55 protein-coding genes, 4 tRNA genes and 1 other annotated feature are annotated in these 57,671 nt (G+C 32.8%); of the genes, 26 read left to right on the forward strand and 33 right to left on the reverse strand.

What is annotated here, in order from left to right:
• The 5 genes from A9G36_RS05130 to hemA form a co-directional block, all read right to left on the reverse strand.
• Nucleotides 1-437: contractile injection system protein, VgrG/Pvc8 family (locus A9G36_RS05130; RefSeq protein ID WP_218055766.1), on the reverse strand; the 437-nt coding region annotated here is incomplete at its 3' end.
• A gap of 717 nt (nt 438-1,154) precedes the next feature.
• Nucleotides 1,155-1,241, reverse strand: a tRNA-Leu gene (locus tag A9G36_RS05135).
• Between the two features lie 94 nt (nt 1,242-1,335).
• The gene (locus A9G36_RS05140; RefSeq protein WP_034945848.1) at nt 1,336-1,578 is read right to left on the reverse strand and encodes a zinc ribbon domain-containing protein; all 243 of its coding nucleotides are present in this window, start codon (nt 1,576-1,578) and stop codon (nt 1,336-1,338) included.
• A 118-nt stretch (nt 1,579-1,696) separates the two neighbouring features.
• The gene (locus A9G36_RS10495; RefSeq protein WP_080715888.1) at nt 1,697-1,948 is read right to left on the reverse strand and encodes a DUF1289 domain-containing protein; all 252 of its coding nucleotides are present in this window, start codon (nt 1,946-1,948) and stop codon (nt 1,697-1,699) included.
• A gap of 37 nt (nt 1,949-1,985) precedes the next feature.
• Nucleotides 1,986-3,257: a glutamyl-tRNA reductase gene (gene hemA, locus A9G36_RS05145; protein ID WP_034945854.1), complete on the reverse strand. Its 1,272-nt coding sequence runs from the start codon at nt 3,255-3,257 to the stop codon at nt 1,986-1,988.
• A 174-nt stretch (nt 3,258-3,431) separates the two neighbouring features.
• Here hemA and lolB point away from each other — a divergent pair, with 174 nt between their 5' ends.
• The 10 genes from lolB to hisIE all read left to right on the forward strand — a co-directional run bounded on the left by lolB (nt 3,432) and on the right by hisIE (nt 12,729).
• Nucleotides 3,432-4,046 carry a lipoprotein insertase outer membrane protein LolB gene (lolB, locus tag A9G36_RS05150; RefSeq protein WP_034945856.1) on the forward strand — a complete coding sequence of 205 codons (615 nt, stop codon included), beginning with the start codon at nt 3,432-3,434 and terminating at the stop codon, nt 4,044-4,046.
• A gap of 13 nt (nt 4,047-4,059) precedes the next feature.
• Complete coding sequence (gene ispE, locus A9G36_RS05155) at nt 4,060-4,905, forward strand: 4-(cytidine 5'-diphospho)-2-C-methyl-D-erythritol kinase (RefSeq protein WP_065568506.1); 846 nt, start codon at nt 4,060-4,062, stop codon at nt 4,903-4,905.
• Nucleotides 4,906-5,494: 589 nt separating this feature from the next.
• Nucleotides 5,495-5,619, forward strand: a sequence feature (His leader region).
• Between the two features lie 39 nt (nt 5,620-5,658).
• Entirely contained in the window at nt 5,659-6,558 is a 900-nt protein-coding gene (gene hisG / locus A9G36_RS05160; protein ID WP_065568507.1) for an ATP phosphoribosyltransferase, read from the forward strand.
• Between the two features lie 4 nt (nt 6,559-6,562).
• Nucleotides 6,563-7,864, forward strand: coding sequence for a histidinol dehydrogenase (gene hisD, locus A9G36_RS05165; RefSeq protein WP_065568508.1), 1,302 nt, complete (start codon nt 6,563-6,565; stop codon nt 7,862-7,864).
• A 9-nt stretch (nt 7,865-7,873) separates the two neighbouring features.
• Nucleotides 7,874-8,932, forward strand: coding sequence for a histidinol-phosphate transaminase (gene hisC, locus A9G36_RS05170; protein WP_065568509.1), 1,059 nt, complete (start codon nt 7,874-7,876; stop codon nt 8,930-8,932).
• A gap of 8 nt (nt 8,933-8,940) precedes the next feature.
• Nucleotides 8,941-10,008, forward strand: a complete 1,068-nt coding sequence (hisB, locus tag A9G36_RS05175) for a bifunctional histidinol-phosphatase/imidazoleglycerol-phosphate dehydratase HisB (protein WP_065575541.1) — start codon at nt 8,941-8,943, stop codon at nt 10,006-10,008.
• Nucleotides 10,009-10,596 (forward strand): imidazole glycerol phosphate synthase subunit HisH, encoded by a 588-nt coding sequence (gene hisH / locus A9G36_RS05180; RefSeq protein WP_065560085.1) that lies wholly within the window; start codon nt 10,009-10,011, stop codon nt 10,594-10,596.
• Between the two features lie 2 nt (nt 10,597-10,598).
• The gene (gene hisA, locus A9G36_RS05185; protein ID WP_065585469.1) at nt 10,599-11,351 is read left to right on the forward strand and encodes a 1-(5-phosphoribosyl)-5-[(5-phosphoribosylamino)methylideneamino]imidazole-4-carboxamide isomerase; all 753 of its coding nucleotides are present in this window, start codon (nt 10,599-10,601) and stop codon (nt 11,349-11,351) included.
• Nucleotides 11,333-12,109, forward strand: coding sequence for an imidazole glycerol phosphate synthase subunit HisF (gene hisF, locus A9G36_RS05190; protein ID WP_065574095.1), 777 nt, complete (start codon nt 11,333-11,335; stop codon nt 12,107-12,109). The genes hisA and hisF overlap by 19 nt, the downstream gene beginning before the upstream one ends.
• Nucleotides 12,103-12,729, forward strand: a complete 627-nt coding sequence (hisIE, locus tag A9G36_RS05195; protein ID WP_065585470.1) for a bifunctional phosphoribosyl-AMP cyclohydrolase/phosphoribosyl-ATP diphosphatase HisIE — start codon at nt 12,103-12,105, stop codon at nt 12,727-12,729. The genes hisF and hisIE overlap by 7 nt, the downstream gene beginning before the upstream one ends.
• 76 nt (nt 12,730-12,805) lie before the next feature.
• Here hisIE and cysB read toward each other — a convergent pair whose 3' ends face one another.
• The 3 genes from cysB to matP all read right to left on the reverse strand — a co-directional run bounded on the left by cysB (nt 12,806) and on the right by matP (nt 17,046).
• Nucleotides 12,806-13,777 carry an HTH-type transcriptional regulator CysB gene (gene cysB, locus A9G36_RS05200; protein WP_065568514.1) on the reverse strand — a complete coding sequence of 324 codons (972 nt, stop codon included), beginning with the start codon at nt 13,775-13,777 and terminating at the stop codon, nt 12,806-12,808.
• Between the two features lie 165 nt (nt 13,778-13,942).
• Nucleotides 13,943-16,552, reverse strand: coding sequence for a type I DNA topoisomerase (gene topA, locus A9G36_RS05205; RefSeq protein WP_065568515.1), 2,610 nt, complete (start codon nt 16,550-16,552; stop codon nt 13,943-13,945).
• 29 nt (nt 16,553-16,581) lie between these two features.
• Nucleotides 16,582-17,046: a macrodomain Ter protein MatP gene (gene matP, locus A9G36_RS05210; protein ID WP_065568516.1), complete on the reverse strand. Its 465-nt coding sequence runs from the start codon at nt 17,044-17,046 to the stop codon at nt 16,582-16,584.
• A gap of 150 nt (nt 17,047-17,196) precedes the next feature.
• Here matP and A9G36_RS05215 point away from each other — a divergent pair, with 150 nt between their 5' ends.
• Entirely contained in the window at nt 17,197-18,885 is a 1,689-nt protein-coding gene (locus A9G36_RS05215) for an amidohydrolase (RefSeq protein ID WP_065568517.1), read from the forward strand.
• Between the two features lie 179 nt (nt 18,886-19,064).
• On the opposite strand, the gene A9G36_RS10160 is transcribed toward A9G36_RS05215, so the two are convergent.
• Nucleotides 19,065-19,238, reverse strand: coding sequence for a hypothetical protein (locus A9G36_RS10160; protein ID WP_176701017.1), 174 nt, complete (start codon nt 19,236-19,238; stop codon nt 19,065-19,067).
• A gap of 889 nt (nt 19,239-20,127) precedes the next feature.
• Nucleotides 20,128-20,349: a hypothetical protein gene (locus tag A9G36_RS05225; protein ID WP_034945877.1), complete on the reverse strand. Its 222-nt coding sequence runs from the start codon at nt 20,347-20,349 to the stop codon at nt 20,128-20,130.
• A 350-nt stretch (nt 20,350-20,699) separates the two neighbouring features.
• Here A9G36_RS05225 and A9G36_RS05230 point away from each other — a divergent pair, with 350 nt between their 5' ends.
• Nucleotides 20,700-22,061 (forward strand): APC family permease, encoded by a 1,362-nt coding sequence (locus tag A9G36_RS05230; RefSeq protein WP_065568518.1) that lies wholly within the window; start codon nt 20,700-20,702, stop codon nt 22,059-22,061.
• Nucleotides 22,062-22,183: 122 nt separating this feature from the next.
• Here A9G36_RS05230 and A9G36_RS05235 read toward each other — a convergent pair whose 3' ends face one another.
• From A9G36_RS05235 to A9G36_RS05290, 12 genes are all read right to left on the reverse strand, one after another.
• Complete coding sequence (locus A9G36_RS05235; RefSeq protein WP_034913021.1) at nt 22,184-22,447, reverse strand: HPr family phosphocarrier protein; 264 nt, start codon at nt 22,445-22,447, stop codon at nt 22,184-22,186.
• Between the two features lie 152 nt (nt 22,448-22,599).
• Nucleotides 22,600-23,538: a phosphatidate cytidylyltransferase gene (locus A9G36_RS05240; protein ID WP_065585471.1), complete on the reverse strand. Its 939-nt coding sequence runs from the start codon at nt 23,536-23,538 to the stop codon at nt 22,600-22,602.
• A 62-nt stretch (nt 23,539-23,600) separates the two neighbouring features.
• On the reverse strand, nt 23,601-24,083 hold the full coding sequence (locus tag A9G36_RS05245) for a hypothetical protein (protein ID WP_065568520.1): 483 nt from the start codon (nt 24,081-24,083) through the stop codon (nt 23,601-23,603).
• Entirely contained in the window at nt 24,077-25,408 is a 1,332-nt protein-coding gene (locus A9G36_RS05250) for a phosphatase PAP2/dual specificity phosphatase family protein (RefSeq protein ID WP_065585472.1), read from the reverse strand. Before A9G36_RS05250 ends, A9G36_RS05245 begins: the two co-directional genes overlap by 7 nt.
• A gap of 6 nt (nt 25,409-25,414) precedes the next feature.
• Nucleotides 25,415-27,172: a bifunctional alpha/beta hydrolase/class I SAM-dependent methyltransferase gene (locus tag A9G36_RS05255; protein WP_065585473.1), complete on the reverse strand. Its 1,758-nt coding sequence runs from the start codon at nt 27,170-27,172 to the stop codon at nt 25,415-25,417.
• A 9-nt stretch (nt 27,173-27,181) separates the two neighbouring features.
• Nucleotides 27,182-27,793, reverse strand: coding sequence for a CDP-alcohol phosphatidyltransferase family protein (locus tag A9G36_RS05260; RefSeq protein WP_065585474.1), 612 nt, complete (start codon nt 27,791-27,793; stop codon nt 27,182-27,184).
• A 145-nt stretch (nt 27,794-27,938) separates the two neighbouring features.
• A complete protein-coding gene (locus tag A9G36_RS05265) occupies nt 27,939-28,658 on the reverse strand; it encodes an epoxyqueuosine reductase QueH (protein WP_065568539.1) in 720 nt (239 codons plus the stop codon).
• A gap of 653 nt (nt 28,659-29,311) precedes the next feature.
• The gene (locus tag A9G36_RS05270) at nt 29,312-29,644 is read right to left on the reverse strand and encodes a DMT family transporter (RefSeq protein WP_034945887.1); all 333 of its coding nucleotides are present in this window, start codon (nt 29,642-29,644) and stop codon (nt 29,312-29,314) included.
• A gap of 1,265 nt (nt 29,645-30,909) precedes the next feature.
• Nucleotides 30,910-30,985: transfer RNA gene (locus A9G36_RS05275), tRNA-Lys, on the reverse strand.
• A 182-nt stretch (nt 30,986-31,167) separates the two neighbouring features.
• Entirely contained in the window at nt 31,168-34,026 is a 2,859-nt protein-coding gene (locus tag A9G36_RS05280) for a valine--tRNA ligase (protein ID WP_065585475.1), read from the reverse strand.
• A gap of 151 nt (nt 34,027-34,177) precedes the next feature.
• Nucleotides 34,178-34,633 (reverse strand): DNA polymerase III subunit chi, encoded by a 456-nt coding sequence (locus A9G36_RS05285; RefSeq protein ID WP_034945893.1) that lies wholly within the window; start codon nt 34,631-34,633, stop codon nt 34,178-34,180.
• A gap of 14 nt (nt 34,634-34,647) precedes the next feature.
• Complete coding sequence (locus A9G36_RS05290) at nt 34,648-36,132, reverse strand: leucyl aminopeptidase (RefSeq protein WP_065568525.1); 1,485 nt, start codon at nt 36,130-36,132, stop codon at nt 34,648-34,650.
• 144 nt (nt 36,133-36,276) lie between these two features.
• Here A9G36_RS05290 and lptF point away from each other — a divergent pair, with 144 nt between their 5' ends.
• Complete coding sequence (lptF, locus tag A9G36_RS05295) at nt 36,277-37,380, forward strand: LPS export ABC transporter permease LptF (protein ID WP_065568526.1); 1,104 nt, start codon at nt 36,277-36,279, stop codon at nt 37,378-37,380.
• A gap of 11 nt (nt 37,381-37,391) precedes the next feature.
• Entirely contained in the window at nt 37,392-38,456 is a 1,065-nt protein-coding gene (lptG, locus tag A9G36_RS05300; protein ID WP_034945902.1) for an LPS export ABC transporter permease LptG, read from the forward strand.
• Between the two features lie 148 nt (nt 38,457-38,604).
• Here the strand turns inward: lptG and msrB are convergent, their stop codons facing one another.
• Genes msrB through msrA form a run of 3 tightly spaced genes read right to left on the reverse strand, consistent with a single transcriptional unit; the run spans nt 38,605 to nt 40,172 of the window.
• Nucleotides 38,605-39,048, reverse strand: a complete 444-nt coding sequence (msrB, locus tag A9G36_RS05305; protein WP_034945905.1) for a peptide-methionine (R)-S-oxide reductase MsrB — start codon at nt 39,046-39,048, stop codon at nt 38,605-38,607.
• Between the two features lie 54 nt (nt 39,049-39,102).
• Nucleotides 39,103-39,621, reverse strand: coding sequence for a cytochrome b (locus A9G36_RS05310; protein ID WP_065585476.1), 519 nt, complete (start codon nt 39,619-39,621; stop codon nt 39,103-39,105).
• The gene (gene msrA / locus A9G36_RS05315) at nt 39,621-40,172 is read right to left on the reverse strand and encodes a peptide-methionine (S)-S-oxide reductase MsrA (RefSeq protein ID WP_034945913.1); all 552 of its coding nucleotides are present in this window, start codon (nt 40,170-40,172) and stop codon (nt 39,621-39,623) included. The genes A9G36_RS05310 and msrA overlap by 1 nt, the downstream gene beginning before the upstream one ends.
• Before the next feature lie 166 nt (nt 40,173-40,338).
• Between msrA and A9G36_RS05320 the strand changes: the two genes are divergently transcribed.
• Nucleotides 40,339-40,611 (forward strand): DksA/TraR family C4-type zinc finger protein, encoded by a 273-nt coding sequence (locus A9G36_RS05320; RefSeq protein WP_034945916.1) that lies wholly within the window; start codon nt 40,339-40,341, stop codon nt 40,609-40,611.
• 288 nt (nt 40,612-40,899) lie between these two features.
• Here the strand turns inward: A9G36_RS05320 and A9G36_RS05325 are convergent, their stop codons facing one another.
• Entirely contained in the window at nt 40,900-41,106 is a 207-nt protein-coding gene (locus A9G36_RS05325) for a hypothetical protein (protein WP_034945920.1), read from the reverse strand.
• A gap of 426 nt (nt 41,107-41,532) precedes the next feature.
• Between A9G36_RS05325 and A9G36_RS05330 the strand changes: the two genes are divergently transcribed.
• Nucleotides 41,533-42,180 carry a DUF421 domain-containing protein gene (locus A9G36_RS05330; RefSeq protein ID WP_065568528.1) on the forward strand — a complete coding sequence of 216 codons (648 nt, stop codon included), beginning with the start codon at nt 41,533-41,535 and terminating at the stop codon, nt 42,178-42,180.
• 182 nt (nt 42,181-42,362) lie between these two features.
• On the opposite strand, the gene A9G36_RS05335 is transcribed toward A9G36_RS05330, so the two are convergent.
• Together A9G36_RS05335 and hcp are read right to left on the reverse strand one after the other, a co-directional pair.
• Nucleotides 42,363-42,779, reverse strand: a complete 417-nt coding sequence (locus A9G36_RS05335; RefSeq protein ID WP_034945926.1) for an Rrf2 family transcriptional regulator — start codon at nt 42,777-42,779, stop codon at nt 42,363-42,365.
• Between the two features lie 124 nt (nt 42,780-42,903).
• Nucleotides 42,904-44,574, reverse strand: coding sequence for a hydroxylamine reductase (gene hcp / locus A9G36_RS05340; RefSeq protein ID WP_065568529.1), 1,671 nt, complete (start codon nt 44,572-44,574; stop codon nt 42,904-42,906).
• Between the two features lie 1,105 nt (nt 44,575-45,679).
• Between hcp and A9G36_RS05345 the strand changes: the two genes are divergently transcribed.
• From A9G36_RS05345 to A9G36_RS05375, 7 genes are read left to right on the forward strand one after another with little or no spacing between them, the layout of a single operon-like run.
• Nucleotides 45,680-46,297, forward strand: coding sequence for an NAD(P)H-dependent oxidoreductase (locus A9G36_RS05345; protein ID WP_051825224.1), 618 nt, complete (start codon nt 45,680-45,682; stop codon nt 46,295-46,297).
• A complete protein-coding gene (locus tag A9G36_RS05350) occupies nt 46,269-46,793 on the forward strand; it encodes a DUF2867 domain-containing protein (RefSeq protein WP_034945932.1) in 525 nt (174 codons plus the stop codon). Before A9G36_RS05345 ends, A9G36_RS05350 begins: the two co-directional genes overlap by 29 nt.
• Nucleotides 46,794-46,796: 3 nt before the next feature.
• Nucleotides 46,797-47,936 (forward strand): AfsA-related hotdog domain-containing protein, encoded by a 1,140-nt coding sequence (locus A9G36_RS05355; RefSeq protein WP_065568530.1) that lies wholly within the window; start codon nt 46,797-46,799, stop codon nt 47,934-47,936.
• 19 nt (nt 47,937-47,955) lie between these two features.
• Nucleotides 47,956-49,110, forward strand: a complete 1,155-nt coding sequence (locus A9G36_RS05360) for an NADH:flavin oxidoreductase (RefSeq protein ID WP_034945938.1) — start codon at nt 47,956-47,958, stop codon at nt 49,108-49,110.
• 5 nt (nt 49,111-49,115) lie between these two features.
• Entirely contained in the window at nt 49,116-49,892 is a 777-nt protein-coding gene (locus A9G36_RS05365) for an SDR family NAD(P)-dependent oxidoreductase (RefSeq protein ID WP_051825226.1), read from the forward strand.
• Nucleotides 49,893-49,904: 12 nt separating this feature from the next.
• On the forward strand, nt 49,905-50,648 hold the full coding sequence (locus tag A9G36_RS05370) for an SDR family NAD(P)-dependent oxidoreductase (protein WP_051825228.1): 744 nt from the start codon (nt 49,905-49,907) through the stop codon (nt 50,646-50,648).
• A 28-nt stretch (nt 50,649-50,676) separates the two neighbouring features.
• A complete protein-coding gene (locus A9G36_RS05375; RefSeq protein WP_034945941.1) occupies nt 50,677-50,958 on the forward strand; it encodes a YciI family protein in 282 nt (93 codons plus the stop codon).
• Between the two features lie 351 nt (nt 50,959-51,309).
• Here the strand turns inward: A9G36_RS05375 and A9G36_RS05380 are convergent.
• From A9G36_RS05380 to erpA, 3 genes are all read right to left on the reverse strand, one after another.
• A tRNA-Gly gene (locus A9G36_RS05380) sits at nt 51,310-51,385 on the reverse strand.
• 13 nt (nt 51,386-51,398) lie between these two features.
• Nucleotides 51,399-51,486 (reverse strand) — tRNA-Leu (locus tag A9G36_RS05385).
• Between the two features lie 659 nt (nt 51,487-52,145).
• Nucleotides 52,146-52,484 (reverse strand): iron-sulfur cluster insertion protein ErpA, encoded by a 339-nt coding sequence (gene erpA / locus A9G36_RS05390; RefSeq protein WP_034945944.1) that lies wholly within the window; start codon nt 52,482-52,484, stop codon nt 52,146-52,148.
• 154 nt (nt 52,485-52,638) lie between these two features.
• On the opposite strand from erpA, the gene hemL reads away from it, so the two are divergent.
• Both hemL and bcp read left to right on the forward strand, forming a co-directional pair.
• The gene (gene hemL, locus A9G36_RS05395) at nt 52,639-53,934 is read left to right on the forward strand and encodes a glutamate-1-semialdehyde 2,1-aminomutase (RefSeq protein ID WP_065585477.1); all 1,296 of its coding nucleotides are present in this window, start codon (nt 52,639-52,641) and stop codon (nt 53,932-53,934) included.
• Nucleotides 53,935-53,985: 51 nt separating this feature from the next.
• Complete coding sequence (gene bcp / locus A9G36_RS05400) at nt 53,986-54,462, forward strand: thioredoxin-dependent thiol peroxidase (protein WP_065568540.1); 477 nt, start codon at nt 53,986-53,988, stop codon at nt 54,460-54,462.
• Between the two features lie 47 nt (nt 54,463-54,509).
• Here the strand turns inward: bcp and A9G36_RS05405 are convergent, their stop codons facing one another.
• Nucleotides 54,510-55,574, reverse strand: coding sequence for an AI-2E family transporter (locus A9G36_RS05405; protein ID WP_034945954.1), 1,065 nt, complete (start codon nt 55,572-55,574; stop codon nt 54,510-54,512).
• Between the two features lie 81 nt (nt 55,575-55,655).
• Nucleotides 55,656-57,179 carry a helicase HerA-like domain-containing protein gene (locus A9G36_RS05410; protein WP_065585478.1) on the reverse strand — a complete coding sequence of 508 codons (1,524 nt, stop codon included), beginning with the start codon at nt 57,177-57,179 and terminating at the stop codon, nt 55,656-55,658.
• 109 nt (nt 57,180-57,288) lie between these two features.
• Between A9G36_RS05410 and A9G36_RS05415 the strand changes: the two genes are divergently transcribed.
• Nucleotides 57,289-57,519 carry a YdcH family protein gene (locus tag A9G36_RS05415; protein ID WP_034945960.1) on the forward strand — a complete coding sequence of 77 codons (231 nt, stop codon included), beginning with the start codon at nt 57,289-57,291 and terminating at the stop codon, nt 57,517-57,519.
• Nucleotides 57,520-57,671: the final 152 nt, after the last annotated feature.

Consider the following 57,671-nt stretch of genomic DNA (forward strand, 5'->3'; position numbering starts at 1 on the left):
CGGTTTAACGTTAGTCTAGCCAGTCGTGGCGATAAGACCACTTGATAATGCGCTTCTTCTTTATTTACCGATAATTGGCTAAACTCGGTGATAATGCCATAAATCTTGCGAGTGCTTTTATCATTGGTAAAATCACCCAAGGCACGGATTGCAGAACTGAGCGCATCGCTTACAACAGAATTAAATGAGAAAGTAGCCGGTTGGTTTAAAAAAGCATCGGTAGATAGGGTTTTATTGGCGCTGGTAAAAGTAATGGTGTAATGCCACAGCTGGTTTAAGGCCTCTTCGCCTTTGACGTTTAACACCGATATAGGAGCGCTGAGTTCATCAATGGTTAGTGTATAACGGTTATGGCTAACTTTATTTGTTAATTGGCTAAGCAAGTCTTTCCCTGCTTGTCCTGCTTGTTCGACGATTTTATCTAAATGTTTTACCATGCGTTCTCCTATCATTCATCCTTTTTAATTCATAATTTAATCTGATTTTTATTAATATTTCATTGAGTTATTTAGATCTTTAATAATATAGCAGTCAAAAGAGAAAATCATAGCATGGTTTATTTTAATTAATGCTTTTTCTAACTTATCAATCTATAACATAAAAATTCAAATCGCTTAATATTGATTAATCTATTACAGCAATATAACAACCCCATAAAATCAATATAACAATGCAATCTTTATAATCGAATTAAATAACCTTAAGGTGTTCGTAATATTTTATTGATTAAATTACATTGATAATCTATTTATTGCTAATAATATAATTTAACTCATAAAATTTTTCAAATTTTTTTATAAAAATGTATTAAACAATTCACAAAATTATTTTAAATAGGATTAATTTTTTGATGAAACTTTAACTTATATTTAGCGTAACAATGAAGACTAACGTAATAATGCCAATTAGTACCTGTAATTCATTAAAGCGAAAACTAACTGAATTAATGCAGCATAAGTTATTTTTTGTATGTAATTTAAATAAATTTTTTAGGATAGGAACTATTACCGAACTAAATGCATCTTGTTTATTATTTGATTTTACATCTGATTTTGATTATTTCCAGTTACCGCAAACTGATATAAATGATGTGCTAAAAATCATAACTAGTAAAGTTTTAAATCTAAAAATCAGTTTTAACTGTTTTGTGAGCTTGGTGCCAGTGGTCGGACTCGAACCGACACGCTTTTAAGGGCGGCGGATTTTGAATCCGCTGCGTCTACCAATTTCGCCACACTGGCATTAGAAGTGTAAATAAACTAGAGCATTATACTAAGCTGTGTGATATCTGCAATATATATTATAACAAAGCGCTTTGTTTGCCTAAAAATTCGGCTACCACTTGCGCTTCCATGCAGGTAGCTTTTTAAGAATTGTATAAGCGGTTTGTTTTGCAATCGGATAATCAACATTATGTTTTTCGACATAACTTAAGGTTAAATCATGCCATTTTTCATCAAATGTTTTCATTCTGCCGTCATCATGAGCACAATACTTACAATAATTTTTTGTTATATCATGCAAAGGATAATCACCAATAGATGTCATTGGCATTCCGCATGCAATACACATTTTCATATATTGAGTCTCGTTTAATTTAACTAAGGCTTTAAGCTATTTAATATAACAAATTATAAAAGATGCTACTCCGAGCTAAACCAGATTACAAGATATAGTTGCAATAAGGTAATATAAATTATAAAGTCAAACTGATTTGTGGTGATTCTTGTGTTGATTGTGAATGTTGTTGACTCAAAAGAATAGAACGCTTTCTTTTGGCCCTTTGCTTGCATAAGCGCAATACTTCTTGTTTTTGCGTATTGGAGAAATTTAACCAGTTAAATCTTTCATTTCTTGAACGGTAACACATTTTACAATATCCCTGTTTATCAGTTTCACAAACACGCCTACAGGGACTTTGAATATCAAAGAATTCGATCTGTTCCAATTCGTGATACCTCTTTTAACGAACACTAATAATTTAATTATTGATCTTTTAAGCCTAACCCCTTACTTAGCACTTTGAAACAATTACCACATTCATGAGTTGCCGCATGAAGCAATGTTTGCGTAGGTGCATGGATTAATTTATTGGTTAGTTTTCGTGAGAACTTGGCTAAAACATCATCAATATTGGCACCTTGTTTGATTGCATTTAAAGCTTTGATTTCTAGCTCTCGTTTAATATTCTCAGCATTATTACGATACTGTTTTACATAATTAATTGCATGACGGGTTTTGAGCCAATCAATAAATTGTTCTGCTTGTTCTTGAATAATATATTGCGCTTCTTTTGCTGCAATGGCTCTTTGTTCTAGGTTACTTTCTACCATTTTTTGTAAATCATCAACAGTGTAAAGATGTACATTTTCAAGTTGCTTAATTTCTTCTTCAACATCACGCGGTACAGCTATATCTATAAATAACATTTGTCGATAATTTCGTGCCTGTAATGTTCTTTCAACCATGCCTTTACCAATAATAGGTAGAGGACTCGCTGTAGAGCTGATAACTATATCAACATCCTTTAATCGATTAGCAATATCAGGTAATGAGATGATCTCAGCATCCATGGTAGAAGCTAATTTTAAGGCTTTTTCGCGAGTACGGTTAGCAACAATAACATGATTAAAATTATGTGGTTTTAAGTATCTTGAAATAAGTTCAATTGTTTCGCCTGCACCAACAAGCATTACATTTAATTGATTTGAATCGACAAAAAGGCTACGAGCAACAAGGCAAGCAGCATAGGCAACAGAAGCAGTATTAGCACCAATATTTGTTTCTGTTCTGACAATTTTTGCCACATGAAAAATAGTTTGAAACAACTTCTTTAGGTTAGGCGATAAACAATGATTATTTTGTGCAAAACCATATGCCTGTTTTACTTGTCCTAAAATCTGCGGCTCACCAAGCACCATTGAGTCCATACCACTTGCAACTGACATTAAGTGTTCAACTGCACGTTGTCCTTGATGCCAATATATAGCTTCTTGATAGCGAGTCATATCTACATTATGGAATTGTCCAAGCCAACGTTCAACCGATCGCTTTAATTTTAGGTGATCGGTTTCTTGCTCATAACTTATATAAATTTCAGTGCGATTACAGGTAGATAATATAACACAACCTTCAATTAAAGGATGCTGAAAAAGGCTATACAGCGCTTTATCGATAATTTCATTAGTAAAGGCAATTTTTTCCCGTAAAGCCACTGGTGCTGTTTTATGATTAACACCTAATATTGTAATAGACATTGCATTTTTCTTTTATAATCGTTTATAAGACATAACTTTTTTACTAAGTGTCTTGTTGCCGACATTATACATAAAAAAATATTAAACGTTAATTGACAGTTACTTTTTCTATTCAACTTATTATCAGTTATAATGTTGCAATCTAATGTGCATAAACAACTAACGAGTTATTTTATGTTTAAATTTAAATATATATTGATAGTAATGCCTTTATTGCTTAGTGCATGTCAAATAACACCTAAAGACGTTACATCTATTCAACAACAATGGCAAATTCATCAAGAAGATTTAAAACAAATAAATACTTTTCAAGTTAATGGAAGCATTGCGTATTTTAGCGACAAAAGTCGTAACTATGGACGTTTTTTAATTATTCAACAATCTGTTGATCGTTATGGAATTAAGCTTACAACACCACTTGGTGGTAATATTTTCACTTTAAAAGTAGATACTAATTATGCGGAATTAATAGATCGAAATGGCTATCGTTACATCGATAATAATGTTGAAAATCTAATAAGAAAGATCTCGAATATTAATATTCCCCTTAATTCGTTACATGATTGGCTAAAAGGGTATTCTAATGATATTGCTAATGATAAATTAGATAATGCTGGTCGGTTAATATCGACCTCATTTATGCAAGATAGCAAAAAATGGAATGTAAAAATTGCAAATTACATAGCTTACTCATTAAAAAATAGAAATATAGATATGCCGGCAACAATTGAGCTTACCCATGATGATGAACGCATCCGTTTAAAAATTGATAAGTGGATATTAAAATAATAAGGATTTTTTTATGAAACAATGGTTATCACCAGCTAAATTAAATCTATTTTTGTATATTACAGGTCGTCGTCCTGATAATTATCATAACTTACAAACCTTGTTTCAATTTATTGATTATTATGATAAATTATCATTCACTTTACGCAAAGACGGAGTGATAAATTTAAATACCACATTTTTTCAAATTCCAACACATAAAAACTTAATTGTTATTGCGGCCGAATGTTTAAAATCTTATGTTAATCAACAGAATTTAGGTGTTGATATCACTATTGAAAAAAAAATACCCATGGGGGGAGGGCTTGGTGGCGCATCATCAAATGCAGCAACTGTTTTGGTTGCCTTAAATCAACTATGGCAATTGAACTTATCAAACGATATATTAATGAATATTGGACGAAAAATTGGCGCAGATGTTCCCATTTTTATTTATGGTCACGCAGCTTATGCTCAAGGTATAGGTGATCAGTTTGAAATCGTCAATATTCCTGAATATTGGTATTTAATCACCTATCCTAATATTGAAATTTCCACCGTCAAAGTATTTAATGATCCACAACTTAAGCGTGATACGCCGTTTCGTAATCTTGAGGAGTTACTGTCATTAGCATTAGATGATTTTAGTAATGATTGTGAGCCAATTGTACGTAAACGTTATTCTAAAGTGGACGAACTTATAACATTTCTTTCGCAATTTGCACCTACCCGATTAACTGGTACTGGAGCATGCGTTTTTACTCGTTGTAACTCCAAAGAGCAAGCTAAAAAAATCCAAGCACAGTTAAGCAAATTGTCTGTTCAAAGCTTTATTGCGAAATCATTAAATACATCTCCTTTATACTCAAATTTAATATAAAATTGAATATCACATATTATGTGACAAGTAATAACCTCTGTTGCAATTTTTAAATAATTATTCATTGATGTTAATTTGCTGGTTTATAGGAAAATAAAAATAAAACAATATAAAACTGATTTAGTTTTATTAGGTGATGATCGCTATAATGTATCATCCTAGATGCTCATAAAGCTGCAAAACAACCGACACGTTATTTTTTGATTACTTCTTTATCATTCTTTTTCTAAAAATGATATATATTAAACCAACATATACCGTTAAAAAAATTGGCTACCTTTTAGACTTTATTAAAATTTATGAAATTTTAATTGATAATTATTATTTTATAAAAAACTGTTTTCAAATAAAAAGTTAGCACATTTTTTCAAAAAATTACTGATATAAAGCCAATTAGTAATGAAAACAAGTTATATAATTGTAATCAATAAACAACTATTTTTGGATTGATTTATCGAAAATTTGTAAAAATTGTTGCTAGCTAGAAATTTATGTTATATATTGTATAGCAGTATTGATAATTAATTAACTTATTGGCTTTTGATTTTATGATTTGTTTTTGCATTTTTATTACTAGTTTTGTTGCTAAACACCACCACCATCATTCCTGAATAGTCTTCGGGCGATTGGTGCTGGAAGACTTTGGTCTTCCGGTGATATCGCAAAAACAAATAGAAAACCCTCGGAAGATCAAACTTCCGAGGGTTTTTTGTTTGTGGTTTATAAATTTTTTAGATAACTTTGGAGAAAAATATGTTGGATAATTCGCGTTTACGCATTGCTATGCAAAAGTCAGGTCGATTAAGTGACGAATCAAAAAAGTTACTTGCCCAATGTGGTATTAAAATTAATCTTCAAGAACAACGTTTGATCGCTTTTGCTGAAAATATGCCCATTGATATCTTGCGTGTTCGTGACGACGATATCCCCGGACTGGTTATTGATGGCGTTGTCGATATTGGGATTGTCGGCGAAAATGTTTTAGAGGAGGAAGTATTAGATAGGCAGGCCGAAGGCGAAGATCCACAATTTAAAAAATTGCGCAGTTTAGATTTTGGTGGCTGTCGGTTGTCGATCGCAGCACCGCGTGATTTTGAGTATACAGGACCAGAATGTTTAAATGATTTGCGTATTGCCACCACTTACCCTCACCTACTCCGCCGTTATCTTGCTCAATATAATATTAACTTTAAAACCTGTTTGCTTAATGGTTCGGTCGAAGTTGCCCCTCGGGCTGGGCTCGCCGATGTAATTTGTGATTTGGTTTCGAGTGGTGCAACGCTTGAGGCCAATGGACTAAAAGAGATTGAAGTTATCTATAAATCAAAAGCCTGCTTAATTCAACGTCAAGGAGAAATGTCGCCAATAAAACAGGCGTTAATCGATAAAATCATGACACGCATTCAAGGCGTTATTCAAGCTCGTGAATCCAAATATATTATGCTTCACGCCCCTACTGAGGTGTTAGATGATATTGTTGCGTTATTACCGGGGGCCGAAAACCCAACCATTTTACCGTTAACGGGCGAGCAAAATCGTGTTGCGCTACATATGGTGAGTAGTGAATCTCTTTTTTGGGAAACCATGGAAAAATTAAAAACATTAGGCGCAAGTTCAATTCTTGTATTACCAATTGAAAAAATGATGGAGTAATAATATGAAACTCTCTTATTGGCAACAATGTACTAACGAACAACAAAAAGCGCTACTAACTCGCCCTGCAATTACTGCTTCTGATTCGATTAGTCAATCGGTAACTGATATTTTGGGTCAAGTTAAACAAAATGGTGATGAGGCATTAAAAACGCTTAGTAACAAGTTTGATAAAGTTCAGATCAAGCAAATTAAATTAACTCAAGATGAAATTAAAGCTGCAACTTGCCGAGTTAATTCAGAATTGAAACAAGCTATGCAACTTGCTGTTTCTAATATCGAAAAATTCCACCTAGCTCAAGTAAAACAAGCTATTACAGTTGAAACAATGCCAGGTATAAATTGTCAGCAAGTGACTCGCCCAATTGAATCAGTAGGACTATATATTCCTGGTGGCTCAGCACCTTTATTATCAACCGTATTAATGCTAGCAATCCCTGCAAAAATTGCAGGATGTAGTAAAGTTATTTTATGCTCGCCTCCTCCGATTGCTGATGAAATATTATATGCGGCTGAACTTTGTGGCGTGACCGAAGTTTACCAGCTTGGTGGAGCCCAAGCAATTGCAGCTATGGCATTTGGTACTGAATCAGTGCCTAAAGTAGCTAAGATTTTTGGTCCTGGAAATGCTTACGTTACCGAAGCCAAACGCCAAGTTAGTCAACGCCTTGATGGCGCAGCCATTGATATGCCTGCAGGTCCATCTGAAGTATTAGTCATTGCTGATAGTTCGGCTAATCCAGCTTTTATTGCAGCCGATCTTTTGTCGCAAGCTGAACATGGTCCTGATTCACAAGTTATTTTGTTAACACCTGATGAAAAAATAGCACAAGCAGTATCGATTGAAGTCGATAAACAACTTACGCAACTATCCCGCCAGAATATCGCTGAAAAATCATTGCAAGAAAGTCGCCTTATTGTAACTAAAGATTTGGATGAATGTGTTGCTATTAGTAATCGCTATGGTCCCGAACACTTAATTATTCAAACTGCAAATGTGGATGAATTAGTTGAGCAAATTACTAGTGCTGGCTCAATCTTTTTAGGGGATTGGTCACCGGAGTCAGCAGGTGATTATGCATCAGGAACCAATCATGTATTACCAACTTATGGTTATACAGCCACATATTCTAGTCTTGGGCTTGCTGATTTTCAAAAACGTATGACGGTGCAAAAATTAACACCAGAAGGATTAAAAGCAATAGGTAATGCCGTTGAGCTTATGGCAGAGGCTGAACAACTCACCGCTCATAAACAAGCAGTTAGTCTTCGTTTATCGGTATTAAATTCAATAAATCAAAAATAGGTAGTTAAAATGGATATTAATAAATTAGTTCGAAAAAATGTTCAGCAATTAACACCTTATCAATCTGCTCGGCGAATTGGTGGTCAAGGCGATGTGTGGCTAAATGCCAATGAATATCCGGTAGCACCTCATTTTGAATTGACAGAACAAACCTTAAACCGCTACCCAGAACCACAACCTGAAAAAGTAATTCAGCGTTATGCACAATATGCAGGGGTTAAAACTGAACAAGTGCTTGTTAGCCGAGGAGCTGATGAGGCCATTGAGCTTTTAATGCGTGCATTTTGTGAGCCTCAGCACGATAGTATTTTATATTGTCCACCAACTTATGGCATGTACCAAGTAAGTGCTGAGACATTAGGTATTAAAACCAAAACTGTGCCAACCACTTCTGATTGGCAACTTGATCTTGAGGGTATAAAACAAAATATTGATACTGTAAAACTAATTTATGTCTGTTCACCAAATAATCCGACCGGTAATTTAATCGATTCTGATGATATCAAAGCTTTACTTAATATTGCCAAAGATCGTGCTTTGGTCATTATTGATGAGGCTTATATTGAGTTTTCACCTGAATCTAGTGTTGTTAGTTGGCTTAATGACTATCCTCACTTGGTGATTTTACGAACATTATCCAAAGCCTTTGCTTTGGCTGGATTACGTTGCGGTTTCACCATTGCTAATAAACCTGTGATCGAAGCCTTACAGAAGGTTATTGCACCATACCCTCTAGCAACCCCTGTTGCTGATATTGCAGCTCAAGCATTGAGTAAAGATGGTGTGAATACCATGAAGCTACATGTGGTAAATTTAAATAATCAAAAGGGAAAATTTGCCAATTTACTTCGACAATTGCCTATTGTCGAAAAAGTTTATCCAAGTTATTCCAACTATTTGTGTGTTAAATTTCAACATGATAAAGATGTATTTAATATTTTATGGCACCAAGGTATTATTTTACGAGATCAAAGTAGATCTATTGGGCAACAAAATATTATTCGTATTACCATTGGTACCCAAGCCGATTGCGAAGCAGTCATTTCTGCGCTCAAAACAATTAAATAGGAGCAAAAATGTTACAAAAGTACTTATTTATTGATCGAGATGGCACACTAATTACTGAACCTCCGGTTGATTTTCAGGTTGATCAGTTTGAAAAATTGGTTTTTGAACCTAATGTGATCCCAGCCCTACTCAAGCTACAAACTGCGGGATACCATTTAGTGATGGTCACTAATCAAGATGGGCTCGGGACTAGTAGCTATCCACAGGCTGATTTTGATGGTCCACACAATTTGATGATGCAGATTTTTAAATCGCAAGGTGTTAATTTTGAGGATGTCTTAATTTGCCCACACTTTCCAGAAGATAATTGTGAGTGTCGTAAGCCGAAAATCCAATTAGTTTTGCCATATCTTACTAGTGGTAAATTAGATAAACAAAACAGTTATGTTATTGGTGACAGGGTCACTGATATTCAATTGGCTGAAAACATGCAAATCCAAGGATTACGATATCATCCTGAAAATTTAAACTGGGACGAAATCGCCCAACGATTAACCACTAAAGATCGTTATGCAAAAGTTGAACGCAATACCAAAGAAACTAAAATACTTGTTGAAGTGTGGCTTGATCGCCAAGGTGGCAGTCAAATTAATACTGGAATTGGTTTTTTTGATCATATGCTCGATCAAATTGCGACTCATGGTGGAATTAAACTCAATATCCAAGTTGATGGTGATTTACATATTGATGATCATCATACCATAGAAGATACTGGACTAGCTTTAGGAAAGGCACTAAAAATAGCACTCGGTGATAAACGTGGTATTACCCGTTATGCCTCTGTTATCCCTATGGACGAGTGTTTGGCCAAATGTGCAATAGATATTTCAGGACGCCCTTATCTAAAATTTAAATCAGAGTTTACTCACCCTAAAGTTGGCGATATGAGCACGCAAATGGTAGAACATTTCTTTTACTCAATAAGTTATGCTATGGCTATTACATTGCATATTGAAACAGATGGCGATAATGATCATCATAAAGTAGAAAGTTTATTTAAAGCTTTTGCTAGAACATTAAAACAAGCCATCAAAATTGAAAGTGACCGATTACCAAGCTCAAAAGGAGTGCTATAAATGAAGATTGTCATCCTCGATACTGGCTGTGCTAATCTATCTTCGGTCAAATATGCCGTGCAACGATTAGGTTATGATCCAATAATTAGCCTTGACTCTGATATCGTGCTCAGCTCAGATAAGTTGTTTTTACCTGGAGTAGGATCCGCAAGTTCAGCAATGGAAAAATTAAAAGAGCGTCATTTAGTTGAACTTATCAAAGTCTGTACTCAACCTGTATTAGGGATCTGCCTTGGTATGCAACTTTTAGCCGATTATAGTACCGAAGGACATGTTAACACATTGGGAATTATTCACGAAAAAGTTAGAGAAATTCCTAATTGTGGTTTACCTTTACCACATATGGGGTGGAATCAGGTTTCACCTAAAGCCGGTCATCATCTATTTCGAGATATTCCTGATGATGCTTATTTTTACTTTGTACATGGATACGCGATGCCATTATGCTCAGCAACAATAGCAGAAACCAATTACGGCGAAAGCTTTACCGCAGCCGTACAAAAAGAAAACTTTTACGGCGTGCAATTTCATCCCGAGCGTTCTGGCTTAGCCGGTGCAAAATTGCTAAAAAACTTTTTGGAGATGTAACTATGATAGCTTTTCCAACAATCATTCCTGCACTTGATTTAATCGATGGTTCTGTTGTGCGATTACATCAAGGTGATTATGAGCAAAAACGTGATTATGGCAACGATCCACTTTTACGCTTACAGGATTATGAAAAACAAGGTGCTAAACTGTTACATCTTGTTGATTTAACAGGTGCGAAAAATCCCCAAAAACGCCAAATTTCGCTAATACAAACTCTGATTAATGGCGTGCAAATACCGGTTCAAGTCGGTGGAGGAATTCGTACTGAAAAAGATATACAATCATTGCTATCTGCCGGCGCGGCTCGCATAGTAATTGGTTCGACAGCTATTAAGCAACCCGAATTGGTCAAACAGTGGTTTTCAAAATATGGTGCAGAAAGGCTAGTATTGGCTCTTGATGTCCGCATTAACAACCAAGGAAATAAATATGTCGCTATTCATGGGTGGCAAGAAGATTCCTGTCAGACACTAGAACAAGTGATTGATGATTACCTTCCCTATGACTTAAGACATGTATTGTGTACAGATATTTCTAAAGATGGCACTCTCAGTGGCTCAAACGTTCAGTTGTATCAGGAAATTAGTCATAAATACCCACAGATTGCTTTTCAAGCGTCTGGCGGAATTGGTCAATTGAGTGATGTCAAAGCACTGAAAGACAGCGGTGTTAAAAGTGTCATTGTTGGGCGAGCTTTACTTGAAGAAAAATTTACCGTTCAGGAGGCAATTTCATGTTGGCTAAAAGAATAATCCCCTGTTTAGATGTTCGCGATGGACAAGTGGTTAAAGGTATACAATTTCGCCATCATGAAATTATTGGAGACATAGTCCCCTTAGCAAAAAGATATGCTGAAGAAGGTGCAGATGAGCTCGTTTTTTATGATATTACCGCTTCATCTGACGGTCGTGTTGTCGATAAAAGTTGGATCGCAAAAGTTGCCGAAGTAATTGATATTCCTTTTTGTGTTGCTGGTGGTATTAAAACGGTGGAAGATGCAGGTCAAATATTAACCTTTGGGGCCGATAAAATTTCGATTAACTCCCCTGCCGTTGCTGATCCTAGTTTAATTACAAGGCTTGCAGATCGCTACGGAGTACAGTGCATTGTAGTTGGTATTGATAGTTGGTATGACAAACAATCAAACAATTATCATGTTTATCAATTTACTGGTGACGAAAAACGTACCGTTGCCACAAAATGGAACACTCTCGACTGGGTACAGGAGGTACAAAAACGTGGTGCAGGTGAAATTGTTCTTAATATGATGAACCAAGATGGCGTTCGTAATGGATATGATATTATTCAACTAAACGCCGTTCGAGAAGTATGCAACGTGCCACTGATTGCTTCTGGCGGTGCAGGCACAATTGAGCATTTTTTACAGGTATTTAATGAAGCACAAGTTGATGGAGCATTAGCTGCCTCAGTTTTTCATAAACAAATTATTAATATTGGTGAACTTAAACAATATTTGGCACAACATGGAGTAAATATTCGATTATGTTAACGCAAAATTGCAATACCCAATTAGATTTACAACAACTGGATTGGCAAAAAGTGGATAATTTAATGCCGGTCATTATTCAGCATTATGTTTCGGGTGATGTGTTAATGCTTGGCTATATGAATCAAGAAGCGTTAGCACAAACACAAAATAGCGGCAAAGTCACTTTTTATTCACGAACCAAACAGCGCCTTTGGGCAAAAGGCGAAACTTCTGGCAATTTTCTTAATGTTGTGAGTATTTCAACTGATTGTGATAATGATACGTTATTGATTTTAGTTGATCCAGTTGGTCCAACTTGCCATACCGGTTCAACAAGTTGTTTTGCTTCGACTAAAACCCAATGGGGATTTTTGTTTGAATTAGAGCAGATAATTGCTGGGCGTAAAAATGCCGATCCTCAGTCATCATATACCGCAAAACTGTATCATGACGGCACTAAACGCATAGCCCAAAAAGTGGGAGAAGAAGGCGTTGAAACAGCCCTTGCGGCAACAGTTAATGACCGCGAGGAACTAAAAAATGAATCTGCCGATTTAATTTATCATTTATTAGTTTTACTCCAAGACCAAAATCTGTCTTTACAAGATGTCATTGGTATTTTAAAAGCAAGACATAAATAGTTATAATCCATCCAAAGTGCGAGTTATATCGCACTTTGTTTCAATTTTTTTATTCTCATAAAAAAGATAGAATAAATTAGTAAACTGGTAATTTTACCCCGTTAAACATCGTTAATACTTCGGAAGTGTTTTCACATAACATAATTTTGTCAACTGTTTGTCGATTCAAATGAGGCGAAAACTGACTGATAAAATCATACATATAACTGCGTAAATATAATGAGCGAGAAAAAACAATATAGGTCGTGCTGTAAGGAAAAATATGCCCAGCATTAAGTACAACTAAATCATCATCTGAAGCATTGAACACGGCCATTTTTGCTACAATACCAACGCCAATGCCTAATTTAACATAAGTTTTAATTAACTCGGCATCCGTTGTGCTAAAAACAATATTAGGCGATTGTTTAGCACGCAAGAAAGCTTGATTTAAATCTGAACCATCATTAGAAAAATCATAACTAACTAACGGATATTTTGAAAGCTCTTCAATCGAAATTAATTTACTTTTGGCAAGCGGGTGTTCTTTCATCACAATCACAGCTTGGTTCCAGTGATAACAAGGTAAGGCAATCATATCATCGCTAAGCTGTGAGATATCGGTCACAATAGCAAATTCAGCCAGGCCTGCTTGAGTTTGTAAAATAGATTGTAGGGATGAGCCTTGCTCCATATGCAAAGTAATACTTGGGTATTGCAGCATAAATTGTTGGATCACAACTGGCAAGGTATAACGTGCTTGAGTATAGGTAGTTGCGATCGTTAATGAACCTTGATTAGGTTGGCTAAATTCTTTGGCGATAATCTTAATATCATTGGACTTATTGAGGATTTCTCGAGCAAGAGCAATAATTTTTTCACCAACAGGTGTGATTTGAGAAAGGTGCTTACCCACTCGAGTAAATATCTTAACGCCAAGCTCGTCTTCTAATAATTTTATTTGTTTGCTTATACCCGGTTGAGAAGTATACAGTTTTTCGGATGTTAGCGATACATTGAGGTCGTTATTTGCGACCTCAACAATATAACGTAATTGCTGCAATTTCATATTACACAAAAGCTCCTTTAACTGTATGCTTTTCTCTCTTTTAATAATGCTTTAAAAGGGAGAATTTAGAAGGTAAGATTTTACATGTCAGCACAAAATAAAATCGTTTTTATACTGAAAAGCATACTTTCCTGAAACTTTTTAACAAAATTTAAAGGCTCTTACCTACTTTTTACCATTAACCCATTTACCATCTACGTATTGCATCACCCATCCTGTGGATTTTCCATTAACTTCAGAAGTAACATATTGTTGTTTGTTTTTACGACTAAAACGGACAATTGATGGATTTCCATTAGGATCTTTATTGGGAGCCTCAGTTAAATAAACAAATTTTTCCGGCAAACGATCTTTAAAACGTTGTAACTCTTCAATCAAAGGAGCACGTGTTTCTCTTGATTTTGGAAAGTTATGTGCAGCCAAAAAGATTCCTGAAGCACCATCACGTAATACAAAATGCGCATCTGATTTACTACATTGAAGTTCTGGTAGATCAACAGGATCTTCTTTTGGTGGTGCAACATCACCATTTTTTAAGATTTTACGCGTATTTTTACAATCAGGATTAGTACAGCCCATATATAGACCAAATCGCCCTGATTTTAAATGCATTTCTGAACCACATTTTTCGCACTCAATAATTGGTCCTTCGTAACTTTTAACCTTAAAGTTACCTTTTTCCACAATAAAACCATCACAAATTGGGTTATTGCCACAGATATGTAGTTTTCGTTCATTATCAAGTAGATAACTATCCATAGCTGTGTGACATTTTGGACAGCGTTTACGGGCTCTTAAAGCATCAGTTTCTGCTGTTTCAGCTTCTTCTAGAATATTTAATGTTTCGTGTTCAGGAATTAAGTTAATGGTCTGTTTACAACGCTCTTTAGGTGGCAACGCATAGCCTGAACAAGCTAAAAACACACCAGTACCGGCAGTCTTAATACCCATTTCACGCCCACAATTTGGACATTTAATTTCAGGTGTTAGCACCAATGGATTAAGCTTCATTCCCCCTTTATCTGGCGCCTGTTCAGCAACCTCAAGATGCTGACTAAAATCACTAAAAAACTGATCAAGCACTTCTCGCCATTCTTGTTTTTTATGAGCAATTTCATCCAGAGCATGTTCCATACGTGCTGTAAAATCATAACTCATTAGGTCATTGAAGTTTTCACTAAGTCTATCGGTAACAATTTCACCAATTTTTTCAGCATAAAACCGACGATTATCTAAACGCACATAACCACGATCTTGAATTGTCGAAATAATGGTTGCATAAGTCGATGGTCGCCCAATTTCTCGCTTTTCAAGCTCTTTAACAAGAGATGCTTCGTTATATCTTGCCGGCGGTTTGGTAAAATGCTGATTTGGATTTAAGTTAATTAAATCAAGCTTATCGTTTATCGATAGTGATGGTAATATTTTATCTTCATTATTTTTGGCTAGTTGTGGCTGTACTTTAGTCCAACCATCAAAACGCAATGTCCGACCTTTGGCTTTTAAAGTAAAATCACCTGAATTAACCGTAATTGTTGTTGAGTTATATTCAGCCGATGTCATTTGGCAAGCTACAAATTGGCGCCAAATTAGTTGGTATAATTTAGCGGCATCAGCTTCAACATCACTAAGATTATCAGCTAAGATTGTAACATCTGATGGGCGAATCGCTTCATGTGCTTCTTGCGAGTTCTTTTTACTACTGTATACATTAGCCGATTTTGGTAGATATTTATCGCCAAAATTTTTACCGATATAATCACGTACCATCACTAGTGCATCCTGACTTAAATTGGTCGAATCAGTACGCATATAGGTAATGTAACCTGCTTCATATAATCTTTGAGCCAACATCATGGTTTTTTTAACACCAAAACCAAGACGAGTACTTGCTGCCTGCTGTAAAGTCGAGGTAATAAAAGGTGCTGTTGGATTACTTTTAGTTGGCTTTTCTTCAATATTAGTTACTTGATATTGGCTTTTACTAAGTTCAGTTAGCGCAATATCAATGGCAACTTTATCTTTAGGTTCGAATGCTTCGTTTTTATAATGAGTGACTTGTAAACTTAATGGTTCATTTTTAGCCGTCTTCAAATCAGCAAACAGATCCCAGTATTCTTCAGGAATAAAAGCATGAATTTCACGTTCACGTTCAACAACAAGACGTACTGCTACAGATTGTACACGACCTGCTGATAAGCCTCTAGCAACCTTTTTCCAAAGTAATGGCGATAGCATAAAGCCAACGATTCGATCCATAAATCGACGTGCTTGCTGGGCGTTAACCCTATCCATATCAAGCATCGACGGTTCATTAAAAGCATTTTTGATGGCCGTTTTGGTAATTTCGTTAAAAACAACACGACGATACTTGCTATCTTCACCACCTATCACATCTTTAAGATGCCATGCAATGGCTTCCCCTTCTCTATCCAAATCGGTTGCGAGATAGATCATGTCAGCATCTTTAGCCAGTTTTTTCAGGTCAGACACAACCCGCTCTTTGCCAGGTAGAATTTCGTAATGTGCTTTCCAACCGTTATATGGGTCAACGCTCATGCGATCGACTAAGGCTTGTTTTTCGGAACGTTTAACTTTTTTCTCGGTTTTATTTTTTGTTTCTTTTGCGGTTTTTTCAGCTCGTTGGCTGCTACCACTCACAGGTAGATCGCGAATATGACCTACACTTGATTTAACCACGAAATCTTTACCAAGATATTTATTAATCGTTTTTGCTTTGGCTGGCGATTCCACAATAACAAGGGATTTTCCCATAATTAAACCTATTTATCCTATTGTTTTAGTTATTTACCGTCCAGTTTCACATTAAGAATTGACAGTAAATCGTCTTTAATTGTTGATACTTTTGTTGCATATTGCTCTTTCTGCTCAGCATCTTCAATCAGTTGAGTAATGGTTTGTGACAACGTGCATCCTCGGCGTTTCGCCAAATTAGCCAATCGTTGCCAGACTAAAAATTCCAAATCAATGGATTTTTTTCGAGTATATTGTTGTTCTGCATTAAAATGTCGTTTCCGTTTAGCCCGAATAGTTTGTTTCATACGATTATCTAAATCAGGGTTTAAATGCGCTTTTATCCAATCAACGACATTCGTTGGATTATGTTCTAATTGCATTAATTCATTTACAGCATGCTCAGCAGCGCTTTTTTCAATATAACGAGTAATTAACTCACCTTCTAGATGCCTTTTTACTAAATAATGCCACTTCCAACCGCATTCAAGGTTTTCTAATTGTTGATACTTCATCTGCTCACCTTGTGACGCTGTAACTAATCTAGTTTATTTGTAGCATAATCTCGACACACAATAAAGAAAATTATTACATTTGACAAATTTTTTATAAATCTGCTATCGTTCACCTTTCATTTTTGATGTTTATTTAAGGAATCACTCATAATGGTTAAAGCTGATGTTATTTATATTAATGGCTATATTTATACAGCAGATAAACAAAACAGTGTTTGTGAAGCTGTAGCGATTAAAAATGGCTATATTATTGCAACAGGAACTTCGCAAGAAATAAATAGCAGTAATTATATTGATAATCAAACAATAATTAATGATTTAAAAGGTAAAACCATGATGCCTGGCATTATTGATTCGCATTTGCATACTTTTTGGGGAGGAATGCAACTATCTTCATGTAATTTGAATTATCAAAGCTTAACTATTGATGAAACCTTAGCCATTATACAACAATATTTAGATAAAGATTCTATAAGCGATGATAATCACTGGTTGCAAGTTCGTGGTTGGTTACGACAAGAGGTGTTACCTATCGGTACCGATATTACACGCTTTGACCTTGATAGGCTCAATACAAAACGCCCTGTTATTTTATTTTCAAATGACTGTCATACATTAGTTGCCAATAGCATTGCTTTAGAAAAATTTGGGCTAGATAGAAACACGCCAGAGCCAACTGATGGTAAAATTGGTCGTACTGATGACGGCGAATTAAATGGTATATTAGAAGATGCCCCAGCCATGCGTGCATTTGACAGCATATCTAAACTCACCGATGAACAAGCACTTAATATTGCAAAATTATCGCAAGCAGAATTAAATAAACAGGGCGTTACTGCCGTTATGGATGCTCGAATTACTGAAACTCAAGCAGATGCCTTTTTAAGACTACAGCAACAAGATACACTTTCTATCCGTTTGTTTGGGGCTCGAGAATTGCCACCTGATGATGTGTCATCAATCGCCGATATTCCAAATGTCATTGAGAAAGTAAAACAGTTTGCCGCTCGTTATGATGATAAAAACTGGCAACCTAAACCAGGCATTAAAATATCACATACTAAGTTATTTGTAGATGGCGTAATGCAAGCACCTTTGATGACTGCACGATTACTTAAACCATATCAATTAGAAGACGAAAAAGATCGTTACGGAGATCTTTATTATTCCACTGAAATGTTAGATGCATTAATACTTGAATCTGCAAAAGCAGGGTTTCATCCTCATATGCATACTGTTGGTGAAGGGGCAATTGAAGTGGTACTTGATGCTATTGAAAAAATGCGAAAAGCCTTACCTAATGCTGATATCCGTCCAAGCACTGCACATAACGAACTAAGCGCAGCACACCAGTTTGCCAGATATAAACAATTAAACGCTTGCGTAGTATTTTCTTTCCAGTGGGCTGGTTGTAGTTCGGCAATGATCGAACAATATAAAACGTTATTTGGTCCAGAGCGTTATAACGGTTTAGAAGCTCATGGACAATATATAGATGCAGGTGTAACTTGCGCATTTGGGAGTGATTGGCCAATTGATCCGTTAAATGAGTGGTATGATTTCCAAATTGCCATGACCCGACAAATTGATGCTGATCATCCGCAATTAGATAGTGATCGTAATTTAACCATTACCGAAGTATTACGTAGTGCCACTATCAATGCTGCATATGTATTAAAACAAGATGAATATATTGGTTCAATTGAAAAAGGTAAATTTGCTGATTTAATTATTTTAGATCGCAACCCATTTACCATACCAACTAATGATATCCAAAACGTTAATGTGTTAACAACTATTGTTGGCGGTAAAACGGTTTATCAAAATGATGTAATTTAAAATTTAAATTTTTTTATGTCAAATTGCTACACCAACAATTATTAGTGGTGTAGCATAAATAATTATCCAAGCTTTAATCAACTTCAATTGCTTTTTCAATTGCTTTTTCTGTTTCCACCGTTTTCGTTTTTATGAAATGTAAATAATAGCAATAATCAATGCTTCGATAAACATATCAATCACATACCATATGGCCCCTTAGTCATTCCCCCTAAAGCTACTAAACCACCAAATGCGACAAGCGAATCTATGCCATTTATCATGCCTAACAGACCAGCAACCTCTATACTTTTAGCATGAGCCAATGCAATATTTGGCAACACATCTATTTCCATTTTTTGCTCATGAGCCATCACATCTTCAAAAAAACTTTTAACATCTATTTAAATAAGGTTGGCTAGTTTCAGCCATTAAATTAATGATAGATGATTTGTGATTCGTAACTTCACTGATTAAATCAACCGATAAAACAAGGATTGACAGCATAAATATAGCCTCTTTATTATTGATAACTATCAAAAATAACTTAATTTTTGCATTATTTAGCACATTAAATATACAATAATTTATTTATGCCGACATTTATTTTGTATGACAAATAATAGATTTGGATCACAAATATGAAAATTAAAACGCATAATGTGTTTTTCCCGAAATCGCTAAAGCTTTTGTTTTCTGTCTTGTGAATCGCTAAATAATCATTGATAATGCTATATCTCAGTTCAAATTTTGGGATTTTCTATTCGTTTGTGGATAGGCAATTTTGTGAATTTTTGATTAAGATAATGGTTATCACACAGTTTATCTAAATAAACAAAGACAGCGCATTTTTGTTAAAAAGTTTCAGGAACGCAATGTGTTTAAGTAAAAACAAAAATCATATCAATAACAGCAAATAAAAATTTCCTAGTTTGATGTTATTTTTAAATAAAGAGAAACTATAGGAATTTTTCATGTTATTTATAGTAATTTCTTAAATTATCCCTACATCTTAATTTTGTATCCATATTTTCATATATTTTAATCGGTTTAAGAGGAATTAATTCTTTGTGGTTTACTTCACATTCAGAATTTTTATTTGAAAGAATAATGATTTGTCCCAATGGTAATTTGAAGTCAAGAAGTGCATATGGTACAACGGGAGCTAATGTATAAAACTCTCTATCTCTGTTATCTGGAGGAAACTCATAATAAACAACTTTTTTATTATAGACATACACGATCGTGTCAGAATGTTACTGATTATAGTCCAAAATCAGTATTGGTATCAGAATATTGAACTTTTTTGACATCAATAGCTTGATCACGCATAAACTTTAAATAATATCTGCCGATATTGCCACTTATTAACCACAACTCATCCCATTTTAAATCAGTATAATCAGTTAACTTGATAGTTTTAATAGAATTTTCTTCAATATTATTTAATATTTTTTCTAATAGTGCTTTATTACAATTTGTCAAAACTAAACAAATAATTAATAAAAAATAATTTTTTTCATTTTTTGATTTCCCTTTTACCTTAAAACTAGATTTACTGTTTTATAGCTCTAATTTTTTCCTAAAATATTATTTATTTTAAAACATCAAATATAAATCGATATTGAATTAGTGGAAAAAATTTTACTTTATTAGGAGTTGATTATAATTAGTTCATATTAAATAATTTGCATAATTTAATGTCAATATAATTAAAATTAGCTTGCATAATTATTATAATATGGCAGAATTCCCTGCCGCTTTAAGCGGGTAAAAAGGCAAAACTATACTTAGTAGTTTTTTATTGTTTTTTGGGACAGAGGAGCAAAGTAGTCATGTCCGCAATAAAAATGAAACGAGTTTTAACCACACCTGCATTAATTGCATTTGGTTTAGCTTATATGGTTCCTTTGGGAATCTTTACCACTTATGGGGAAGTCACTGTTGCCAGTAATGGACACTTGCCTATAGCCTATATTATCACCCTTGCGATGATCTTTTTTACAGCCTTAAGCTATTGTCGTATGACAAATAAGCTACCTATTGCTGGTTCTGCTTATTCCTATGTACAACGCACTTTTGGTGGAAAAGTTGGATTTTTGGTGGGTTGGGCACAAATTCTTGATTACCTATTTTTACCAATATTAAATTATTTGGTACTAGGTATTTATCTTAATGAAGCATTTCCTAGCATTCCTGCACCTTTTTTTGTATTGGGGTCTTTAATTAGTGTTAGCTTTTTAAATTATTTAGGAATTAAATTAATTAATTCGGTTAATTTCACTTTGATCATTGTCCAAGTAATTTTTATCGGATTATTTATCTTTTTGACATTTACCAGTGTCAATTTGACCCCTGATTCTATGATGAAACCTCTATTAGTCAATCCAAAAGATTTTAGTGGATTACTATCTGGTGCAGCAATATTATGCCTTGCTTTTTTAGGCTTTGATGCTATTGCTACATTAGCTGAAGAATCTAATGATGCCCAAAAATCACTACCAAAAGCAATTATATGGACAGTACTCATTGCTGGATGTATCTTTTTAGTTGTTTCTTATTGTGCACATTTGGCTTATCCTTCTTGGACTGATTTTGTTGATAATAAAGATACCGCAAGTTTAGCAGTAGTTCGTCAAGTTGGTATTATTAGCCATTTAGGTAGTGAATTTATGTATAACTTTTTCCAAGCTGCTTATTTAACGGGGGTGTTTGCTTCAGCAATGACTGCACAAACCAGTGTATCACGGATATTCTATGCAATGGGACGTGAAGGGGTGCTACCTAAACAGATTTTTTATAAAATTCACCCACGCTTTAGAACACCTTATTTATCGATTATCTTTGTTGCCTGTTTTTCATTGCTGTCATTAGTACTAGATCTTAGTTTAGTGGTTTCAATGATAAGTTTTGGTGCATTAGTGGCTTTTACTTTTGTCAATTTATGTGTTATTAAAAGCTATTTAGGAAAAGGAAGCTCAAAAACAATATCAATGCTATTTAAATATGGACTATTACCTACAATTGGCGTTTTACTTTCATTGTGGTTGTGGACAAGCCTTGATGCGACAGCAATGATTGTTGGTTTAATTTGGTTAGCAATTGGATTCTTCTATCTAATTTATCTAACTAAAGGTTTTACTACATTATTGCCATCAATTGATCATAAAGAATTAAGTTCAATAATTAAAGATTAAGTTAAAATCTTTTTAAACAGGTCTACTTAAAAGTATTTAGTTATGCCCTTTAAAAAATCCCGTCGATTAAAATCGACGGGATTATTAAAATATTTTAAGCTAACTTATATTAACTAAGTTAATTATTCACCAAAACCAGTTGCAAATAATTCACGGATTTCGTCCATTGCTGCTTGTTCATCTTCACCATCACAGATGATTTCTACAGTTGAACCACCTTTAACGCCTGCACCAAGTAAACCCATCATACTTTTTAATTTAATTGCTTTATCATTATAAACAAGCTCAATTGAAGATTTATAGCGACCAGCTAATTTAACTAGTGTTGTAACTGGGCGAGCATGTAAGCCCGTTGAATTTTTTACTACCATTTGCTCTTTTAACATATTATATATCCTTCTTTATATCTTAATATTAATACAATGCCTGTATTTATATCATAAATTAAATTGTTTTTCTCTTTTTTACATGTAAATTTTTATACTATTTCATTTTTGTAAATTATTAAAATTACAGTTAGTTAAATATTATAGAAGCCCTATATCCAAAAATAACGGACAACATGAAAAAAGATTGGCGCAGCAAAACAGATAGAATCAAAACGATCAAGTACACCACCATGACCACCGATTAGCTTTCCCCAATCTTTTACACCTCTATCACGTTTAATGGCTGACATAACCAATCCCCCCAGAAACCCCAGCAACGTAAGCATAAGTGAAATTAAGCCCGCTTGTATAAAGCTAAAAGGGGTTAACCAAAATAAACAAGCACCTATTAAACTTGCTGATAATATTCCACCAATAAATCCTTCAATGGTTTTAGATGGTGATAAATTAGGGCTAATTTTGCGTTTACCAAACAACTTACCAAACACGTATTGCAACACATCAGATAGTTCAACAACTAATACCAAATAGGCAATTAACAAAAGATTACGATCTTCATAATGATCAATAGGTAATATTAATATTGCTGGTACACAAGAAATGCTATAAACTGTAATCATTAACCCCCATTGCACTTCAGCAGTTCGTGCTAAAAAATTATCCGTTGACCCTGTTATTGCTGCTAAAATTGCTAATAATAAAAAACCATAAACAGGAATAAAGATACTAAACAACTCATACCATGACATAACCACTAAAATGTATTGCACTGGTAAAGCAATACAATAAGCAAATATCAATGCATAAAAATCATAACGATTGACAGAGGTTAAAATTAAAAATTCACGTAATGCAATACCTGATATCACAAAGAACAGAAAAATCACAGCTAATTTCCCTATCAAAAACGCAACACTGATAATTGCCACCATTACCCACCATGCGTTTATGCGAGTATTGAGATTATCAATTACACTATTTGGACTACTAAAACGCCTTTTTAGCAGCCAACCAATAGTTGATGCAATCATAAGAAAAATAGCAATACCGCTAAATAACAACAAAATATCACTTTGATAATTAAACATTATTTATTATTTTCCTCTTATTATTTATTGTTTAATATAAAGCTATTTTATTATCAAGTTTATTAACAAACTTGAATAATACTACTAACCCATGCGTTTATTAACAATATGATTTGTATTACAAGCACAATAATTTGTTGCTTAAACAACCTTAATGTACCTTGTTGACGTGCAGTAATGGTTCTTGTTGGTAACTGGTCAGATTTAATTAAATGAAAAGTTACTAACGCATTATCTAATTCTATTAGTGTATTAGTTAGTTGTTCGTTACAGGTTACTAGATAATCAAACAACCGCTTGTCAAATTGGATACGCAAGAAGTAATAGAGGTTAATTAAACCAATAATAAAAGCCATAAAATAAAAAATAGTTAATGATAAAGGCCCATTAATTATCCCATTTGTTATTAAACCAAAGCATAAGGCTATAATGGTTAATAGTAGTGAAAATAGGCCAATTGGTAAGCTAATAGCCAATAAGCTACAAAATGTCACCAGTGATATTTGAGACACTGTTACTATTTTGCATTCATCATGATTTAACATGTCAATTCCCTTTTTACTATTTGTGAAAACCATTCAGATAATATTAACCGTTGCTTAGTGGTAATAACCGTATTACTCCGGCATGTTTTTACCTTAGCTATTGCCTCATCTATACTTGATACTCTTTTAGTCAACACTAACCAAGCAATAATAGCTGTAGCACTGCGTGAATACCCCAAAGCACAACAGACTAATAATTTACCCTGCTTATTAAACTTTTCAATAGTTTCGGCTATTTGTTGACATTTTTCAATATTGAGTGGTGTCATATCCAATACAGGGATCAGTTTATAATGGCTATTAAATTGGGTTATCGGTAATTCAGCACAAAGATCTACAATAAAAGTAAATTGATTTTCTAGCAATATTTTATTAGATGGTATGCGACCTAAATAAACATTATCAGCAATTAAATCCATTGGATTATTTTTAAATGTCCATACCCGTGAATTAATCCACATAATAATAAAATAAGGCAAATATAAAATAGTAACGACCAAATTAAAGTGCCCATTATCCTGTTTTTGAAAACCAACCACGCCAAATAATAAATAATTTAGAGATACTAGTAAAAATGCACCTGAAACCCATAATAACCATAATGCCCAAGAAGAAAAGTAGATAGCAGAACAAAACGAGAATAAAAACAGTAAAAAATAGATGCTACCCCACACATATTGTTTAGGTAACTGATCAATTTTTATTGGCGATAAATGATTGTCTGGCCATAACCAGATACAAAAGCACCCCACCCAAAGCCCTGTCGGAATATCAAAAAAATGATGTTGCCAAGTGGTTAATACTGATAAGCCGATCAATAAGCACAAAATATTCAACATATAACGCCAAATTCCTCGAAAATAACTGGCGTAAAATTGCCACAAAATAACCAATAAGGTAATGTGAAGTGATGGTGCTTGATTAAAGGGTTTATCAAACCCCATTAAGATATCAAATAATATCCCCGATAATCCATCTAATGCAGGTCGTTCAAAAGAAAATTTGAGCGGGAAGATAAAAAAACAGGTTATACAAATAATCTGAGCAGATAAAAGACGAAAACAGAGGATTTTTAGTGTTTGATAAGAACAAGCCAGCAAAATTGCAAGCCCATACATAAGGTCTATCGACCAATAAGGTATGATGGACCAAGGCCATAAAGGGATTAAACGTTCCCATTCAAAAACAATACGACCTACATCGTTACGTGTAGAAGTAAACCAGTTAGCAAAATTATAGCTAGTAAAAAAGAATGCGACCAAACTAATTAGCCATATTGATTTATAAACAATAAACTTATTAAACCGCCATTTTACGCTAATCATTATTAATTATTTAATTCGTTGCGCAAGTGATACGGTAAAAATTCCCCATTTATCAATACGCATGGTTATTTTTCTAAAACCTGCCGATGCAACTAATTGATCCATTTCAAGTTGAGTACGTCTTCTCATAATCCATGGTTTTCCATCACGATGAGATGTTAGTATCCTTGCTATAAGCTCTAACTGTGGATGCCATGGCTGGTTGGTATAAATTAAATATCCTCCTTCAGGCACAGACTCAGCAAGCCCTGCTAGAGAATCACGTAACATCTGATTATCGCTAAACAGCTCATACAACCCAGAAACAACAGCTAATGTGGTGGTAGGTGACAATTGGGCTAATTGCTGTCGATTAAAAGCATCCCCTTTTTCAAAACGCACTATATCCGTTAAGCCTTTTTCTTCTATTAACGCTCTACCCTTTTGTACATTAATATCGCTGTAATCTCGTAATAATACAGAATTAGGCTTGTTAGAAATTTGATTAACTGTTTCTAAAATATAACGCCCGTGCCCTGCGGCTATATCAACAATATCCACAGAATAGTTCTGCGCATGTAACTTATCGATGGCTAATTTTAATAGTTCTTCAAGATGCACTTTACGCTGTCTAATTCCTCGCCAACCAATCGATTGAAGATAAATATAATCCAAAAAATGCCCAAGTTTTGATGTTCCTGATGGTTCATTACGATAAACGTAATCAAGTGTGCTTCCCGAATCAAATCCTGTATTAAATCCTAACTTGATTCCATCTGAGAGTTTACTAGCATATTTTAAATTAGCTTTAATAAATCGCCAGTATAAAGTCTTAATCAAACCTGATGGCGGCAATGTTAAATTGTCGACCTCTTGCCTTGTGTATCCTATCAAATCAGCATTAGTTAATAATGGAACACATGGTTGGTTAGCAAAACAACCAATAATAAATCGTCTTGCATAATCAAGTGCTAATTTACGGTCTTTTTCACCAAAAGTGTCATGATAAAATCCAGGTAATATATGAAATTCTTTTTGTTCTGTACCTAAATTATTGTAAAACAGTTTTTGTTGTTTACGCTTGACAACATAATCTGAACCTGAAACTAACAACTGTGTTGGTACAGTTATCGCATTTGCATCTTTAACAATACGATCCGACACTGCATATAAATCCAAAAGTAAGCGTACTGATATTGGTCGTGTTATTAACGGATCTTCTGTGAAAGATTGTACTCGATCAGCATCATGTGTCAACAAATTAGGTTTTACATAGCTATTAACAAAAAAGTTACCTTTCAAGTTATACAGTAATTTTAAACCTGGCACAGCTAATGGCACATACAATTTTATGTCAAAAGCTGGAGAGCCAAGTACTAAAGCACGAATATTTGGCACATAATCATGTACCCATGCTGAAGCGATAACCGCACCCACACTTTGGGCTATAACAGCAATATCTTCTGGATTTATATCATAGCCATCTATAATATGTTCAATAAAACAGTTTGCATCTTTAATTAAAGTTGCAAAATCAGGAGCATCACCTCGCTCACCTTCAGATTGACCGTTACCTCGGGCATCCCAAGCAAAGATATGATAATCGGGTAGATTTAATTCGTCAGCAAGATGTGCTACTCGCCCAGAGTGTTCATGACCACGATGAAAAAGAACAATTGCTCGCGAAGGTTTAGTATTGCTATCACTGTCAACTGCTGGCCAATAACGATAAAATAATTGGCAGCTATCATGGCTAATAAATGTTTTTTGTTGCTGTTGACGCATATTTTCTCCTTATGATTTTTGAGCGTCTAAAATCCCTTTTCGAATTCTATTAATAATGGTATAAATTAGCAAAATACTGATTATAGATAATAATATATTGATCCAATTTAAAGGTAATAAATAAGTTGCAATGGCTAGACTTATAGCCCCAAAAGTAAACGCTCGATCGCTTTTTCCCATTGGGCCGTCATACCGCCTTGAAACACCGACCATAATACCTAACACGCCACTATATTCTGTTAATAATGACAATAAAATCACCAAAATGACTAAATCATTATTCACGACATCTATTGTCGTAAAAATAAATAATAATGCACTATCTGACACAACATCACAAATTTCATTTAAATAAGCACCCAAATTTGTTTGTTGGTTATATTCTTTTGCTAATATGCCATCAATAGCATTGAGTGCCATACGAATAAACATCCATATTGGAACAAGGAAAAAAATCCATTGGTACGTAACTAATGCGCCAACAATTAAAGCAATCAAAATTGAACCAAAACAGGCGGTTAATGTTACCTGATTGGCGGTAATATTGGCCTTATAAAGAAAATTAGCATAAGGCCTAAGGATTGCTTGAAATTTTGGTTTTAATTGATAAATTGACAATATACTAATACCCCCTCATTGCAAACACATAACTTATAGCTAATCTAATGAATTATAATAATATAAATTATAGATATAACTATTGAATAATTTTTGAGAATTGCGTGTTCATAAATAAACCTACCATGATTTTAATGTATCTTTATGCTTAAAGGTCTTTCTCTAATCCTTGTTTAGCAATAGCTATCACACTTTTCAAATCGACACCTTGTGCTTTGGCAGCAAAAATACAACCACAATAGCATTGTCGATATACATCGTATTCTTTACAAAGTTCAATTGAGCGTTTATAACCATTATTCTTTTTAAAATCAGAAGGTAAATAATTCACTGAAAAAATCTCTTGGATTTCAAATCCAAGTTCATTTATCTTTTGGCTATTTTTTTTAGGGCTAAGCGTTAATGCACTAGCAAAATAATCGAATCCCAACTCTTGAGCTTTAATGGCTGCTAAATCTAAACGCATTTTGTAACAGATATGGCAACGCTCGCCACCTTCGGGCTCATCACGCAAATGACCAACTTGTTTAATAAATTCTGCTGGCTGATAAGGCGCCTCTAAAAATTGCACATTATTGCCTGTTTTTTCGTTAAAGTCGGCGATAAATTTTTGCTGTACCACGCTACGATGCTCATATTCAACACGAGGATGAATATTTGAATTAGCAAAATAGATCGTAATATCGGCATATTGAGCTAAATATTCTAAAACATAAGTACTACACGGCGCACAGCAGCTATGAATCAATAATTTAGGACGAACTTCTTTCAATTGCCAATCGGCAATCACATCTTTTAACACAGAATCATAATTGATTTTATTATGAGAGTTTAGTTTTTCGAGAATATCTTTGGCATTAATTAACATGAGGACTAAATTTATAATTTTGGTGGTTAAAGTCTTTTTAAGTGGATATATAATATAGCGATATATGCAACCATTCAAGATAAGCATAAAAATTTTAATGCTTCAACGTTCACATCACTTAAAACATTTTATCATACAGAATTATTACTTTAATATTATCATTCTTATTAATGATGATGTGTTATTTGATAACTTTTAAAGTTTTCGATGAACCAAATATATTTATTTTTATACGGTTACTTACAAAAATGTTAACTATTTTATATGGAAAGCAATGATTATTTTAAGGCAAATTATTCTATAAAAAAGAAACTTAATAAATAGGATTTATAAAAAGTAAGTAAACTTATTTTTATAATTAATATAGTTTTTGTATATAGGTAGCATTGAAAATTATTTAAAACTCTTTTTGGTATTATTTAACATGAAAAGGTTGATATAACTAATTTTATTTTACTTCACTTTAATTTTTGATTCATTTTTTGGGGTTAGTTTGTTTATGTTACCACTCCGCTTAGAGAGTACTAAAAATGTCAACTAAACCATGCAAGTTGTCTATAAAATAAATGAACGAGTGTCGAATAATTACTTTTCTATTTTTAGAAATTTACATTATTGAACAGATTTACAGAGCACTCTCTCAATAAGTAATTTTAATGCCCTGAGACCTTAGAAAACAGATTTATTATAATAACACCAAACATAATGAATCCCATGCCAATCATTGCAGCTAAATCCAAACTTTGTTTTAAGAAAATCCAAGCTATTAAACTAATAAGAACGATACCAATTCCTGACCAAATTGCATAAGCGATACCTACTGGAATTGTTTTTAATGCTAAAGAAAGAATATAAAATGAAGCGCTATAGCCGATAATGGTTATAATCGAGAAAACAAGATTGGTAAAACCATTAGATAATTTCAATGAAGAAGTTGCGATAACTTCACAAATAATTGCAAAAAAAAGAAGCAAATATGAATTCATTTTTAATACCTATAATTACTTAAAATGCTAATATAAATAATATCCAAAATATTACAGCATTTTGCAAAATTTTTAATTATCTAAACAAAAATTTCAATCGCTAATGATTAAAAATATCATATGCAATAAGTTGGCTATTAGTAAATGAAAGATACTGAAATACTTTGAATTTTTGAAATCAATACTACCATAACAATTTATCATAAATTTAAATAGACAAAATGATGGTTCATAACATGCTTTTTTATTTATTAATCATAAAATAGAATTTCTTTTTTCTATTTTAAGCATATTTTTAATATCGATACACTTTCTATTTAATCTTATCATATTTTTCTACTAAATATGATATTACATTAGAAGAAAATTCATCGTTGTAATATGCTAATCACGATTAATATATTGATTATCATATTAATTCTATTTCTAAAAATAAAATCATTTTCGCCAAATCATAACGGTTAAATCAAAGTCAAAAAATAAATACAAATGTATTAATACAATATAAACAAATTAATAACAAATTCTATCTAAATAATTTTTAAAAGATTCCATTTGATTTATTAAGCCTAAAAATTGCTATAATTAATTTTTAATTAGCTAATTTTTTATATTGATGACGAAACTAAATATCGTATTTTCTCACCAATAACACGTTACTAATTACACGTAAAATGTGGCAATTAGTTAATAAAAAATAGAAATTGGGCTAGGATAAATGAATGTAGTGATATTTAGTTGTGCAGAGACAAATCTTCGACAAGCAAGAGGTTAGTGCAACCTCTTCCAAGTGTAACGTGGCACAATGTGAATCTTGTTAACCGTGTGGCAACGGTAATAAATGATGATACAAAATCAGAGAGAACTAAGTTGTTACTGTTAAATCATGGTGCAATTGAATTGATACATAAATTACGATTTAAAAATAATTGTGAATAAGTTTTTACACGTAAACCCAAAACGCATTAATGATATTGATCAACCAGATCTTAGCAATACCTATGAACTATAGGGTATTGAAGATTTTACATTCCATGATTTGAGCCACACTTGGTCAAGCTGGCACGTTCAAGTTAGTACACTATTATTTACGTTAAAAGTGCTTGCAGCGGAAATGTTGAAATGATAAAGAAATACACTCACTTGAATACTGATCATATGCTAGAGCTTGCCAAATAATGTCACATTCACGGCACAAAGTATAATTGACACTCATACACAGGACCACAAACAACCTAAATAGCGTTGTAAAAGCAGGCATTTAATGGTGGGTTGTGAGGGGATCGAACCCGCGACCAATTGATTAAGAGTCAACTGCTCTACCGACTGAGCTAACAACCCACAGAATTAATTCGGATCATTGTATATAAATCTATAATAAAATGCAAACTATCATTTGAATTAATTTTATCATTATAAAATTTTACTACCGATTTGTTTTTTATTTGAAGTGGAATTAACCACATGAATTAAAATAAAAATCTCTCACTAAGGTTATTATTGAGAGATTTTTTATAATCAAATTATAGATTTTTTATTGCAGTATACTGCTCTTGCAGTTTGGCTTTATCGTCAATATAACCTTGTTGTTTTTCTTTCTCTTTCGCTACTACTGCAGCCGGTGCTTTATCAACAAAGCTTGCGTTAGATAATTTGTTTTCAATACGAGAAATTTCGCTATTGATGCGTTCGATCTCTTTTTCTAAACGCGCAAGTTCGTTTTCTTTATTAATTAATCCAGCCATTGGAATAAGCAATTCAGCACCATCCACCAGTTTAGTGACAGATAATGGCCCTGCTTCACCTTCATCAAGTAAAACAATTTCGGATAATCTTGCTAGTGATTCAATAAAGTTGATATTATCACTAATAATTCTATGTACCGTTGGCGAGGCCTTTCTAATTAGTAATTGTAATGGCTTACTTGGTGCAATATTCATTTCTGCACGAATATTTCGCACTGCAATTACCACATCTTTTATCCAATTAATATCTGCTACCGCTTCGTCATTTACATGTTGTTTATCAAAAACAGGCATTGGCTGTAACATAATAGTGTCAGCAGTTATGTGCATTAATCCTTTTACATTTTGCCAAATTTCTTCCGTAATAAATGGAATAATTGGATGAGCTAAGCGTAATAGCGCCTCTAATACTGTCACTAATGTATGACGAGCTGCACGTTGCTGTGATTGTTCGCCATTGGCTAAAATCGATTTGGTTAGTTCTAAATACCAGTCACAAAATTGGTTCCAAGTAAATTCATATAAAATATTTGCGGCTAAATCAAATCGATAGGTATCAAATGCTTCACGATAAGATTGAACGGTTTGATTAAATTCAGCTAAGATCCATTTATCTGCTAAAGAGTAATCAAAATCTCCCCCATTAAACCCACAATCATGCCCTTCTGTATTTATTAATACATAACGGCTAGCATTCCAAAGTTTGTTACAAAAGTTTCGATATCCTTCTAATCGTTTTAGATCCCAATTAATATCTCGTCCTGTTGATGCTAAGGCAGCTAACGTGAAACGCAATGCATCAGTACCATGAGCTTCAATACCATTAGGAAACTGCTTTTGAGTTCGTTTAGCAATTTTTTCAGCTAATTGAGGTTGCATCATATTGCCAGTACGTTTTTCTAATAATGTGTGCAATGAAATACCATCAATCATATCTAAAGGATCAATCACGTTACCTTTAGATTTTGACATTTTTTGTCCTTCTTCATCACGAATTAAGCCTGTAACATACACTGTTTTAAAAGGAACTTGTGGTTTACCTTGCTCATCTTTAATAAAATGCATGGTCATCATGATCATTCGGGCAACCCAGAAGAAAATGATATCAAAGCCGGTCACTAGTACATTCGTTGGATGGAACGTGGCTAATTCGTCAGTATTTTCCGGCCAACCTAACGTTGAGAATGTCCAAAGTGCAGATGAAAACCAAGTATCAAGTACATCTTCATCTTGCTCTAACTCAATATCGTTCGACAAATTATTTTCACGTCGTACCTCAGCTTCGTCACGACCAACATAAACATTACCTTGTTTATCATACCAAGCAGGAATACGATGCCCCCACCATAATTGACGTGAAATACACCAATCTTGAATATCATTCATCCAAGAAAAATACATGTTTTCATACTGTTTTGGTACAAATTGGATATCACCATTTTTTACAGCATCGATCGCAGGCTCTGCAAGTACTTTTGCACGTACATACCATTGATCTGTTAGCATAGGTTCGATCACAACACCACCACGATCACCATAAGGGACAGTTAAATCATGAGGTTCAATCTTTTCTAAAATACCAAGTGATTCACATGCAAAAACCACAGCTTTACGAGCAGCAAAACGTTCTAGGTTTTGAAATTGCTCTGGAATAGTGGGTTCATAAGCATCACTTGGTTCACCATTAGTATCAAACACTTCAGCTTGCTGACGAATATCACCATCAAAAGTAAATATGTTGATCATCGGTAATTGATGACGTCGCCCAACTTCGTAATCATTAAAATCGTGTGCAGGGGTGATTTTTACGCACCCTGTACCTTTGGTCATATCGGCATGTTCATCACCAACAATTGGAATCCGGCGATTCACAAATGGCAATATTACAAATTGACCAATCAGATCTTTATAGCGTGGATCTTCAGGATTAACCGCAACTCCAGTATCGCCAAATAAGGTTTCAGGACGAGTGGTTGCAACAACTAAATAATCTTTACCCTCGGCTGTTTTGACTCCATCAGCTAATGGATAACGCAAATGCCACATTGAGCCTTTAACTTCTCGGTTTTCAACCTCTAGATCTGAGATCGCCGTACGTAATTTAGGATCCCAATTAACTAAACGTTTGCCGCGATAGATGAGGTTTTCTTGATATAGTCGAACAAAAACTTCTTTTACTGCGTTTGATAAACCTTCATCCATTGTGAATCGTTCACGATCCCAATCGACCGAATCCCCTAAACGACGCATCTGTTTTGTGATGCTACCACCTGATTCAGCTTTCCATTGCCAAATCTTGTCAATAAAAGCATCTCGACCATAATCATGGCGAGTTTTGTTTTCTTCTGCGCCAATTTTACGCTCTACTACCATTTGCGTTGCAATACCCGCATGATCGGTTCCGGATTGCCAAAGGGTATTATGCCCCTGCATACGATGATAACGAATCAAGGCATCCATAATTGTTTGTTGGAAAGCATGCCCCATATGTAAACTACCAGTTACATTCGGCGGAGGAATAGCAATACAGTAACTTGGCTGAGATTTATCGCCATTGGGTTTGAAATAACCACTTTCTTCCCAATGTTTATAAATAGGTTGTTCAATTTCGTGTGGATTATAAGTCGTATTTTTCATAATTAATGCATAAATCCTGATTTAGGGCATAAAAATACTTCCTATTCTACAGTAAAATAGAAAAACAATAAATTGGCAGAACAATAAACTAGATACATTTGATCCCTTTTAAAAAAACTTTTGTCTAAAATTTTATTGATAATTTTTAAACCTATCTACATAAAGTAGGAATAGTTTTAAGGTTAAAACCTGCGTCTTTATAAGACATATATCTAATTCTAGCTAGCAATTTCAATCGTTCATTAACGGGTACAAAATCTATTATGTCACGATAAACACCTGCAAATTCAGGAAATTGCTCTTGTAAATTAATTAATAATTGACGAGTACCACTACTACGCCTCGCCGGCCAACTAATTTCTATTGGGGAGCCTCCTTTCATGCCTTCACCAGCTAAATTATGTGGAACAAAATTTTCAGTATCTAATTGCCAAAGATATTCATCTATTCGTTCTGCTTGAGTTTGATCTTGACAAGCAACCAATACTCGCAATTTGTTTTGCCAAGCCTCAACAATTTTTTCACAAGCGAGTTTTTCATAAAATAACATGCCTAATTCACTCGCTTCCGTCTGGTTTTCTAATAGGTAGAAAATCACTTTTTTCATAGAATGTAAGCTCGCTAATTACTTTCAAGTAAATATTGAATCAACATTGCAACTGGGCGCCCAGTAGCCCCCTTTTTTGCTCCTGATTGCCAAGCTGTGCCTGCAATGTCTAAATGAGCCCACGGATATTTTTCTGTAAACCGTGATAGGAAACAAGCAGCGGTTATCGTACCACCATCACGGCCCCCTGCATTAACAATATCAGCACAACTTGATTTAATTTGTTCTTGAAAATCATTATCTATCGGTAACGCCCATGCTTTATCGCCCGCCTTATTCGATGATAAAATTAGCTGTGCAACTAATTTTTCATTGTTACCCATTACTCCAGTATAATGGTGACCAAGTGCAACAATGCAGGCTCCTGTTAACGTAGCTATATCAATCACAATTTTAGGATTGTAACGTTCAACATAAGTCAACACATCACATAAAACTAAACGACCTTCGGCATCAGTATTAATGACCTCAACGGTTATGCCAGACATTGTCGTTAAAATATCACCTGGTCTATAAGCATTACCATTTGGCATATTTTCGCACCCGGCCATAATTCCGACTACATTAATAGGTAACTCTAATTCGGCGACAGCTTTCATAACCCCATACACTGTTGCTGCACCACACATATCATACTTCATTTCATCCATGCTTGCAGAAGGCTTAATTGAGATTCCACCAGAATCAAAGGTTAATCCTTTGCCAACTAATACATAAGGTTGAGCATTTTTTTCTTTGGCACCTTTGTATTCAATAACTGTCATAATTGATTCATTCTGTGAACCACGTCCGACAGCTAAATAAGCATTCATATTGAGTTTAGTTAGCTCTTTTTCCCCTAAACAAGAAACTTTTAAAGAAGAGTGACGTTTTCCAAGTTGCTTACCTTGATCTGCCAAATATTGAGCATTGCAAATATTTGAAGGCATATTAGCTAAAGTTTTAGTCGATTCAACAGCGTTTGCAATAATTTGACCCTGCGCCAAATTATTACTTACAGTATCAACTAATTTTGGATCGTTATATAATAAAGCAATGTTATTTAAACTTAATCCAATTGTTTTATTTGATTTAAATTCATCAAAGCGATAAGTTATCTCGCTTACAATTTGTGGAAGTTGCTTAGCTACCTCATCACTTATTGATGAATTAATGGTTAAAAGATCCCAGGAAATAGTTTTAATTTTTTTGGCAATCACTTCATTAATAACCGTTTGTATCAATTTTTTAGATTTGCTTAAATCAAATTCCTTGAATTTACCACAACCTACAAATAATATCTTTTGCCTTAAATTATTCATGTATGGATATAGCAAAGTTGTTTGTCCTAATTCACCACTTATATCACCTGATTTGATTAATTGAGTTATCATTCCCTTAGTAAATTGATCTAAATCTTTTACAAAAGCTGATTGTTCTTTTTCTGAACTTATTGAAATAACTAAACATTCATTTTTTAGTTTGGTTATAATATCACTGTTTTTAATTAAAAATTTCATAAAACTTCTCTTGTAAAATATGGGATAAATACTGATATTCTATCGATTCATTATGGGATAGCAACAAAAAAGATAACTAAACCGATTAATTCAGTTTATAATAGTTCAATTTTATAAAACATTAATTTTGCAGATAGGTTAAATGTGATAATTCGACGATATTTAGTTAAAGAGACATTGAAAACTCAAGGTGCAATTCTTTTCATCTTACTATTAATTTTCTTTTCTCAAAAGCTAATTAAAATTCTATCGAGCGCCATTGAAGGGAATATACCTCGTGATTTAATTATGCCATTGCTCGTCTTGGGTATTTCTAATATAGCAGATCTTATTTTACCGCTAAGTCTTTTTTTAAGTGTATTAGTTACTTTTGGGCGACTTTACTCTGATAGTGAAATGGTTGCCATGCATGCATGTGGAGTGAAAAAAAATATCGCCTATCAAGTTGTTTTTTTACTTTGCATTTTTACTTGTATATTAACAATGATAAATACACTTTGGTTTGGACCATGGTCTAACGTCAAACAAGGGCAATTAATTGAAAATGCAAAAATTAATCCAAGTTTAACAGGTTTATTAGAAGGACAGTTTCAACAAACACCTGACGGTAATTCCGTAATCTATATAGGAAATGTTAATAATAACAATCTTGAAAAGATTTTCATTGTACAAACTAATCCTAAAAATAATTTAAGACCATCAATAATTGTAGCGAATAAAGGTAAAACAGGAAGTGATAAAGACGGTAACCAAACAATCACATTAGAAAATGCTAATCGTTACGAAGGTACTACACAATTAAAAGATTTTCGGATATCAAACTTCCATAATTATTTAGGCATAATAAAACCCAAAGAATTAGAGAATTATGACGATGAAGAAAAATTAGATGCCCAGCAACTTGGACTATTTGACTTATACAATATCCGATCATCAAAAACTAAAGCAGAATTTTATTGGCGATTAACGCTGATGATTTCAGTACCTTTAATGGCTTTTCTTGTAATTCCTTTAAGTGTTTCAAATCCGAGACAAGGAAGGCTTACCCAAATACTCCCTGCTTTACTACTTTATTTGATCTATTTTTTACTATCGAGTTCAATAAAAGGAAGTGCAGGAAAAGGACATATAAATCCAGAACCTTGGTTTTATATCATTAATACAGTATATTTTATTATTGCGTTATTTTTAAATTGCTGGGATAACTTGTTTATACGTAAACTTCGTCTTAAATATTTAGCATCATAAAGGGGAAAATTGTGTTTTCGATTTTAGATCGCTATATTGGTAAAACAATATTAAGTACCATTGGGTTATCACTTTTTTTACTAATTAGCTTATCAGGAATCATTCGTTTTATTGATCAGCTTCGAAAAATAAAGGGCGACTATGATGCATTTGCTGTAGGAATTTATACCACCTTAATGGCGCCCAAAGATTTAGAAACATTTTTCCCTATGGCTGGATTATTAGGTGCATTAATTGGATTAGGTTTACTGGCATCTCGCAGTGAACTTATTGTTATGGAAACATCTGGATTCAGTCGATTTAAAATTGCTAAAGCAGTGATGAAAACAGCTATTCCATTGGTTGTGATTACCATGGCAATTGGTGAATGGGTTGCCCCTGTAACGGAACAAGCTGCTCGAAATATGCGCTCTGAAAAACTTTATGGTAATTCATTAATGGCAGAGAAAGGAAGTTTGTGGGCAAGAGATGGAAATAACTACATCTATATAGGCCGCATCAATAATGATAATTCTATATCACATATTTTTATTTACACAGTCGAAAATAACAAATTACTTTCAATCACACATGCTGATTATGGCGTATATTCTAATAATGAATGGACGTTGGCTCAGGTTGAAAAAAATGATCTAACAAACCCAAAACAAATAACTGGTACCAATTTAGTACTTATGAAGTGGCGTACCAATATCACACCAGATAAATTAAGCATAGTTGCATTTGATCCTGATTCACTTTCTGCTAGTGGTCTTTATCAATACTCCAAATATTTACATAATTCAGGGCAAGATACAAAATATTACGATTTACTTTTCTGGAAAAAAATAATTAAACCAATATCTGTAGCAGTAATGATGCTACTAGCATTATCTTTTATATTTGGACCTCTGCGCAGCGTATCTATGGGTGTTAGAGTCATTACCGGTATAAGTTTTGGTTTTCTATTCTATATTACAGACAATCTCCTTGCACAAATAAGTATTGTAATTGGACTTTATCCATTAATTGGCTCATTATTAACTAGCATTGTATTTTTAATGATTTGTTATGTTTTATTTAAAAAAAAGAATTAACTCGTACGAATTGTTAAATACTGCAAGTTAGGTATGAAAAACCCCAAAATTCATTTTTATTTTATAAATGAACAAATAAACATAAATAATTGAAGACCTTTTTTCTAAGCCCTATTATTCATACTAAATAATAGGGTGTTTTAATTAGCTAAGCTTTCTTAAAAAGTTTTAAATATTGCCCATATCCTTCTGCTTTAAGATCATCTTTAGGTATAAAGCGTAACGCTGCTGAGTTTATACAGTAGCGTAATCCACCTAATGTTTTTGGTCCATCATGAAAAACATGACCAAGATGGGAATCAGAAGTTACTGAGCGAACTTCAATACGATGCATTCCATAGCTATTATCTTTTTTTTCAACAATAGAGTGTTTACCAATAGGTTTAGCGAAACTAGGCCAACCACACCCTGAATCAAATTTATCTAATGAAGTAAACAATGGTTCACCAGAAACGATATCAACATAAAGCCCTTCTTGATAATTGTCGTTGAACTCATTATCAAATGGTGGTTCAGTTCCATTATGCTGCGTTACATGATATTGCATAGGCGTTAACGTTGAAAGTACTTTTTCTTTCATTAATTTATTCATAATCAGTAAAACCCTTTAAATTATTAAGATAATTAAAACGGCAAAATATCAAGTTTATAACATTGATTGTAGAACTTTATCTTTAAGAAAAAAGTAGTGATACATTGCACCTATAATATGCAAAAGCAATAAAATCATAAAAATAAAAGAGGTTAAAATATGAGTATTGTAAAAAAATGTATAAAACTTATTAGGCATACCAATTGCAGGAATTGAAATAACACCAAATACATTAAAGTCACGGCTACTCATCAAATATCCTGAAATAGGGACAATTAAAAGAAAAATGTAAATAAATCCTTGGACTGATTTTGACAATATTTTTAGTAATCTATTATCATTAGATAATAGATTCGGAGAACTTTCGAATTTTACGACAAGTATTCGCCATACGGTTAATACCACGATAACTATCCCAAAAGATTTATGTAGTAAATAAATATTAGGCATTCCCCCCAAATAATATGACATGCTTCCTTTAAATGCTATCAGTAAAAAAGTCATTAAAACACATATCGCTGATAACCAATGAATCCATTTTTGTTTTACAGAATATTGTGGATAATTTTGCATTATTTATTTACCTTAGATGAATTTTTGTCCTGCCAGTGCGTCGATATAAAATGAGCTCGGCCTGATAATTGATAATAACGATTATAGTGTTCAGGTTGCTTTTTATAATAGTCTTGATGATAATCTTCTGCTGAGTAAAATTCAACAGCGGGCTCAATATCCACTGTTATTGGATTAGCAAATCGATTACTTGCTTCAAGTGCACGCAAAGATATTAATGCTTGTTGGTGTTGAGATTTATTATGATAAAAAATAGCCGGACGATAAGAATCGCCACGATCGGCAAATTGTCCTCTTTTATCTGTAGGATCTATCTGTTGCCAAAAAACATCAAGTAATTTTTGATAACTTATTTTAGATGGATCAAAAGTTATTTGAATAGCTTCAGTATGCCCTGTATTTCCCTGACAAACTTGTTGATAAGTAGGATTAGCAACATGTCCTCCAGTGTACCCCGAAATAACACGAATAACACCATCATACTGATCAAATGGTTTAACCATACACCAAAAACAACCACCAGCAAATGTTGCTTGTTCATATTGTTGCATAACTATCTCCGCTAAATAATACAAAATAGATATGTTGATTACATCGATATATTATCATTCAACTTACATTAACATTCATACAAATTAATAATAGCCAAACCATGGCTTGAAAAAGATTTAAAAAACCATATCTAAAAAGCTACGTTACTATCATAGGGGTTACATTATGGCTAATGGCTGGGCATCAGATGATGCCGTAAATCAACAAATAGAAGGTACAATTTCTGACGCTATCGAAAATGCTAGACGCCAATTAAAACAAGGTGTTAATAGTGCTAATTTTTGTATTGAATGTGGTGAAATCATCCCTGAAGCAAGAAGGCATGTATTGCCTGGTGTCCAGTTTTGCTTCACCTGTCAACAAGAAATTGATAAGCAAATAGCAAAGGCAGCAGTCTTATATAATCGTCGGGGCAGTAAAGACAGCCAGCTTAGGTAACAACACCATATATTTGCTAAATTAATTACTCTTCCATAATTTACAAAATTGTATCAATTTATAGAATTAAAACTCTAATTTCATTAATAACTAACATATTAAAAATTAGCAGTCTTACCGTTTTAACTTTAACTTTATTATATGTAATTTAACTTTCAGTAACTAAAGCGTTACTCAACCTGATTACAAACTAAATATTCCAGTTCAAAATAAAAGTAACGCTCCGTTTTATTTTTTACAAAATAATCAAAATGCAAGTATATCTATTATCCACTGAAAAAATTAAGATTATTTTTTATCTGGATGAGGGTCTTTAGCTGAATCACCTTGTCCTGTAACAATATACCAACCATTCTTAATATGTGGTTTTTTATTATGATCTGGGCAAGGTGGTAAGGATTTTTTACTTTGATTTGAATAAATATAACCACAATCTGCACATTTATAAGTACCCGCTGAAACATCACTACCGTACGAAGCAAATTTTTGTACCATTATAAGCTCCTCCAATAATTTTATATTAGCGATAAGCACCTTACTTATCATTAATATATATAAACTGTGATTAAACAAAAATCAAGATTAGATTTCGTTAATTTACACTTTATAAAAAAGCAGTGAATAAAAGTTGATGATTATTAACTATGCATGGTTTATACAGACTATATTAAATAGCTATATACAAATAAGACTTATATTGTCGATTTTCCAATCTAGATATATAGCGTATAATACAGTTTCCAATTTTCGAAATATTAATATCTTTTATTAATAAAGTTATAATAAATCAATGATTCACGCTAAACTAAAACTCATACATATTGTTAACAAAAGTTACTAAATATTCTGAAGTTAATGCTTCAACTTACTACTACAGTAACAGCATGCAGATAAATAAAAATATTAACTAGGAGGTAGTGAATGTATTTATTAGAAATGGCACCAAAATTTTTATTAGCATTAGTTATCTTACTTATTTATGTGAAATTATCAGGCAAAAGCCAAATAGCACCTATGTCTCAGTTAGATCAAGTTGGTAGTATGGTAATTGGTGCTTTGGTTGGGGGAGCATTGTTAAGCCCAACCGTCTCTGCATGGGAAGCAGCTGCTCTTGTAGCAATTTGGGCCGGTTTATTGGTTATAATCAGATTCATCAAATCCAAAAATTCTCGTTTAAGAGATGCAATTGATGGTGCGCCTATTCAGCTGGTCAAAAATGGAAAATTAATAACCGATAATTTTATCAAAGCCAATTTACCTGTACGAGACTTTGAAACTTTAGTTAATATACAAGGTATTTCATCATTCGAACAATTAAAGCAAGTTTGGTATGAATTAAATGGATCATTAACAATTATCAAGAAAGGTGAGAAAGATATTGCGGTTCTAATTATTGAAAATGGAGGAATAAGCCATGATAACCTCAATCAGATCCAAAAAGATGAAGATTGGGTTAAACAAGAAATTCATAAACAAGGATATGAAAAGATAGAGGATATTTTCTGCGCGGAATGGTTTGATAATAAATTATTTATTTATCCTTATGATAAAGCCCAGCAAAAAAATTAATAACCGATTAATATAACTTTATAAGTATAAACTTATATTGCTAATTGTTCATATATTTTTATTTGATCGTTTTATTTAATTAGATTGTCTAATGCGTGTGCTTAATCACTTTTAACCTAACCTGGCAGTTACTAATAAAACTGTTCAGGAATAGGTTATTATCTAGTTAAAACCAAATAAAATTATGATAGGCTAATTAATTTTGTCTTGTCGTTAATTAAATCATCAATTGTATATTGTTCTAATTCTTTTAAAAATGCCTCTTTTGCATCCCATAAATATCTTTTTAAAAGACAAACTGGGCTAATATTACATGCTGAAACGCTACAATCAAGTAGTTCTAGCGGTTCAATCTGCCTAATAACTTTCCCTACATTAATTTGACTCCCATGCATTTTTAATTTTATACCGCCATACTTTCCTTGTTTTGTTTCAATATAACCTAACTTACCTAGTTTATAGACAACTTTAACCAAATGATTTTTAGATATATTATAATATTTACTTACCTCAGTAATATTTGTCATTTCACCTTCAGTTAAAGCTGACAAATAAATAAGTACACGTATGCTATAATCAGTAAAATTTGATAATTGCACTAAATCTCCTATATTATACAATCTATTAATATTCTTATTTGACCTATTCTAGTTTAGAATAATCTGTTCCCATAAACACTATTATCTGCATCGAAAAGCAGATAATAGCATAAATCCATTTATTTTAAGCCGCATTAAAAGTTAATATTTGATTTAAATCACTGGTTGAATCTGCCGTAATACGTAAATCAAACTTATTTTGCAATATGCTCAATAAGTTATCTGTTAAAAATTCGGGAATTGAAGGCCCTACATAAATTCCTTTAATACCCAATGATAGTAAAGTGAGCAAAATGACAATTGCTTTCTGCTCAAACCATGATAGAACCAATGTTAATGGAAGTTCATTAACGCTACACTCAAAAGCTTCAACCAATGCAAGCGCTAATTGAATTGCCGAATAAGCATCATTACATTGCCCAATATCAAGTAAACGAGGAATGCCATTAATATCACCAAAATTTTGCATATTAAAGCGATATTTACCACAACCTAAAGTTAAAATAACACTATCTTTAGGTACTTGGTTTGCCATTTCGGTATAATAATGACGTTCACTTTTGCTACCATCACATCCCCCAATTAAAAAGAAATGCTTAATATTTCCAGCTTTTACTTGTTCAACAACTGTAGGCGCAACATTCATTAATGTATTTCTTGCAAAACCAACAGTTATATAATGTTCAATTTCAGTATAATTGAAACCTGATTGATTAAGTGCACAATCAATAACAGGACTAAAATCATCAGTCTGAATATGAGCAACCCCAGGCCAACCAACCATATTACGAGTAAAAATGCGATCCGCATATCCGTTTGTAAAAGGGTTTATAATACAATTTGACGTCATAACAATTGCCCCGGGAAAATTAGCAAATTCAACTTGCTGATTTTGCCAAGCGCTACCATAATTTCCGACTAAATGAGTATATTTTTTTAATTCTGGGTAAGCATGAGCGGGTAACATTTCTCCATGAGTATAAACATTAATGCCCTTTCCTTGCGTTTGTTCTAAAATCAAACGTAAATCATGAAAATCATGTCCAGAAACTAAAATACATTTGCCTGCAATTGGCTTAGTATTTACTTTAGTTGGGACAGGATGACCAAATTCAGTTGTTTCTCCCATATCAAGCATCGACATAACTTTATAATTTAATTGCCCAATCTGCATTGAAAGTTCAAAAAGCTTATCTACATCAGTTGGATTATCGCCAAGAATGTTCATGATATGATGATATTCTGAATAAACTTCATCATTAAATTGACCTAATACCGCAGCGTGTTCCATATAAGCTGCCGCGCCTTTCAAGCCATATAAAGCTAATAAACGAAGCCCTATTACATCATCACCAACTTGTTCTTGCTCTCGATTCAACTTGACTTGGCTAGCAAACGCTAATAGATCCTCTTTTGCATCTGGATAATTAAGCTTAGCTGCATAACTTAATGCTGGTAAAATATCATTTACTTTAAGCGCAGCACTTTTAGCGCAATGTGCTAACTTTTGGCAATGTATATTAGCTTGCTCAAGATATTCTAGCATCCGCTGCGCATCAAAATTGACATTAGTTAATGTCGCAAAAAAAGTTTGAAACGACCACCTATCAATCTCTCTATCCACAATGTTATACCTACGACAAAGCGTGGCCCAATACGAAATCTTTTGTAAACTAGCTACTAAAACATCTTGCAAATCAGAAACTTCTGCTGTTTTACCACACATACCTTTTGCATAATTACAGCCTTTATTATTTGATTTTATTATTGTTTGCTCACACTGAATACAGAACATAATATCTCCTCTTTTTCCATTCTTGTAAACATATAAATAAAATACATGTTTAAATAAAAAAAGAAAAGCAGATTAAGCTTTATTGATTTAAAAACAATCATAGAAAATTAGGATTAAATTATTTAATGCCCTATAAAGTTCTTCAAAATTATAAATAATTAACTATTCTTCGATAACCAGCCCTGGCTCCTAGTTGTTAATAAGTAGGGTTAAATCATTTGGTATAGCCACTTTGATATGGACTATAAAGGATGATATAGTAACCATAACATAAATTTTTTCCTAGCTAGTGAAAGTTTTTCTATAAATTTGGTTTATTACCTATCCGTATTTTGGGTAAATAACCATGATATTGAGCCAGATTATCCTACTAACGGACAACTGACTACAATATCAAGCCTAGTGCCACACTATTAAAGTCACCTATCACTTGAATGCTTTTTTACAATTTACCTTGAGATTGCCTTTTAAGTCTCAATTCTTAGGGTAAATACATTATGGTTACACTAATAGCTAAGTTTTCATATATAGTAAAAACAATTAGAAAAGACCTAGAGTAAATGCTTGTCAGTAAAAGGACTGAACTCCAAAACAACAACCTAAATTTAGTAATTTAAGTTAAACATATTATGCACAGCAGCTAAATTTGAATCATACATTCAGCATAAACAGCAAAGCTCTTAGACTGAAATGCCTGCAAAAGAATCTTTTAAAATAAATACGATTGGTGCTCTGTCATTTTTTATTATGTAAACTCTATGTGGGTTAATGGAGAAAATTTTTGACTTTGAAAATGTACTATTTAGGAGATAGTTACATTTGCATATAGCTTAATTGACCATGTTTTACTTACCTAATTTAATAAAACTAAATTTTATCATAACTTTTTAGCATGCAACTTACCCTGAATTTAGCAATCAACCGCTTAAGCACATCACTCACACTATAGATCATTTTTAAATCTTTGACATTAAAAGCACCTTTAATAACTTCTTATTTTTCAAAATAATAAATAATATTAACTGGAAAATTACTGCTGTATTGATATTTTTTAAACACCATGATAGCATGTAAAGATAATCTTTTTTATATAAGGAACTAGAGTATGAAAAAAACATTAATTTTACTTGCACATCCAAATTTAAATGAATCAGTTGTTAATAAAGCTTTAATACAGAAATTAACTCCTTTCGCTTCAGAAAATTTGATAATTCGTGATATTTCAAAATCCTGTGTAAATAATCAGTTCAATGTAGAAGAAGAGCAATCTTATCTATTAAACTCCGAACGCATTATTTTTCAATTTCCATTATATTGGTATTCCTACCCTGCAATATTAAAAAAATGGATTGATGAAATTTTTCTTCCGGGTTTTGCTTATGGTAGAAAAGGAACAGATTTAGGAACTAAGCTCATTAATAAACAATTTAGTGTCATAGCATCTATTGGTGGAACAAAAGAAGTATATACTCCTGGAGGTGTTGTAGGTTTTTCTATTAATGAGTTATTAAGACATTTACAGATAACAATTGAATATGTTGGTGGTATATATACTTACCCATTTTTTATTTATGGTTCAAACTTTATTAAAGAAACGTCCAAATTGGATGATATTTTTAAAGATTACAAAGAACATATATTTTCAGAATATATTCCTAAAGATAAACAATATAAAAAATTGATTAAATTAGCTTATGAATGCCAAGCAAAAGGGTTCTATTAAAAAACTCAATGCTTTATTAAACAATATAACTCTTATAGCAGAAGAAGTTGATTATTTAAGCTATCAAAGCTTATATATTTCTAAAAAAATTTCAGCATATGATGCTTATAAAAAAATAACGAGTTATCAACCTAAATGGATTGAGTTACTGTTTAACATTAGAGATTTTTTAGGAAAAATAGTTGGAATTAAATCCATTAACGGGTTCAATGTATTAGACAAAAACGAACCCGATATAGGAAATAAAGTCCACTTTTTTACAGTCATTGAAAAAGAAGAAAATATATTAACGTTGGTAGTAAGAGACTGGCATCTAGATGTTTGTGTGCATATTCGTATTATCAACGCTAATGATTATCATAATAAGTTATATTTAATTACATCAGTTAAAAATCACAATCTTGTTGGAAAATTATATATGTTGCCTGTTTCTATCATGCATCCATATATTGTAAGTAAATTGTTCGAAAATCTTAATATTAAACAGAAGGAATAAAAAATGGATAAAAAAGCACTTGTTGATTCGTACATAGTTCATAAATCAGAAGTAGAAGATGTACTTATTTATGAACCTAGTATTGTACTATTAAATATGATTAAAGAAGATGATTTTAACGATTTAATACTCTCTAATCCAGAGCATGAACATCTTCTTAAATCTGTTTATAAACGCTGTAAATCTAATAAACAACATATTTATACTCTTAGAACATTACCAATAGAGATATCAAAAGATGTAGCTTGTACTATTCTTTCTGATATACATATAGCTGAGTTTTATAAACCACTAGATGATAACACTTTAGAATTAATTAGTGCTTATATGCCTCTACATCTAGAGGAAATTATTAGAAGTAGATTATTATCCAATATTCCTCCAATTAATGATGATGATAAAAGAGCAATTTCTAACATACAAAACACAGCCCCTATTTATTCTTATTTCTTATTTAATAATACAAAAAACCAATATTTTTACAAAAAATTCCATGAACATGTTCCTGGAATGATGTTATTAGAAGCAGCAAGACAAGCTGGATATGATTACGTTTACTCAACAACAGGGCATAAATACAAAGAGGTCTCTATCTCAATGACAAGTCTTGGAGTAAATTTTTTAGACTATGTTGTGTCATCTTATCCACTAGAGATACTTTTTTCTCAAAAAGATTATGTTCGTAGGGTAAAACCTAAAATTCTTGAAAAGAAAGCATGGTTTTATCAAAAAGGTAAACTTAAAGGAACTTTCTCCTTAAATTGTGCAGTTATTCCCATGAGTATTTTTCCTAGATTAAGAAATGAACACTATGCTAAAACACATAATTTTTATCCTTTCGATAAGGACATGTCAATAAAAGTATTTAGCAATAATGGCCAAGAATCGAATAAAAAAATAATATACTTATCATTAACAGGGATCACAATAGAAAGTGATAAAGATGATAATGCAAATATTTCTAGTGTAATTTTATTGAATAAACATGAGTTCTCAATAAAACAACACACAACAGTAGAAACAAACAGTAATTGGCACTATTTGATATTTGACGATTTATCTAAATCTCAGTTACTAACATTGAATAATATAATAAATACTTGTTTTTATCATAAACCTATGTTTGATGAACTAAACATTTAAAAACTGGGATAAAAAATACATGAATGATTTAATTCTATTATCACCTTTACATTTTGAAAATGGAATATCGATTAAGAATAGATTATTTTTATCATCGATAGGACTAGACTTAGCAAAACCCACTGGCGAATGTTCCGAAGAATTGATCAATTTTTATAAAAAAATTATCGATGGCGGCGTTGGGATGATTATAATTGGCAATTCAACGGTGTCACCATCCTCCCGCTTACATGAAAGAGGGCTAGCTTTATATGAATGGAAACATGCACAAGCTCTAAAGCCAATTTTTGAATATGCCCATCAAAAAAATGTATTAGTGGTAGTACAACTCCAGCATTATGGTGCACAAGGTTCATCAAAACACACAAATTGCCCTCTATTATCCCCTAGTGGGCAATTTAGTCAAAAAATGAAAAAAAAATTCCCAGAAGACAAAGTTATAGAAATGTCTATAAGTGATATTGAAAATGTCATTGAGGAATTTGCTCATTCTGCATGGTTAGTTCAACAAGCTGGTGGTAAAGCTATTCAAATCCAAGCCGCTAATGGATACCTAATTAGTAGTTTTTTATCGCCTTATACAAATAAAAGAACTGATGACTATGGTGGAACCCCTAAAAAAAGAGCGCTTATACTGATAAAAATCATTGAAGCTATTCAAGTTAAAACTAAATATAACCTAAGTATTTTTATTCGTTTGGGCATTGATGATTATTTTGATAATGAAGAAGGGCAAAAACCAGAATATTTAGAGGAAGTAATACATGAATTAGAACAATTAGGCATTGATGGGATAGAATGCTCAATGTGTATAGGCGAAACATTTTACAAATTTTTAAGTGGTTATAATCAAAACAGCAAAAATAGAATTTTCTCTGGCGCAAGTAAAATTAAGTCTTATACAACTAAAATTCCAGTAGGATGTACAGGACTAGTTCACTCAATATTGGATGCAGAAGAGCAACTCCATAAATACAAACTTGACTATATTGGTATGGCAAGGGCATTATTTGCCGATCCAAAACTTTTATCCAAATTTTTTGAAAAAAGAGAAATCAACGCTTGTAGATTTGATGGTTTTTGTTTTAAAGATAAAAGCAATCCAAAATTAGACAGAGTTTATTGCTGTGTTAACCCTGATTATTTAAGAGATTCTCAAACTAAATATGAGTAAATAAAATGAAATACATTGATTTTGAAGACAAAAATATCATCGTTGTTGGTGGTACAAATGGTATAGGTCTGTGCTTAGTACAAAGACTTATTGAATTAAAAGCAAATATTATTGTTCTTGGAAGAAATATTGACAAGCCTGAACTCAAAAAATTAAAGGATCATTGCCAATTTTTTAAATGTGATATTTCAAACTCTAATGACATTGATAATACTTTTGATCATATTAAAAACGAATATAAAGTTTTACACTTTGCAGTAAATAATGCTGGTATCACAGCCCCTTATAGTAATATCTCCGAATTGGATATTATTCAATGGAAAAAAATTATTGACACCAACTTAACAGGTACAGCCCATTGCTTAAAAAGAGAAATCCAATTAATTTCTCAAAGTAAAGGTGGCGCTATAGTAAATATTTCATCCTGTGCAGGATTACAAGCATTACGAATGCAAGCTGCGTATTCCGTAAGTAAAGCCGCCATTAATATGCTAACACAAGTTGCTGCTATAGAGTGTGCCGTTGATCATGATAATGTACATGCAATTCGAGTTAATGCTGTAGCTCCAGGACCAATATTAGGAGGAATGAATAATGAGGAAAATTTGCGAAAGAACCCTGAACGGACAGAAAGAAAATTATCAATTACAGCAATGAAAAAGTTTGGCACAGCTGACGAAGTTGCTAATAGTGTTTTATGGTTATTAAGTCAACAATCATCATATACTACAGGCGTTATATTACCTATTGATGGTGGATTTAATTCAGGTAAATTCAATTAAAAGACAAACTTTATGAAAAAAAATATCTTTATCTCTGGAGTAAGCTCAGGAATAGGTCGTGAGCTAGCTCTTTATCATTTAAAAGAAGGAGACAGTGTATATGGTATTTCCCGAAGTAAATGTGCTGAGCTTGAAAAATATCAACATTTCCATCATCACTGTATAGATTTATCACAATCGGAATTTATAGTTAGCCATTTGAAAGAATTTTCTAATCTAAAACAAATTAAAAAAATTGACCGTTTATACCTAAATGCAGGTCTATTTAATAAAGTTACTCGGTTAGATCAATTAAGTTTTGATGACTTTAATTATGTTATGTCAGTTAACTTATTTTCTTATAAGATTTTATTAGATTTTTTTCTAAATCATGACCAGCTATCATTAGAACAAATTATAATATCCAGTTCAATTGCCGGTGTTCGTCCGAGACAAGGAATGTCTGTTTATGCGGTATCTAAAGCAGCATTAAATATGATGATAAAAATATATGCATTAGAAAACCCACATTTATTTTTTGCTGTAATTGGACTATGTATTTTTGACTCAGCAGTTTCTCGTGTAATAACTTTAGACAATCCAAAGCTAAATGAATTTCCAGAATTAAAAAAATTAGCTGAGCGCTTATCTAAAAATGATGGTTATTTAGTAAGTTCACAACAAAGGGCTAAAGAATTGATTCATGTTTTAAATAATATTGAAACTTTACAAATCACATCTGGTGATTTTTTTGAAATACGTGATCTACTACATTAAATTTATTTTATTAAATAAGGAAAAACAAATGATAATTGTAACTGCTACATTTAAAAAACCAATGCAAGAGATTTTAGCAAAATTAGATGAACATAATAAATTTTTAGATAACTATTTCGCTCGCAGTAAGTTTTTAGCTTCTGGACTTTTTGAAGATAAAACAGGCGGTATAATTTTAGTAATGAGTGACTCGATTGAAGAAACAAAAAATATAATAAAAGAAGACCCTTTTTACATTCACGACCTTGTAGATCTTAGTTATACCTTTTTTCAAGCATCAAAATTATCACCTAATCTAACGACACAATAAGTCACTTTATGCCCTTCTCTTAAAAAACTATGAAACTACTTTAGATAGCATATTAAGTACATTTAAAGTTGTATAGTTCTTTATGGGAAGGGAAACAGATAAATTACACTAGCTAGTCATATTCAGACACTAAAATTGAAAAATGGTTATCACTAGTATTTGAATCAACTTTTATTTTTTACCAATTGTTAATAAAATAATAATAACAAAATTCTTATCAACCAAAGTGTTAGGTCAAATTTTAATGCTATAAGCCTAATGATTGGATTCTATATTGTAATAGAAAAGTCAGACACAATTATTAATTCTCATGAAATAATAAATATTGATTTTCATCTAAAAACACTAGATTGGAGCGGGAAACGAGGTTCGAACTCGCGACCCCGACCTTGGCAAGGTCGTGCTCTACCAACTGAGCTATTCCCGCATAGGTAAGTAAGTGGTGCCCGGGGCGAGACTTGAACTCGCACGGCCAAAAAGGCCGAGGGATTTTAAATCCCTTGTGTCTACCGATTTCACCACCCGGGCTCAAAACACATTACAAAATATAATTGCGTTTCGAATGCTGAGCATTTTACCTATCTGAATTTCTACGTCAACTAAAAATTTAAAATTATTGATTAATTGCTCAATGTTTATCATTTTTGTGGATTTATTAAGCTATCATAAAATAAAATACATTTTAAACGTATATCTTGATTAAACTAGTGATTGTATTTGCAATTAAGTGGCAATGAATTTTTATAATAAATTATATTCAGTTGATTTTAAATTTTTGCTTTGTATATCAACCACTTTTCTTAGTATAAATAAAATGGTTTTTGAAATTATAATGGAATAAAGATAATTTTATCGCCTTTTTAAGGCGACCTTTATAACAAGAAGCTAATTACTTTTTATCTTTTTAACCGTTTAAAATAACAATAGATTAGATAAAAATAATATTTATAATTATTAGGTCTAATAAATAGTCTTATCAAAATTATATGTCAACTTTTCATTAAATAGTAAAATTAATACAAAATTGACATTGATGAGTAAGTAAGAACACAAAATTTATATACTAAAAAGGCTACAATTTTATGTTCTAAATAGCATGTAATGAAAAATGTATATAAACAAAAAAACTCAGCAGTAAATTTATGATTTACTGTAATTATAGATATTTATTAAGTCTTTTTACAATACTAAACACTAAATGAAGAACCACAACCACAAGTTGTAATTGCATTCGGGTTGTCTACCACAAAGCGAGAACCTTGTAACCCTTCGACATAATCAATGGTACCTCCAACTAAATATTGTAAGCTCATTGGATCGATTACCAGTGATACACCATTTTTTTCGATAGATAGATCGTCTTCATTTACTTTTTCATCAAATGTAAAACCATACTGAAATCCACTACAGCCACCACCAGTGATATAAACTCTTAATTTTAAATTTGGATTTTCTTCTTCGGTTACTAATGATTTCACTTTATTTGCAGCAGCATCTGTAAAGTTAATCGGTAAAGCATCACTCATTTTATTCTCCTAATATCTGGATTTACGTATTATATACTGCTCAAAAAAGAAATTACAAAATGAAAAATGCTATTGCTTAATTTTTTAATAGCTACCTTGAAATTTTTTCAATTCTATGAATAAATACCACATAATTTTGTCAAAGGATCACAACATGCTTACAAACTCATTAAAGTCAGAAAAATTATTTAACCAAGCATTATCAGTATTACCTGGCGGTGTTAATTCACCTGTACGAGCTTTTAACGGGGTTGGCGGAACTCCATTATTTATAAAACGAGCAAATGGAGCTTATATTTATGATGTTGATGAAAAAGCCTATATTGATTATGTTGGATCTTGGGGACCTATGATTTTAGGACATAATGATCCTGATGTTGTTAACGCAGTAATTAATGCTGTTCATAATGGATTAAGTTTCGGCGCACCAACTGAAATTGAAACCAAAGTAGCTAATCTAGTTACTGAGCTTATGCCATCTATTGAAATGTTACGTATGGTTAATTCAGGAACAGAAGCAACAATGAGTGCCATAAGAGTTGCTCGTGGCTTTACTGGACGTGATAAAATTATTAAATTTGAGGGTTGCTATCATGGGCATGCTGATTACTTATTGGTTAAAGCAGGCTCAGGCGCCCTGACTTTGGGTCATCCGACTTCTCCAGGCGTGCCAAACGATTTTGTAAAACACACTTTAGTTTGTGATTATAATAATCTTGAATCAGTTCAAAAACAATTTGAAAAATACCCTAACGATATTGCTGCAATCATTGTTGAACCTGTAGCAGGAAATATGAACTGTGTTCCCGCAAAAAAAGAATTTTTACAAGGTTTAAGAGCGCTATGTGATAAGTATGGTGCTCTTTTAATTATTGATGAAGTCATGACAGGCTTTAGAGTTGCACTTGGTGGAGCGCAAGATTATTATGATGTCGTACCTGATCTTACTTGTTTGGGTAAAATTATTGGCGGCGGAATGCCAGTTGGAGCATTTGGTGGTCGAACTCAGATAATGCAACAATTAGCCCCAACAGGACCAATTTATCAGGCTGGTACACTTTCAGGAAATCCTGTCGCTATGGCAGCAGGTTATACCACATTAACAAAACTCATGGATGTTGGTATCTATCAAGAATTAGAAGAAAAAACCGTAACACTAGTAAATGGATTATTATCTGCTGCTAAGCAATACAATGTTCCATTTTTAGTAAACCACGCAGGAGCCATGTTCGGATTATTCTTTACAAATGCCTCAGAAGTGACCAGCTACCAAGATGTGATGAATTGTAATATTGAATTATTCAAAAAATTCTATCATCATATGCTAACTGAAGGGGTTTATTTTGCCCCTTCAGCGTTCGAAGCTGGCTTCATGTCACTGGTGCATACAGATAACGAAATCAATCACACAATTGATGCAGCAAAACGTTTTTTTAGTAATATAAGTTAGTAATATCAAAAGCGATTAAAATATTAAACTATTAACATGGGTAATATATTTATGGTTAATCCACTAAAACAAGGTGAAAAAGCACCTCAATTTTCGTTGCCAGACCAAGATGGAGAGTTAATCAGCTCAAAAGATTTCAAGGGTCAACGGATATTGATTTATTTTTATCCAAAAGCAATGACGCCCGGTTGTACTATTCAAGCATGTAATTTGCGAGATTGCGCTGATGAATTCAAAAAATATAATGTAGTAATAGTTGGTATTAGTTCTGACAAACCTGAAAAGCTATCGCGTTTTGCAGAAAAAGAGCTGTTAAACTTTACCCTTCTCTCTGATGAAAATCATGAAATGTCCCAAGCTTTTGGCGTTTGGGGTGAAAAAGAATTTATGGGTAAAACTTACGATGGCATTCATCGTATTAGTTTTTTGATTGATAAAGAAGGAAAAATTGAACACGTATTTGATAATTTTAAGACAAGTAATCATCATGAAATTGTTTTAGATTACCTTAAAAATCAATCAAATTGATTCGAGTAAAAGCAGATTATTATTAAGTAATCTGCTTTTTTCTTTAATTAAAAATTATTAATTTCTTTTGGTTTAGGCCATGCATTAATAATTGCCTTCACTAATGTTGCAAGAGGAATTGCAAAGAAAATCCCCCAAAAACCCCATAAACCGCCAAAAACAATGACTGCTAAAATGATCACTAAAGGATGAAGATTGAGTTTTTCAGAAAATAAAAATGGAACTAGCAAATTACCATCTAATGTTTGAATTAAAATATAGAAAAAAATTAAATAACCAAAATTTGCAGTTAATCCCCACTGGAATAGCGCAATTAAAACTACAGGAATACTTGAAATAATAATACCAATATAAGGAATAAGAACAGATAAGCCTACGATCACTGCAAGTAATAATCCATAATCTAACTCAAAATACCCAAATGGAATATAAACACACACAGTTAAAATGATGATATGTAAAACATTACCTACAATATAATTGGATATTTGCATATCCATTTCCGCCGCAACTTGTTTTAAAATAGTACGATTTTTAGGTAAAATTTTTGAACAATATCCCCATATTTTAGCTTTATCTTTTAGAAGAAAGAACATCATAACAGGTATTAATACCGCATTGATAACCACCGAAACTAACCCAAGTAAAGAAACGATTGAAAATTGCAATAAAGAATTTCCAGTTTGCACAACTTTATTAGTAATACCCTGAATAATAGAATCAAATAAGCCGACATCGATTAACTCAGGATAGTGTTCTGGCAATGAAGTTAAAAAATTATTGGAAAACTCTAACATCTGTGGAATATTTTTAATCAAACTAATACTTTGCTGCCAAATTAAAGGCAGCAAAATCATAATTCCTGCAAGCACAACTAGAATAAATAAAAACAACACAATGACAACAGCAAGCGTTCGAGGAATGTTTTTTCTATATAAAAAATTTACTGGAGTATCAAGTAGATAAGAAAGCACAATAGCAATTAATATAGGCAGTAATATTTTATTAAAAAAATAAATAATGAAAAATATAAAGATAATAACAACCAATAGCGAAACCACATGCGGGTTACTCAATTGCCTATTATACCAATTAACAAACAGTTTAAGCATTGCAAATACTCCTATTTTGCTTATTTTTATTAATTAAGTTTGTTTTTAAAATCCTAAATGAACAAAGGTAAAAAAGTTAATTTATCGTTTAAATCCCCCTAAAATACCTCGGGTGATTTGCTTGCTTATCTGATTTACAACTTGCCGTGTAGTGTTTTTAGCTATTTTTTGAGCAATACCATCATATGATTTACCTTTGGTGCCTTTATGACCAAAAAATAATGAGCTAAAAAAACCGAACACTCCGCCATAACTTTCTTGATTTGTTGAGCTATTAGTCTCTTTTTTATCAAAATTATTCACATCTGAATCAGCTAAATTATCAAATGAAAAACCATCTTGAAGTTTTTCATAAGCGGATTGTTGATCAATGGCATGTGAATATTTATTATAAAATTTTGATTGCTGAATCACATCGAATTGTTTTTGAGATGACATTATCCCCATTTTTGAACAAGGGGCTATAACATAACCGAGTTGAACCATATTAGGGCTTCCCTTTTCATCTAAAAACGATACGAGTGCTTCACCTACTCCTAATTCCATGATTGCTTTCTCAGTATCGAAGCTTGGATTGGCTCGCATTGTTTGTGCAGCCACTTTTACGGCTTTTTGATCTTTAGGAGTAAAAGCGCGTAATGCATGTTGTACGCGATTACCTAATTGACCTAATATTGTATCTGGAATATCAGTAGGATTTTGGGTTGCAAAATACACTCCAACGCCTTTAGAACGAATTAAACGAACAACTTGTTCTATTTTATTTAAAAGTGCAGGCGCAATATCATTGAACAACAAATGTGCTTCATCAAAAAAGAAAATTAATTTTGGTTTATCAAGATCCCCAGTTTCAGGCAAACGTTCAAACAATTCCGATAGTAACCATAACAGAAAAACAGAATATAATTTAGGCGAATTATATAACTTATTGGCAGATAAAATATTCACAGCTCCACGACCTTGATCATCAACTTGCATCAGATCTTCAATGTCAAATCTAGGCTCGCCTAAAAAATATTCTGCCCCATCATTTTCAAGCGCCAATAGACCACGTTGGATTGCACCAATTGATGATAATGAAATGTTGCCATACTGAGTGGTTAATCTTTTCGAATTATCGCCAACAAATTGGATTAATGCACGAAGATCTTTGAAATCAATCAAGAGTAAACCATTATCATCAGCAACCTTAAATACAAGCTGTAAAACCCCTGATTGGATATCATTTAAATTTAATAAGCGCCCTAATAAAATAGGACCAATATCAGATACAGTGCTACGAACAGGTATGCCCTTTTCGCCAAACACATCCCATAATTCAACAGGAAACGAATCGGATTGCCAGTTGTCAACCCCCATATTTGCTAGCCGAGCTTGCAATTTTTCAGATAATATACCGTTTTCACCCAAACCGGTTAAATCACCTTTAACATCGGCCATAAAAACAGGCACCCCAATTTGAGAAAAACCTTCAGCCATTTTTTGTAGAGTAACCGTTTTACCGGTTCCTGTTGCACCGGTGATCAAACCATGGCGATTTGCGAAAGGAGCTAAAATAGATAGATCTTTACCATTGCTTTTGGCGATAACTATTGATTCACTCATGGATTAAATCCTCATAAAAATTGCTACTAAAATAGCCAATAATATTGTAAGCTGAAATAGTGATAACTGCTATTGTTATTATTTCACTCAACCTAACTAGGGAGTAGCTATGTTTCCAGAATACCGAGAAGTAATATCAAAATTAAAAAATTCCGATCTCCGCTTTCAAAAATTATTTGATAAACATAATGAACTTGATCAAAAAATTAAAAATATTGAAAATGGAATTATTGTTGATACGACCGAAACAATAGAAGCATTGAAAAAACAGAAACTTAAAATTAAAGACGAAATTTATGATATTTTAAGAAAAACTAATGATAACCATTTAAAACTGTAACTTACCAATATATTGTTAAAAAATTTAGTTATTATCTCTTTTAATAATTTCATATTCGTTTAGAGAGATAAAAAAACCCCATTACTGGGGTTTTTTATTGTATTCTAACTTACATAATTATACTAATTATTTATTTTGAAATTATATTACAC

Origin of the sequence: Gilliamella sp. Choc6-1 (genome assembly GCF_001690385.1) — a bacterium.
Classification (GTDB): domain Bacteria; phylum Pseudomonadota; class Gammaproteobacteria; order Enterobacterales; family Orbaceae; genus Gilliamella; species Gilliamella apicola_A.

Coding starts and splice junctions, on each gene's coding strand:
- A9G36_RS05270 (WP_034945887.1), bottom strand. CDS start 29,644: ATGAATTCATATTTGCTTCTTTTTTTTGCAATTATTTGTGAAGTTATC.
- A9G36_RS05360 (WP_034945938.1), top strand. CDS start 47,956: ATGAATGATTTAATTCTATTATCACCTTTACATTTTGAAAATGGAATA.
- A9G36_RS10160 (WP_176701017.1), bottom strand. CDS start 19,238: ATGGCTCATGAGCAAAAAATGGAAATAGATGTGTTGCCAAATATTGCA.
- A9G36_RS05355 (WP_065568530.1), top strand. CDS start 46,797: ATGGATAAAAAAGCACTTGTTGATTCGTACATAGTTCATAAATCAGAA.
- A9G36_RS05375 (WP_034945941.1), top strand. CDS start 50,677: ATGATAATTGTAACTGCTACATTTAAAAAACCAATGCAAGAGATTTTA.
- A9G36_RS05365 (WP_051825226.1), top strand. CDS start 49,116: ATGAAATACATTGATTTTGAAGACAAAAATATCATCGTTGTTGGTGGT.
- hisH (WP_065560085.1), top strand. CDS start 10,009: ATGAAGATTGTCATCCTCGATACTGGCTGTGCTAATCTATCTTCGGTC.
- A9G36_RS05285 (WP_034945893.1), bottom strand. CDS start 34,633: ATGAAAAAAGTGATTTTCTACCTATTAGAAAACCAGACGGAAGCGAGT.
- A9G36_RS05320 (WP_034945916.1), top strand. CDS start 40,339: ATGGCTAATGGCTGGGCATCAGATGATGCCGTAAATCAACAAATAGAA.
- A9G36_RS05415 (WP_034945960.1), top strand. CDS start 57,289: ATGTTTCCAGAATACCGAGAAGTAATATCAAAATTAAAAAATTCCGAT.
- hisG (WP_065568507.1), top strand. CDS start 5,659: ATGTTGGATAATTCGCGTTTACGCATTGCTATGCAAAAGTCAGGTCGA.
- A9G36_RS05410 (WP_065585478.1), bottom strand. CDS start 57,179: ATGAGTGAATCAATAGTTATCGCCAAAAGCAATGGTAAAGATCTATCT.
- A9G36_RS05245 (WP_065568520.1), bottom strand. CDS start 24,083: ATGTTAAATCATGATGAATGCAAAATAGTAACAGTGTCTCAAATATCA.
- hemL (WP_065585477.1), top strand. CDS start 52,639: ATGCTTACAAACTCATTAAAGTCAGAAAAATTATTTAACCAAGCATTA.
- hisIE (WP_065585470.1), top strand. CDS start 12,103: ATGTTAACGCAAAATTGCAATACCCAATTAGATTTACAACAACTGGAT.
- cysB (WP_065568514.1), bottom strand. CDS start 13,777: ATGAAATTGCAGCAATTACGTTATATTGTTGAGGTCGCAAATAACGAC.
- A9G36_RS05230 (WP_065568518.1), top strand. CDS start 20,700: ATGTCCGCAATAAAAATGAAACGAGTTTTAACCACACCTGCATTAATT.
- lolB (WP_034945856.1), top strand. CDS start 3,432: ATGTTTAAATTTAAATATATATTGATAGTAATGCCTTTATTGCTTAGT.
- hisB (WP_065575541.1), top strand. CDS start 8,941: ATGTTACAAAAGTACTTATTTATTGATCGAGATGGCACACTAATTACT.
- hemA (WP_034945854.1), bottom strand. CDS start 3,257: ATGTCTATTACAATATTAGGTGTTAATCATAAAACAGCACCAGTGGCT.
- A9G36_RS05370 (WP_051825228.1), top strand. CDS start 49,905: ATGAAAAAAAATATCTTTATCTCTGGAGTAAGCTCAGGAATAGGTCGT.
- msrB (WP_034945905.1), bottom strand. CDS start 39,048: ATGAATAAATTAATGAAAGAAAAAGTACTTTCAACGTTAACGCCTATG.
- topA (WP_065568515.1), bottom strand. CDS start 16,552: ATGGGAAAATCCCTTGTTATTGTGGAATCGCCAGCCAAAGCAAAAACG.
- msrA (WP_034945913.1), bottom strand. CDS start 40,172: ATGCAACAATATGAACAAGCAACATTTGCTGGTGGTTGTTTTTGGTGT.
- hisC (WP_065568509.1), top strand. CDS start 7,874: ATGGATATTAATAAATTAGTTCGAAAAAATGTTCAGCAATTAACACCT.
- A9G36_RS05330 (WP_065568528.1), top strand. CDS start 41,533: ATGTATTTATTAGAAATGGCACCAAAATTTTTATTAGCATTAGTTATC.
- A9G36_RS05235 (WP_034913021.1), bottom strand. CDS start 22,447: ATGTTAAAAGAGCAAATGGTAGTAAAAAATTCAACGGGCTTACATGCT.
- hisD (WP_065568508.1), top strand. CDS start 6,563: ATGAAACTCTCTTATTGGCAACAATGTACTAACGAACAACAAAAAGCG.
- A9G36_RS05290 (WP_065568525.1), bottom strand. CDS start 36,132: ATGAAATTTTTAATTAAAAACAGTGATATTATAACCAAACTAAAAAAT.
- A9G36_RS05350 (WP_034945932.1), top strand. CDS start 46,269: ATGAATGCCAAGCAAAAGGGTTCTATTAAAAAACTCAATGCTTTATTA.
- A9G36_RS05405 (WP_034945954.1), bottom strand. CDS start 55,574: ATGCTTAAACTGTTTGTTAATTGGTATAATAGGCAATTGAGTAACCCG.
- matP (WP_065568516.1), bottom strand. CDS start 17,046: ATGAAGTATCAACAATTAGAAAACCTTGAATGCGGTTGGAAGTGGCAT.
- bcp (WP_065568540.1), top strand. CDS start 53,986: ATGGTTAATCCACTAAAACAAGGTGAAAAAGCACCTCAATTTTCGTTG.
- hcp (WP_065568529.1), bottom strand. CDS start 44,574: ATGTTCTGTATTCAGTGTGAGCAAACAATAATAAAATCAAATAATAAA.
- ispE (WP_065568506.1), top strand. CDS start 4,060: ATGAAACAATGGTTATCACCAGCTAAATTAAATCTATTTTTGTATATT.
- A9G36_RS05280 (WP_065585475.1), bottom strand. CDS start 34,026: ATGAAAAATACGACTTATAATCCACACGAAATTGAACAACCTATTTAT.
- A9G36_RS05265 (WP_065568539.1), bottom strand. CDS start 28,658: ATGTTAATTAATGCCAAAGATATTCTCGAAAAACTAAACTCTCATAAT.
- A9G36_RS05325 (WP_034945920.1), bottom strand. CDS start 41,106: ATGGTACAAAAATTTGCTTCGTACGGTAGTGATGTTTCAGCGGGTACT.
- hisF (WP_065574095.1), top strand. CDS start 11,333: ATGTTGGCTAAAAGAATAATCCCCTGTTTAGATGTTCGCGATGGACAA.
- hisA (WP_065585469.1), top strand. CDS start 10,599: ATGATAGCTTTTCCAACAATCATTCCTGCACTTGATTTAATCGATGGT.
- A9G36_RS05345 (WP_051825224.1), top strand. CDS start 45,680: ATGAAAAAAACATTAATTTTACTTGCACATCCAAATTTAAATGAATCA.
- erpA (WP_034945944.1), bottom strand. CDS start 52,484: ATGAGTGATGCTTTACCGATTAACTTTACAGATGCTGCTGCAAATAAA.
- A9G36_RS05215 (WP_065568517.1), top strand. CDS start 17,197: ATGGTTAAAGCTGATGTTATTTATATTAATGGCTATATTTATACAGCA.
- A9G36_RS05255 (WP_065585473.1), bottom strand. CDS start 27,172: ATGCGTCAACAGCAACAAAAAACATTTATTAGCCATGATAGCTGCCAA.
- A9G36_RS05310 (WP_065585476.1), bottom strand. CDS start 39,621: ATGCAAAATTATCCACAATATTCTGTAAAACAAAAATGGATTCATTGG.
- A9G36_RS05140 (WP_034945848.1), bottom strand. CDS start 1,578: ATGAAAATGTGTATTGCATGCGGAATGCCAATGACATCTATTGGTGAT.
- A9G36_RS05250 (WP_065585472.1), bottom strand. CDS start 25,408: ATGATTAGCGTAAAATGGCGGTTTAATAAGTTTATTGTTTATAAATCA.
- A9G36_RS05240 (WP_065585471.1), bottom strand. CDS start 23,538: ATGTTTAATTATCAAAGTGATATTTTGTTGTTATTTAGCGGTATTGCT.